The sequence below is a fragment of the Streptomyces sp. NPDC029296 genome (genome assembly GCF_055569255.1).
The window spans coordinates 192744-250136 of sequence record NZ_JBVHXT010000005.1 but is presented as its reverse complement, the minus strand read 5'-3'; the positions used below and the strand labels follow the sequence as shown (position 1 = coordinate 250136).

Here is a 57393-nt window from a genome sequence, read left to right as displayed (position 1 = left end):
GCTGGTGGCGCTCGGCGGCCTCCTCGCCGTCGCCCTCGCCACCCGCGCGGCCCTGCGCCACGGCCCGCTCGCCGGCCCGCCCGGCGCACGTGCCCGGCGCATCACGCCGGGCACGCGTACGCGGCTTGCCGTCGTCGGCACGCGCGCGTGGACGCTCTGGCTGCTCGGGTACGCCCTCCTCGGCGACGGCCTCCTCCGCGCCGTCCTGTCGGGCGGCCCCGGCGCCCCGCCCACCGGGACGCCGGACGGCCCCTGGCCCACGGCCACCGCGCCCGCCCTGGCCCTCTTGCTGGCCTGCGCCCCCGCCGCCTGGTGTGCCCACCTCCTCGCCGCCGGAGCCCGCCGCAGGCTCGTCGGCAGCCGGAGCCTGAAGGCGTTCACCGCCGCGATGACCCCCTTGCTGCCCGCCGCCTTCGCCCTGTACCTGGGCGCCCTCACCGCCCTGCTCGCGCTCAGCGGCACCGCCCTGCACCAGCCCGCGGCCTACCCGCAGACCCTCACCCTGGGCGCCCTGCTGCTGTCCGCCCGCCTGCTCACCGCGCACCGCCACCGGCGCGCCCCCGCCCGCGCGCTGGGCGCGGCAGCGGCCGTGGAAGCGGTGGCCCTGGCGCTGCCGACGGCCGGCCGGCTGCCCGGCTGCGCCTTCCTGGCGGTCCCGGTCCAAACCCTCGTGGACGCGTGGGGCGAGGCCGCCGTACCGTCCCTCGCCTGCGGCACCGCGGCCCTGGCCCTGCTCTGGCACACCGGCCGCACGCTCACCCGGGCCTCGGCCCACGCCCCCACGGGAGCACCCCCCGGGTAGATCTCGCCCGTCGGCCCGACCCCCTCGCCGCGGGCATCCGCACCATCTCTGCGAAGGAGAAGACCAGATGACCACCTCCCGACCCGGAGCGTCCGGAGCCACCGGAACCGCCGGAGCGTCCGGAGCAGCCGCACGAGCCGTCGACACGGCCGGTACCGCCGGCGCGCACACCCCGGGAGCCGCCCGATGAGGGTCCTGCTGATCGGAGCCAACGGATTCATCGGCCGTTTCGTCGCCGACCGCCTGCTCGCCGACCCGGCCGTCCAGCTCACCGCGCTCGGCCGCGGCGACGACGCCGACGTCCGCTTCGACCTCGCCACCGGCAGCCCGGGCGCGCTCACCCGCTTCCTGGACGCGGTCCACCCCGGAGTCGTCATCAACTGCGCGGGCGCCACCCGGGGCGGCGCCCGCGAACTCACCCGGCACAACACCGTCGCCGTGGCCACCGTCTGCGAGGCGCTGCGCCGCAGCGGCTGCGGCGCCCGCCTGGTGCAGATCGGCTGCGGTTCCGAGTACGGGCCCAGCCAGCCCGGCTCCTCCACGCCCGAGGACGCCGTCCCGCGCCCCGGCGGCCCGTACGGCGTCAGCAAGCTCGCCGCGACCGAACTCGTCCTCGGCTCCGGCCTGGACGCGGTCGTCCTGCGCGTCTTCTCACCGGCCGGCCCCGGCACCCCGGCGGGCTCCCCGCTCGGCCGGCTCGCCGAGGCCATGCGCCGCGCCATGCAGTCGGGGGACGGCGAGCTCAAGCTCGGCGGCCTCGGCGTCCAGCGCGACTTCGTGGACGTACGCGATGTCGCCCGGGCCGTGCACGCCGCCTCGCTCTCCGCCGCGCAGGGGGTGATCAACATCGGGTCCGGACGCGCCGTCCGTCTCAGGGACGCGGCCGCCGTCCTGGCACGCGTGGCCGGGTACGGCGGCGCCCTCCACGAACTGGACGCGCCGCCCGGGCCGCTGCGCACCGCCCTCGGGCACCCCCGCGCCGACGGCGACCACGCGCCGCCGGTGGCCTATCCCTACCCGGACGGCTGCGGCAGCTGGCAGCAGGCCGATGTGCGCACCGCCCGCGACCGCCTCGGCTGGCGGCCCCGCATCAACCTCGAGGAGTCCCTGGCCGACATCTGGATGGAAGCGGCGTGCCGTATCTGACCGCTGCCGCGCCCGGGCGCACCGGTCCGCCGAGGGCGCTGCCCGGCTGCTGGGACGGGATCGTCTCGCACACCGGAACGGGTGTCTCGGAATGAAGAAGGGCGTGGCAGTGTTACGAGGAGAACAACTGTAGTGATTGACCGACCAACGGAGTCCCCGTGTCGCTGCCACCCCTGGTCGAGCCAGCTCCTGAGCTCACCGTAGATGAGGTCCGCAGGTACTCCCGCCACCTGATCATCCCCGACGTGGGCATGGACGGGCAGAAGCGGCTGAAGAACGCCAAGGTGCTCTGTGTGGGCGCCGGCGGCCTGGGCTCGCCGGCGCTGATGTACCTGGCCGCCGCGGGCGTGGGCACCCTCGGCATCGTGGAGTTCGACGAGGTCGACGAGTCGAACCTGCAGCGCCAGATCATCCACAGCCAGGCCGACATCGGCCGGTCCAAGGCCGAGTCGGCCCGGGACACCGTCAAGGGCATCAACCCGTACGTGAACGTGGTCCTTCACGAGGAGCGGCTCGAAGCCGACAACGTGATGGACATCTTCAGCCAGTACGACCTGATCATCGACGGCACCGACAACTTCGCGACCCGGTACCTGGTCAACGACGCGTGCGTGCTGCTGAACAAGCCGTACGTGTGGGGCTCGATCTACCGCTTCGACGGCCAGGCGTCCGTCTTCTGGTCCGAGCACGGCCCCTGCTACCGCTGCCTGTACCCGGAGCCCCCGCCCCCCGGCATGGTCCCGTCCTGCGCCGAGGGCGGCGTCCTGGGCGTGCTGTGCGCGTCCGTCGGTTCCATCCAGGTCAACGAGGCGATCAAGCTCCTCGCCGGCATCGGTGAGCCGCTGGTCGGCCGCCTGATGATCTACGACGCCCTGGAGATGCAGTACCGCCAGGTCAAGGTCCGCAAGGACCCCGACTGCGCGGTCTGCGGCGAGAACCCGACCGTCACCGAGCTGATCGACTACGAGGCCTTCTGCGGCGTCGTGTCCGAGGAGGCCCAGGCGGCGGCGGTCGACTCCACGATCACTCCTAAGCAGCTCAAGGAGTGGATCGACGACGGCGAGAACATCCGGATCATCGACGTCCGTGAGCCGAACGAGTTCGAGATCGTGTCCATCCCGGGCGCCACGCTGATCCCGAAGAACGAGTTCCTCATGGGCACCGCCCTGGAGAACCTTCCCCAGGACAAGAAGATCGTCTTGAACTGCAAGACGGGTGTCCGCAGTGCGGAAGTCCTCGCGGTCCTGAAGTCCGCGGGCTTCGCCGACGCGGTCCACGTCGGCGGCGGGGTAATCGGCTGGGTCAACCAGATCGAACCCGACAAGCCGGTCTACTGACCCCGGCCCCGCCCCACCAGCGGGACTGACGAAGCCCACGGCTCTTCGGATGCCGTGGGCTTCTGCCGTTGGCGTGTGGGCTTCCAGGGGACTACTTGAGGTTGACGGTCTCCTGCTCGGTCGCCGGGCTTGCCGGGCGGGTGATCTTGATGCTCTTGGCGAAGGTGTGTTCCTCGTCGTCGCTGTCGACGCAGGTGACCTTGACGTTGGCGTCGATGCCCTTCTTCGCCGGGACCTTGGTGAAGGTGATCGAGTAGGACTCGGCCACGTTCTCACCGGAGAGCTGGTCGGAGGCGACCTTGCCCTTGGTGCTGATCGTCACGTCGGTCACCGAGGAGTCCTCGAACCGCTCGCAGCTCGCGGTTCCGGTCACCTTGACCCTGCCGGAGTTCGGGTTGGCGTGTGCCGCACCGGCCGTCGCGGCGGGAACGACCAGGGCCAGCGAGGCCACGACCCCGGCGGTACCCAGCTTGTAGGCCCTCCTGCTGAAATCCCGCATACCAGTCTCCACTCGTCTGCTGAGGACGGCATGTGTCGGCAAGTGACGAGGACGTCGAGCGGTGCGCATCCGGGCACGGCGTCTGATCGCCAGATGCGGTGTGCCGTCGCGGTGGGTTGACGGGCCTGCCACTACGGGCGCCTGCCACTGCGCCCTGCCCGATCGGATCGGCTGTGGCGGCCACCGTCCGAGCGTATCGACCCCCGAGTGGCCTGTCTAATTTTGCGGAGTTTGTTGAAATTAGTCTGTTACGAGCAGACTTTGCCGTCCTTCGGTGTCGTTCCGTTCAGCAGGCAGGTGTCCACCGTCGCGTCGACGCAGGGCCGTTGCGGACGGCGCGGCCGGGGAACCCGATGCCGACGCGGGAACGGACCCGGTCCCCGTGCCCTCGTCGCCCTTTCCGTCCCCGCCGGACGAGCCGCCGCAGCCGGCCGGCCGCGGTCCTGCCACCAGCGTGGCCGCCCAGCGCCGAAATCGCGTCACGCGCACCCCCCTGACAAGCCCGTCGCGTCGTGCCGCGCCGGGCGTTCAGGCCATGGCAGGCGTCTTCGGCCCAGCCCGTGACAGCCTGTGGATAACCCTCTGACCTGCTATCTCTTACCGAATTCGGAGGGCTGTCAGGAGCAGACGAGGCCGGCCTTCGGCACCTTGCCGTCCAGCAGGTAGCCGTTCACCGCGCGCTGCACGCACTTGTTCTTGCTGTCGTAGGCCCCGTGCCCCTGGCCCTTGTACGTCAGCTCCACACCCACGCCCTTGCCGAGCGCGTCCACCATCTTCCTCGCGCCCTCGTACGGGGTGGCCGGGTCACCGGTGTTGCCGACGACGAGGATGGGCGCCGACCCCGGCGCGCGCACGTCGGGATGGTCGGCGGCGCCCGGCACCGCCCAGTCCGTGCAGCTGACCATGCCCCAGGCCAGGTAGTCCCCGAACAGCGGTGACGCGGCACGGAACCGGGGCAGTGTCCGCCGGACGTCCTCCGCGGTGTACCGCGCCTTGTCGTCGGAGCAGTTGACGGCGGCGTTCGCCGCGGCCAGGTTGCTGTACTCCCCGTTCTCGCCGCGGCCGTTCATCGAGTCGGACAGCAGCATGAGGATCTTGCCGTCCCCGTCGTAGGCCTCCTCCAGCCCCTCGGTCAGGTACTCCCAGAAGTCCTTCGAGTACAGGGACTGCGCGATGCCGTTGGTGGCGGCGGTCTGGGTCAGTTCGCGCGGGGAGATGCCCGGGATCGGTTTCTCGTCCAGGTCGGCGAGCAGCTTCGCGATGCGCTCCTTCACTTCCTGCGGGGTGCTGCCGATCGGGCATTCCGTGGTCTTCGAGGTGCAGTCCTCCGCGAAGTTGTCGAGCGCCAGCTGAAAGCCCTTCGCCTGGCCCAGCGCGCTCTGTTCGGCGTTCTGCGTGGGGTCCACGACCGCGTCGAAGACGGCCCGGCCGACGTTCCCGGGGAACAGGTGGGCGTAGACACCGCCGAGTTCGGTGCCGTAGGAGATGCCGAAGTAGTGCAGTTTCCGGTCGCCGAGGACCTGGCGCATCAGGTCCATGTCCCGGGCCGCGTCGGTGGTGCGCACATGCGGAAGGACCTTCTTGGAGTTCTTCTCGCAGGCCGCGTTGAACTCCCGGGTGCGCCGCAGCAGCTGGGCGCGTTCGGCGGCGTCGTCCGGGGTGGCGTCCTGCTGGAAGTACTCGTCCAGCCGGGCGTCGCTCTCGCACCGCACCGGCGCGCTGCGGCCGACCCCGCGCGGGTCGAAGCTGACCAGGTCGTAGCGGGTGCCCAGGGTGGCGTAGTCCGGGCCGAACGCGGGCAGCGTGGTGACGCCGCTGCCGCCCGGGCCGCCGAAGTTGAACACCAGCGAGCCGATCCGGCGGTTCGCGGGGCCGTCGGACCGGGCGCGGATCAGGGCGATGCCGATCGTGTCGCCCTTCGGCTCGCCCCAGTCCAGCGGCGCCTTCATGGTGGCGCACTGCCATTCGGTGCCGTTCGGCAGCGGCGAGGGGGCGCTGCCGCCGCCCTCCGCCTCGGACGGGGCGGGGCAGTCCTGCCAGTCCAGCCTCTGGTGGGTGAGGTCCCCGTCCTCGGAGTGGCCGTCGCAACCGGCCAGCGCGGCGCAGAGCAGCACAGCGGACGTGGTCAGCGCGACGGCGCGCAGCCGGGAGGGGTTCGCCATGCTCCCCATCGTGAGCGTGCGCACGCCGGCCCGCGCGGGGCGCGGGCCGTCCGGGCTACGTCACCGGGCGCTCAGAGGGTGCCCTTGCGGGTGAGGTGGTTGAAGGCCAGCCAGCCCGGCAGCACCGGCAGCCACAGGGTCAGCAGCCGGAACAGCAGGACGGCCGGCGCGGCGACCTCCTTGGGCAGGCCCACGGCGATCAGGCCGACCGTGAGGGTGGCCTCGACCGCGCCGACGCCGCCGGGGGTGGGGGCCGCGGAACCGAGCGCGTTGCCGGCGAGGAAGACGACGGCGACGCTCGCGATGCTCAGCGACACCGAGCCGTCGCCGAAGGCCCGGATGGAGGCGTCCAGGCACATCACGAAGCAGGCGGTCAGCAGCAGCATGCCGCCGATGCCGGTGACGAGCTTCTGCGGCCGCTGGAGCACGTCGAGCATGCGCGGCACGACACCGGCGAACAGCGACCTCACGCGCGTGACGACGAATTTCCGCAGGAACGGCACCGAGGTGACCACGAGGAGGAGGACGGCCACGGTCAGCAGGCCCGCGATGACCGTGCGGGACGGCGACAGCGACGGCGTCTTCTCCGTGCCGGTCAGATAGCCGAAGGACAGCAGCATCAGGATGTGGCAGCCGAGCCCGAAGAGCTGCGAGGCGCCGACGCTCGCCACCGCGAGCCCCGGGCGCACGCCGGCGCGCTGGAGGAAGCGCGTGTTGAGGGCCACACCGCCGACCGCGGCCGGGGCCACGATCTTCACGAACGACCCGGCGACCTGCGCCGCCACGGTCCGCGGGAACGGCACCCGCTCCGGTACGAACCCCAGCAGCGCCATGGCGGCGGCGACGTAGCTGAGCGCCGAGAACAGCACCGCGGCGATCACCCAGCCCCACTGGGCCTGCGCGAACAGCGTGCCGAACTCGATGTGGGTCAGCTGCGTCAGCAGGTAGTACGCGCCGATCGCGCCGGCGATGAAGCTGATCAGCGTGCGCGGCCGGACCCGCTCCAGGCGGGCCGGTTCCACGGGCGCCTGGGGCCTGATCCGCAGCACCTGGTGCCGGATCTGGGTGAGCAGATCCTCCTCGCGGGCCTCTTCCAGGGCCTCGTCGATGGCCCGCTTCTCCGCGCGCTGCTCGGCGCGGACCGTCTTCTTGTCGGGCTTTCCGGCCTCCGGCGCGGGCGTCCCGGACGCCTCCTCCAGCCGGGCCTGCTTGGCCTGCCGGGAGGCTTCGAGCACCGCCTCGCGCTCGCGCTGGGCCCGTTCCCGGGCCAGCCGGCGCAGCGTCGCGCGCGTGGAGCGCGTGAGCGCGATCGGCTGGAGCATCGGCAGACAGTCGGCGACCGCGTCCGGGCCGAGCACGCCGACCGCCGAGGCCACGGCCCGCTCGGCGCCGACCCGCAGGCCGAGCGTGGTGACCAGCTGGGCGACGTCCATGCGCAGCAGCAGTTCCCCGGCCGCGATCTCGCCGCCGCGCAGCTCGGTGAGGATCACCCTGCCGGAACGATCCACCAAAATCGCGTCACCGGCCAGCCTGCGGTGCGCGATGCGCCGCGACTGCAGCGCCCGTACCTGGTGCCAGGTGTTGCGCAGCAGCTCGTCGGTGATCTCGTCGTCGGCCAGCGAGTCCAGGGTCCGCCCCCCGGTGTGCTCGTAGACGAGCATCACCGCGTCGGGGCCCAGTTCGGAGGTGGCGATCAGCTTCGGCGCGTTGGCGCCCGCCGCGATCGCCGCGTACGCCAGCAGTGCCTCCTGCTCCAGCGCCTGGCGCAGCGACTGGAGGCTGGAGCGGGTGGCGAAGCCGCGCAGGGTCAGATTGCGCCACGCGCGGTAGAAGAAGCCCTGCGCCTGCTGTTCCCGGTCGACGACCGTGACGTCCAGCGGGGGGCCGTCCTCCAGGGTGACGAAGTAACGCCGTCCCCGGTCGCCGCTCTCGGACTCGGCGGTGTCCTCCCGGGAGGCGCTGACGGGGTGGAACCCGACGTGCCTGAGGCCCGCCATCAGGGTCTGGCCGGTGGGGCGGACGTTGGGGGAGCCGACCGCGTAGAGGGTGCCGTAGGCGACGGACCAGCCGATCAGCACCGTCAGGATGATCGAGAAGGGGGTCGTGTAGCCGGTGACGAGCATCGAGAACGCGTCGAGCAGCAGCACGATCCACAGCACCGCGCGCCATCTGGGTCTGCGGGACATGCCGACGGCCGACATGTAGGCGATCACGGGGGCCAGATAGCCGTGCACCGGATCGGTCAGGGCGTGGATGTCGCCCGGCGAGGGCTGGGTGAGCGCCTCCTGGATGGAGTCCGGGGCGGCCCGGGCGACCCACAGGTCGGTGGCGAGCGTCACCCCGTGGGCCAGGACGGCCGCGAGGACGCCGTCGGCGATGCGCAGCCCGTCCCGTTTGATCAGCCGTTCGATGGCGAAGGCGACCGGCACCAGCAGGATCGCGATGCTGGACGCCAGTCCCGCGATCTTGATCAGCAGGTCCGGGGCCTGGCCGGTGCCCTTGTTGATGTCCTGTTCGAGGCCCGAGGTGGTGCCGTGCGCGAACGCGGCGATCGCGAGGAGCACCACGATGGCCAGGACGCCCACCAGGAGCCGCATGAGGTCGGAGGGGCGGTGCACGCGCGCGGGGAGCAGCGGTTCGTCGACCGCCACCCGCTCGGCGTGCGGGTCGTCGTCGTACGGCGGGTCCGCAGGCGTGCTCCCGGAACCGGACGCCTCCCCGGGGGCGTCCGCGCCGCTCTCCCGCGCACGCGTGCCGCCGTTTTCGCCCGGGGCGTCGTCCGTGGGCGCGTCGTCGTCCTCCCGCGCGCCGCCGTTTCCGGGCGGACCGTCGTCCTCGGGCGCGTTCGCGTCCGCGCGTACGGCGTCGTTCCCGGGCGGACCGGCGTCCTCCTGGCGTGCGCCGGTGCCGGTCTCGCCCGCGCGGGGGGTGTCCGGGTGCGCGGAGGCGTCAGGGGTGCCCGCCGCTTCGTCGGGGTGCGCGCCCTGCTCGTCCATGGTCTCTTCTTGGTCTCGTATCACCAGTCACCGCCCGCACGATGGTGGCATGTCCCACCGGCGCACCAGGGCATCAGGGTGCGGATGCGCGGGCGCACAGTCTGCCCGAAGCGCCGCCCGGGGGCGAGGGGACGGTGCGTCACGCGCCCCGCCGGGATGTCGACGCGGTGCGGCAGGATGGGGTGGATGAGCGAGCAGAGCCCTCCCGAAGACGCCCGTGAGGGGTACGCGGACGAGCTGCCGGAGTACGCCGAGCGGGTCCTGGAGGTCGCCGAGCGGATCCCGCCGGGCCGGGTCATGACCTACGGCGACGTCGCCGAGTGGCTGGAGGAGGGCGGCCCGCGCCAGGTCGGCCGGGTGATGGCCCTCTACGGCGGCGCGGTTCCGTGGTGGCGGGTGGTCCGTTCCGACGGGGTGCTGCTGCCCGGGCACGAGCTGCGCGCGCTCTCCCACTACCGCGCGGAGGGCACCCCGCTGAGGCAGGCGGGCAGGGCCGCCCAGGGCCATCTGCCGCGGCTCGACATGCGACGGGCCCGCTGGGACGGCGGCGCGGACGCGGAGGGTCACATCTGACAGCTTCCGCCATCGGATGCCGCCAGGGCAGACCCGTGGCCCGTTCGGGTGACATCGGGGACGTCCGTGGCATGCCGTACGTTCGTGGGGGGAGGGACACGCGTGGCCCCAGCGCCCCGAGGGATGAAACGGAAGTACTGCTTCCGCCCGGGGCGTCGGCGTAGCGTCGGCGGCACGTGTCCCCCTCACCCCGCGGTCACCGCCTCGCACGCGCGGCCGCCCGCCCACCAGCACAACCACCAGGACCGGCCGATCACGTGAGCTCCTCCTCGTCCACCAGGCGCCTGTCGCACCCCGCGGTGCGACAGGGGGGACGTGACGCCTACCGACTGGTGCGTACCCCGCCGCCCGTGACGGACCCCCCTCGTCTGGACGCGGCGCAGCGCGCCGTGGTTGACCACCGTGACGGACCGCTGCTCGTCCTCGCCGGTCCCGGCACCGGCAAGACCACCACCCTCGTGGAGTCCGTGGCCGCCCGGATCGCCCGCGGCGGCGACCCCGCCCGGATCCTGGTGCTGACGTTCAGCCGCAGGGCCGCCGTCGACCTGCGCGACCGCATGGCCCTGCGCATGGGCGCCGCCCGCGCCCCCCGGGCGACCACGTTCCACTCGTACTGCTACGCCCTGGTCCGCGCCCACCAGGACAGCGACCGCTTCACCACACCGCTGCGCCTGCTCTCCGGCCCGGAGCAGGACGTCACCGTCCGCGAGCTGCTCGCCGGCCACCCCGACCTGGAGCGGCTCGGGCTGACCCACGTGCGCTGGCCGGACGAGCTGCGCGCCTGCCTGACCACGCGCGGCTTCGCCGACGAGGTCCGCGCCGTCCTCGCCCGCACCCGCGAGCTGGGCCTCGGCCCGGAGGCGCTGGACTCCTTCGCGCGCCGCATCGGCCGTCCCGACTGGCGGGCCGCCGCCGCCTTCCTCGCCGAATACCTCGACACGCTCGACCTCCAGGGCGTGATCGACTACGCGGAACTGGTGCACCGCGCGGTCCTGCTCGCCCGTCGCCCGGAGAGCGCCGCCCGGCTCGCGGCCCAGTACGACGCCGTGTACGTCGACGAGTACCAGGACACCGACCCCGCCCAGGTCCGGCTCCTGCACGCCCTGGCCGGCCAGGGACGCACCCTGGTGGCCTTCGGTGACCCGGACCAGTCGATCTACGCCTTCCGGGGCGCCGACGTGAACGGCATCCTGGACTTCCCGGCCGCCTTCCCGCGCGCGGACGGCCGCCCGGCCCCCGTCGAGGTGCTGCGCACCTCCCGCCGCTCCGGCGCCGCCCTGCTGGCGGCGACCCGCCTGATCACCCGGCGCATGCCGCTGACCCGGCTGCCCGCCGACAAGGTCCGCGCCCACCGCGACCCGGCCCCCGTACGGGAGGGCGGCCGGGTCGAGGTCCACACCTACCCGACGGCCGGCGCCGAACTGGACAACATCGCGGACATCCTGCGCCGCGCGCACCTGGAGGACGGCGTCGCCTGGAGCGACATGGCCGTCCTGGTACGCGCCGGCTCCCGCACCCTGCCGACGCTCCGCCGCGCCCTCACCGCGGCGGGCGTCCCCGTGGACATCGACGGCGACGACCTGCCGCTGCGGCACGAGCCGGCGGTGGCGCCGCTGCTGACGGCCCTGCGCGCGGTCGCCGCGGCGGCGGCGCGGCACCGCGCGGGGGAGCCCGCCGACGGCTTGGGGGAGAGCGCGCCGCCCGCCGGGGAGGCACCGGTCGTCGAGGACGCCGGCGAGCGAGCCGCCGACAGCGGTGAGCGGGCCACCGAAGGCACGGGTGAACCGGCCGCCCGCAGCGACGAGCAGGCTGCCGTCGGAGGCTCCGGTGAGCGGGCCACCGACACGGGTGAACCGGCCGTCGGCAGCGGTGAGCAGGCCACCGTGGCCGCCAGTGAGCGGGCCGCCGCCGAAGGCGCCGCCGAGCAAGCCGCCGACCCCGGCGCCCCGGCCCCGGACGCCCCCTGGCTCGACACCGAAACCGCCCTCACCCTGCTCGCCTCCCCGCTCGGCGGCATGGACGCCGCCGATCTGCGCCGCCTGGGCCGGGCCCTGCGCGAGGAGGAGCGCGTCGCCGGGAACCCGCTGCCGCCGCCCTCCGACGAACTGCTCACGCGGGCGCTCGCCGAGCCCGAGCGCCTGGCCGTGCACGACCCGGCGTACGCGCGCGGGGCGCAGCGCCTCGGCGCCCTGCTGCGCAAGGCCCGCGAGCGCCTCGCGGGCGGCGGCACCGCCGAGGAGGCGCTCTGGGACCTGTGGGAGGGCACACCGTGGCCCGCGCGCCTGGAGCGTGCCGCCCGGCGCGGTGGCGCGGCCGGCCGCAACGCCGACCGGGACCTGGACGCCGTCTGCGCGCTGTTCGCCACCGCCGCGCGCGCGGAGGAGCGCACCGGCGGCCGGGGCGCCCTGAACTTCCTGGCGGAGATCGAGGCCGAGGACATCGCCGCCGACACCCTCACCCGCCGCGCGATACGCCCCGACGCCGTCCGCGTGATGACCGCGCACCGCTCCAAGGGCCTGGAATGGCGGCTGGTCGTCGTCGCCGGCGTCCAGGAGGGCCTGTGGCCCGACCTGCGGCGCCGCGGCTCGCTGCTGGAGGCCGACCGCATCGGCCGCGACGGCCTCGCCGAACCGCTGCCGCCGGGCGCGCTGCTCGCCGAGGAACGCCGGCTGTTCTATGTCGCCGCCACGCGTGCGCGTGACCGCCTCGTCGTCACCGCGGTGAAGGCACCCGCCGACGACGGCGACCAGCCGTCCCGGTTCCTGACCGAGCTGGGCGTCGAACCCAAGGACGTCATCGGGCGCCCCCGCCGCCCGCTGGCGGTCGCCGCGCTCGTCGCCGAGCTGCGCGCCACCACCGTCGACCCGCGCGCGTCGGCCGCACTGCGCGAGGCCGCCGCCCGCCGGCTCGCCCGGCTCGCCGCGCTCGCCGACGAGGACGGCCGCCCGCTGGTGCCGTCCGCGCACCCCTACCGCTGGTGGGGCATGTACGAGCCGACCGAGAGCAAGGTGCCGCTGCGCCACCGGGACCAGCCGGTGGTGCTCTCCGGCAGCGCCCTCGACCAGCTCGCCAACACCTGCGCGCTGCAGTGGTTCCTCGGCCGCGAGGTGAAGGCCGACGCCCCCGCCACCACCGCTCAGGGCTTCGGCAACGTCGTGCACGTCCTCGCCGACGAGGTCGCCTCCGGCCGCACCCCCGCCGATCTCGACGTCCTCATGGAACGCCTGGAATCCGTGTGGAACGCGCTCGCCTTCGACGCCCCCTGGAAGTCGCGGCAGGAGAAGGACAACGCGCGCGTGGCGCTCGAACGCTTCCTGAACTGGCATGTGCTGGACCGGGCCGGCCGCACCCCGGTGGCCAGCGAGCAGGACTTCGACGTCACCCTCGAAGCGGGCGACTACCAGGTCCGCATCCGCGGCCAGATGGACCGCGTGGAGAAGGACGCCGCGGGCCGGGCCTACGTCGTCGACTTCAAGACCGGCAAACAGACACCCACCGCGCGCGAGGTGGAACACCACCCCCAGCTCGCCGTCTACCAGCTCGCCGTCCGCGAAGGCGCCGTCGACACCGCCTTCGACGGCGACCGCCCCGAACCGGGCGGCGCCGAACTGGTCCACCTCCGCCAGGGCGCCGCCAAACGCGACGGCGGCGACGGCCTGCCCAAGACGCAGACCCAGGAGCCGCTGGCGGGCGAGTGGGTCGGCGAACTGCTGGCCAACGCCGCCGGGAAGGTCCTCGACGAGCGGTTCACGCCCAGCGCCGGCCAGCACTGCGCGCACTGCGCCTTCCGCGCCTCGTGCAGCGCCCGGCCGGAGGGCCGGCACGTCGTGGAGTAAGCGTCCGCGACCGGGGTGACATACCCCACCATCCGCGCTGACCTGCGCATCTTTCGCCCGGGGTGGCCGATCGGCCCCCGACTGTCAGTGCCCGCCGCTAGCCTCTTTCGACATGTCCGCCCGTATCACCGATCCCGAGCAGCTCAAGGAGCTCCTCGGCATCCCGTTCACCCCGGAGCAGACGGCCTGCATCACCGCGCCGCCCGCCCCGCAGGTGATCGTGGCCGGCGCCGGGTCGGGCAAGACCACCGTGATGGCGGCCCGCGTGGTCTGGCTGGTCGGCACCGGGCAGGTCGCCCCCGAACAGGTCCTCGGCCTGACCTTCACCAACAAGGCCGCCGGCGAGCTGGCCGAACGCGTCCGCAAGGCGCTGATCAAGGCCGGGGTCACCGACGCCGACGCCTTCGCGCCGGCCGGCCGCCACCCCTCGGAGACCGTGCCGCGTGCCGACACCCCCTGGCCGGAGGCCGACAACCCGCCGGGCGAGCCCGTCATCTCGACGTACCACGCCTTCGCCGGCCGCCTGCTCACCGACCACGGCCTGCGCATCGGCCTGGAACCCAGCTCCCGGCTGCTGGCCGACGCCACCCGCTTCCAGCTCGCCGCGCGTGTGCTGCGCGAGGCCCCGGGGCCCTACCCGGCGCTGACCCGCTCCTTCGCCGACCTGGTCAGCGACCTGCTCGCCCTCGACTCCGAACTCGCCGAACACCTCGTCGACCCCGAGGAACTGCGGGCCTGGGACACCGGCCTGCTGCGCACCCTGGACGGCGCCAAGCTCACCAACGCCGACCTGCGCAAGGTCCCGGAAACCGCCGCGGCCCGCCGGGAACTCGCCGACCTCGTCCAGCGCTACCGAGCCGAGAAACGCCGCCGGGACCTGCTCGACTTCGGCGACCAGATCGCCCTGTCGGCCCGCCTCGCCCGCATCCCCGAGGTGGGCCGCCTGCTGCGCGAGGAGTTCCGCGTGGTCCTCCTGGACGAGTACCAGGACACCTCCGTGGCCCAGCGCGTCCTGCTGGCCGGCCTGTTCGGCGGCGGCACCGGCCACCCGGTGACCGCCGTCGGCGACCCCTGCCAGGCCATCTACGGCTGGCGCGGCGCCTCCGTGGCCAACCTGGACGACTTCCCCGACCACTTCCCGGACGCCGACGGCCGGCCCGCCGCCCGGCAGGCGCTCAGCGAGAACCGCCGCAGCGGCGGGCGCCTGCTCGACCTCGCCAACGGCCTCGCCGCGCCCCTGCGCGCGATGCACTCGGGCGTGGAGGCCCTGCGCCCGGCCCCCGGCGCCGAGTACGACGGCACGGTCCGCTGCGCCCTGCTGCCCACCCACGCCGAGGAGATCGACTGGATCGCCGACTCCCTCGCCCACCTGGTGCGCACCGGCACGCCGCCCGGCGAGATCGCCGTGCTGTGCCGGACCGCGACCGACTTCGCCGAGATCCAGGGCGCCCTGGTCGCCCGGGACGTTCCCGTCGAGGTGGTCGGCCTGTCCGGGCTGCTGCACCTGCCCGAGATCGCCGACCTCGTCGCCGTCTGCGAGGTCCTCCAGGACCCCGGCGCCAACGCCGCCCTGGTGCGCCTGCTGACCGGACCGCGCTGGCGCATCGGCCCCCGCGACCTCGCCCTGCTGGGCCGCCGCGCCCGCCTGCTGGTCGCCCACGCGCGCGTGGACGCCGCCGACGACCCCGACCGCCGGCTCGCGGCGGCCGTCGAGGGCGTCGACCCGGCCGAGGTGATCTCGCTCGCCGACGCCCTCGACACCTTCCTGGAGACGCCGATCGAGGGCGACGGGAACGACGACGGGCTGCCGTTCTCGCCGGACGCGCGCGTGCGCTTCGCCCGCCTCGCCACCGAGCTGCGCGACCTGCGCCGTTCGCTGTCCGACCCGCTGATGGACGTCCTGCACCGCGTCCTCGCCGTCACCGGCCTCGAAGTGGAGCTGTCGGCGTCCCCGCACGCGCTGGCCGCCCGCCGCCGCGAGACCCTGTCCAACTTCCTGGACGTCGCCGCCTCCTTCGCCGCGAGCGACGGCGAGGCCACCCTGCTGGCCTTCCTGGGCTTCCTGCGCACCGCGGCCCAGTACGAGAAGGGGCTGGACAACGCCCTGCCCGGCGGCGAGAACACCGTCAAGGTGCTCACCGCGCACAAGTCCAAGGGCCTGGAGTGGGACGTCGTGGCCGTCCCCGGACTCGTCACCGGCACCTTCCCGAGCGCCCAGGGCCGCGAGAAGTGGACCGCCCAGGCCAAGGTGGTGCCGCACGCCCTGCGCGGCGACGCCGACACCCTGCCCGACGTCGGCAGCTGGGACGCGCGCGGCATGAAGGCCTTCCACGAGGCCATGAAGGACCACCAGCACACCGAGGAGCTGCGCCTCGGCTACGTCACCTTCACCCGCCCCCGCTCCCTCCTGCTCGGCTCCGGCCACTGGTGGGGACCCAGCCAGAAGAAGAAGCGCGGCCCCTCCGACTTCCTGAAGGCCCTGTACGACCACTGCGCCGCCGGGTACGGCGAGATCGAGGCGTGGGCGCAGGAACCCCCCGAGAACGCGGAGAACCCGGCGCTGCACACGGCGACCGACGACCAGGTGTGGCCGCTCCCGCTGGACGCCGGCGCGCTGGCCCGCCGCCGCGCCGCCGCCGCGACCGTCCTCGCCCACCTGGACGCCCTCGCCGCCCGCCCCGAGGGCCCCGGCCCGGCCCTGCACGACCCGGCCGGCGACGAGGACCCGGACTGGCCCGCACCCCCGGACGAGGACCCGCACGACGACGTGTACGGCGAAGAGCCGTACGACGGCCCGTACGAGGACGAGCCGCACGACGGCCCGTACGACGAAGAGCCCTACGACGGCCCGTACGAGAACGAGCCGCACGACGGCCCGTATGGCGACGAGCCGCCTGGCACCCCCGCCCCCGTCCCGGCCGGCCCCACCGGCCTGGTCCCGCACCAGGCGTCCGCCCCCGAGGACGTCCCGCAGGACGCCCCCCGGCCCGCCGAGCCCCGCCCCGCCACCGCGCTCACCCCGGAGGAGGCCCGCACGGTCGCCTCCTGGGACCGCGACCTCGACGCGCTCGCCGGAGAGCTGCTGCGCGCCCGCCGGGCCGTCACCGACGTCCCGCTGCCCGCCACGCTCACCGCGTCCCAGCTGCTGCGGCTCGCCGAGGACCCCGACGGGCTCGCACAGGAACTCGCGCGCCCCATGCCGCTCCCTCCGCGACCGGCCGCGCGCCGGGGCACCCGGTTCCACGCCTGGATCGAGGCCCGCTTCGAGGAGCTGACCCTGCCCCTGCTGGAACCGGACGAGCTGCCCGGCGGCGACGACGCCGAGATCGCCGACGAGCACGACCTCCAAGCCCTGAAGGAGGCCTTCGAACGCACCGAGTACGCCCGGCGCACCCCCTACCGCGTGGAAACCCCCTTCCAGTTCACCCTCGCCGGACGCGTCATCCGGGGCCGCATCGACGCCGTCTACCGGAACGGCGACGGCGACGGGGCGACGTACGAGATCGTCGACTGGAAGACCGGCCGCGCCCACACCGCCGACCCCCTCCAGCTCGCCGTGTACCGGCTGGCCTGGGCCGAGCAGCAGGGCGTACCGCCCGAGTCGGTCACGGCCGCCTTCCTGTACGTGCGCAGCGGCGAGGTCGTGCGCCCCGAGGGCCTGCCGGACCGTGCCGCGCTGGAGCGGCTGCTCACGGGTGAGACGCAGAGCACACGGGGGGCGAGCTGAGTGTGACGAACCGCCCGCCGAGGTCACCGGTGCGGGCCGATAGGCTCGGAGCATGAGTCAGACCCCGGACAGCGCCGTCCGCGCGTACATCGAGCAGCACCGCGCCACGTTCCTCGACGACCTCGCCGCGTGGCTGCGCATCCCCTCCGTGTCGGCCCAGCCCGACCACGCGCCCGACGTGCGGCGCAGCGCCGACTGGCTCGCCGCCAAGCTCATGGACACCGGCTTCCCGACCGCCGAGGTCTGGCAGACCCCGGGTGCCCCCGCCGTCTTCGCCGAGTGGCCCTCGGGCGACCCCGAGGCGCCCACGGTCCTGGTCTACGGCCACCACGACGTCCAGCCCGCCGCCCGCGAGGACGGCTGGGACAGCGACCCCTTCGAGCCGGTCGTGCGCGGTGACCGCCTCTACGCGCGCGGGGCCGCCGACGACAAGGGGCAGGTGTTCTTCCACACACTCGGCGTCCGCGCCCACCTCGCCGCCACCGGCCGCACCGCGCCGGCCGTCAACCTCAAGCTGCTGATCGAGGGCGAGGAGGAGTCCGGCTCCCCGCACTTCCGCGCCCTGGTCGAGGAGCGCGCCGAACGGCTCGCCGCCGACGCCGTGATCGTCTCCGACACCGGCATGTGGGCCGAGGACACCCCGACCGTGTGCACCGGCATGCGCGGCCTGGCCGAGTGCGAGATCCGGTTGCACGGCCCGGACCAGGACATCCACTCCGGTTCCTTCGGCGGCGCCGTGCCCAACCCGGCCACCGCCGCCGCCCGCCTGGTCGCCGCCCTGCACGACGAGCAGGGGCGCGTGGCGATACCGGGCTTCTACGACGGCGTCGTGGAGCTGACCGACCGCGAGCGCGAGCTGTTCGCCGAGCTGCCCTTCGACGAGGAGCGCTGGCTGCGCACGGCCAAGTCGCGGGCCACCCACGGCGAGGCCGGGTACACCACCCTGGAGCGCGTCTGGGCCCGCCCCACCGCCGAGGTCAACGGCATCGGCGGCGGCTACCAGGGCCCCGGCAGCAAGACGATCATCCCGTCGTCGGCCATGGTGAAGCTGTCGTTCCGGCTGGTCGCCGGCCAGGACCGCGACCACGTCGAGAAGGCCGTCCGGGCCTGGGCCGCCGAGCGGGTGCCCGCCGGCATCCGGTGCGAGATCGACTTCGGCTCGGCCACGCGCCCGTGTCTGACCCCGCTCGACCACCCCGCGCTGCGGTCCGTGGTCCGCGCCATGGGCCGTGCCTTCGAGAAGCCGGTCCGCTTCACCCGCGAGGGCGGCTCCGGACCCGCCGCCGACCTCCAGGAGGTCCTCGGCGCGCCGGTGCTCTTCCTGGGCATCTCCGTCCCGTCCGACGGCTGGCACGCCCCCAACGAGAAGGTCGAGCTGGGCCTCCTCCTCAAGGGTGTGGAGACCAGCGCCTACCTGTGGGACGACCTGGCCCGGAACTGGCGCACCGCACCCTGACCGGCCGCCGCCGGTACGGAAGGGCCCCGCGCGCGGGGCACACTGGAGGGACCGCCCTGCCCGCCCCGCCCGCGCCCGACCCGGTGCCCGCCCGCCCACGTCCCGCCGAACCGCCCGCCGAATCCGCTGTACTGGGGGAGTTGGAAGCACACGTGACCACCTGGACCGACCACACAGCCGACCGACCCATCTCGCTGACCGCCCCGAGCGGCATCGACCGCGCCGCCCACCACCGGCTGGACGAGGCCTGGCTCGCGGCGGCGTGGAGCCACCCCACGACCCGCTGTTTCGTGGTCTCCGGCGGTCAGGTGCTCATCGACGAGACGCCGGACGGCCGCACCGAACTCGTCATGACGCCGTCCTTCGAGGCGCCGCTCACCGAGGCGCACCGCTACTTCCTCGGCATCGACGAGGAGGGCGTGAGCTACTTCGCCCTCCAGAAGGACTCGCTGCCCGGCCGGATCGACCAGTCGGCGCGCCCGGCGGGGCTGCGGGAGGCCGGGCTGCTGCTGTCGCCGCGCGACGCGGGGCTCATGGTGCACGCGGTCGGTCTGGAGAACTGGCAGCGCACCCACCGCTTCTGCTCCCGCTGCGGCGAGCGCACGGTCATCGCGGCGGCCGGACACATCCGCCGCTGCCCGGCCTGCGGCGCCGAGCACTACCCGCGCACCGACCCGGCCGTGATCATGGCGGTGACGGACGGGGAGGACCGCATCCTGCTCGGCCGGCAGGTCCACTGGCCCGAGGGCCGCTTCTCCACGCTCGCCGGGTTCGTGGAGCCCGGCGAGTCCATCGAGCAGGCGGTGCGCCGCGAGGTGGCCGAGGAGGCCGGCGTCACCGTCGGCCCGGTCGAGTACGTCGCCAGCCAGCCCTGGCCCTTCCCGTCCAGCCTGATGCTGGGCTTCATGGCCCGCGCCACCTCCACGGAGATCGACGTCGACGGCGACGAGATCCACGAGGCCCGCTGGTTCTCCCGCGAGGAGCTGCACGCGGCCTTCGAGTCCGGCGAGGTGCTGCCGCCCTACGGCATCTCCATCGCGGCCCGGCTGATCGAGATGTGGTACGGCAAGCCCCTGCCGACCCGCGGCTTCGTGTGACGCGCGAGGGCGGCCCCGGCACTGCCGGGGCCGCCCTCGCGTCGGTCGCGGCGCGAGCCGCGGAGCGTCACGCGGCGAGCTTCTGCTTGACCTGGGCCAGCGAGGGGTTCGTCAGCGTGGTGCCGTCCTCGAAGAGCACGGTCGGGACCGTCTGGTTGCCCCCGTTCGCCTTCTCCACGAAGGCGGCGGACTCGGGGTCCTGCTCGATGTTGATCTCGCTGTACGCGATGCCCTCCCGCTCCAGCTGGCTCTTCAGCCGCCGGCAGTACCCACACCACGTCGTGCTGTACATCGTCACAGTGCCCTGCATGTCTTCGCTCTCCTCGGACAGCTCGGAAAATCCCGTCGAGGGGAGAACACGGGCGGGCGGACCCTCATTCCCGGGCGGGGTACCGCCGTCGCCCGGGCCCTGCGGTGTGACACCTGCCGCATCCATACGACGATCAGCCTGTAAACAGTACGACTGCGAGCTCCCGCCTGTGGACAACTTGCACAGCCGTCCCGGACGACCTGGCAGCATGGCGGTGTGACAGCAGCAACGCATTCCACCCTTTTCCCGCGGGCACCGGAGTCGGCCGACGCGGTGCTCGAAGGGCTCGACCCCGAGCAGCGCGAGGTGGCCACCGCCCTGCACGGCCCGGTGTGCGTGCTGGCCGGAGCGGGCACGGGCAAGACCCGGGCGATCACCCACCGCATCGCCTACGGAGTGCGGGCCGGCATCCTGCAGCCCTCCAGCGTCCTCGCCGTCACCTTCACCAACCGCGCCGCCGGAGAGATGCGCGGCCGGCTGCGCCAGCTCGGCGCCCAGGGCGTTCAGGCCCGCACCTTCCATTCCGCCGCCCTGCGTCAGCTCCAGTACTTCTGGCCGAAAGCGATCGGCGGCTCCATGCCCCGGCTGGTGGACCGCAAGATCCAGCTGGTCGCCGAGGCCGCCGCTTCCGCCGGCACCCGCCTCGACCGCAACGAGCTGCGGGACGTGACCGCCGAGATCGAATGGTGCAAGGTCACCCAGACGGTCCCCGCCGACTACCCGTACGCGGCTGCGAAGGCCGGCCGCGAGGCCCCCCGCGACCCGGCCGAGATCGCCCACTTCTACGCCGCCTACGAGGATCTGAAGCGCGACCGCGCGGTGATCGACTTCGAGGACGTCCTGCTGCTCACCGTCGCCGTCCTCCAAGACCGGCACGACATCGCCGAACAGGTCCGCGCGCAGTACCAGCACTTCGTCGTGGACGAGTACCAGGACGTCAGCCCGCTCCAGCAGCGGCTGCTGGACCTGTGGCTCGGCGAGCGGGACAACCTGTGCGTCGTCGGTGACGCCAGCCAGACCATCTATTCGTTCACGGGAGCAACCCCGGACCATCTGCTCGACTTCCGGGTCCGGCATCCCGGCGCCACCGTCGTGAAGCTGGTCCGCGACTACCGCTCCACCCCGCAGGTGGTGCGCCTCGCCAACGGCCTGCTCGCCCAGGCTCGGGGCCGCGCCGCCGAACACCGGCTGGAACTCGTCTCCCAGCGCCCCCCGGGGCCCGAACCCGTCTACGGCGAGTACACCGACGAGCCCGCCGAGGCCGAGGGCGCCGCCCGGCGCATCCGCGAGCTGATCGACGCCGGCGTACCGGCCGCCGAGATCGCGGTGCTGTTCCGCACGAACTCCCAGTCCGAGACCTACGAGCAGGCGCTCGCCGACGCCGGGGTCCCCTACCAGCTGCGCGGAGCCGAACGCTTCTTCGACCGGCCCGAGGTCCGCAAGGCCGGCGTCGCCCTGCGCGGCGCGGCCCGCTTCGGCGGCAACGACTCCCTGCTGGACGACGTCGTGGACCTGCCCTCGCAAGTGCGGGCGGTGCTGTCCGGCGAGGGCTGGACCACCGAGCCGCCGGCCGGCTCCGGCGCCGTCCGGGAGCGCTGGGAATCCCTGGCCGCCCTGGTCGCCCTCGCCCACGACCTCGCCGCCGCCCGGCCCGCGGCCACCCTCGCCGACTTCGTGGCCGAACTGGACGAGCGGGCGAGCGCCCAGCACGCCCCGACCGTCCAGGGCGTCACCCTCGCCTCCCTGCACGCGGCCAAGGGCCTGGAGTGGGACGTCGTCTTCCTGGTCGGCGTCGCCGAGGGCATGCTGCCCATCACCTACGCCCGCACCGACGAGCAGATCGAGGAGGAGCGCCGTCTCCTCTATGTCGGCGTCACCCGCGCCCGGGAACGCCTCCATGTCTCCTGGGCCCTGTCCCGCTCGCCCGGGGGGCGCTCCCACCGCAGACCGAGCCGCTTCCTGGACGGCCTGCGCCCCGGCACCACCCCCACCGTCGGACACACCGGCTCCGGCACGGGCGGCGGCGGTGTCGAGCGCGGGTTCACCGCCGGCGCGACCACCGCCCCCCGGCGCACCCAGCGCACCCCCGCCCGCTGCCGGGTCTGCGGCCGCACGCTCACCGACGCGGGCGAGATGAAGCTGATGCGCTGCGAGGACTGTCCCTCGGACATGGACGAGGGGCTCTACGAACGACTGAGGGAATGGCGGGCGGTCCAGGCCGGGCGCAGCGGACAGCCGGACTTCTGCGTCTTCACGGACCGGACACTCATGGCCATCGCGGAGGCGTGCCCGGAGACCTCCGCCGAACTCGCCCGCATCCCCGGTGTCCTCAGTCGCAAGCTGCGCAGTTACGGAGCCGATGTTCTGGCCATCTGCGCAGGCCGGGAGCCTGACGGACTTGACGGGGACGGCTGATGGCAACTCGTCGAAAAAATAGTTTGCGCATGCCCCGGCAATCCCCATAGGTTCTAGGCACGGAAGCAGCGGCCTTCTCCAAGGCCCCGGTTCCGTGTTGTACTTGCATATCCGAGCGGACTGGTTCACCCCGGTCCCCAAGACGCCGAGAGGAGGCGAATCCAGTGATCAGCATCAGCTTCAGCACCATCAGCGCGGCCAAACTGACCGATCGCTCGACCGTCTCCCTGTGCATGCTCGGCGCCTCCCACCAGGGCACCGGTCTGTCCGGCATCTCTGCCGTGCGTCCGGCGTCCTCCGTTGCCCCCGCGGGCCTTCCCGTCCGTGACCGCAATGAGCGACCGACCAAGGCACTGGAAGCGGTAGCGGCACAGGCGCATGCCTATGCCTTTGCGGCGGCCGGTGCCGGATTCCGGAAGCAGACGACGCAGCACCACCTGATGTGGGCCTTCCGTGGGCCAGAACCCTGGAGTGATCCAGCCTGATCGCCGATCAGGCCGGCGCCTTCAGGGCCGCGGAACCCCATCCGGGATCCGCGGCCCTTCTGTTTGTCCCGAACGGGACAGCGGAGCGAAGGGGCCTCGGGACAAGAAAAGAACCCGGTACCAAGCCGCCACCGGTCAACCGGCCGGACCCAGAAGACGAGGAAGAACCATCGTGCAACTCGAAGCGCACGCCCCGTCCGTACCGCCTTCGCAAACGATTCCCCCGCCCGGCCTCACGGAGGACCCCGCCTTGACCCCCCTGACCGCGCTCACCGCGCTCGACGAAGCCATCGAGAACCTCGGCGTAGCCGTCCCCTGCCGCTCCTACGACCCGGAGGTCTTCTTCGCCGAGTCGCCCGCGGACGTGGAGTACGCCAAGTCCCTCTGCCGTACCTGCCCGCTGATCGAGGCCTGCCTCGCCGGGGCCAAGGAGCGGCGCGAGCCCTGGGGGGTCTGGGGTGGCGAGCTGTTCGTCCAGGGTGTCGTCGTCGCCCGGAAGCGGCCGCGCGGCCGCCCGCGCAAGAACCCGGTCACAGCATGAACACCGCAGGAACGATCGACCGCCCCCTCACGCACGACCCCAAGAAGCAGGCCCCGATGAAGCCGTCCGCCAGCGAGCCCGCCGGCTCCGCGACCCCAGACTCCACCATCACCGGCGCGACCGAAGCGCGCCAGAACAGGAACCGTGAGATGCAACTCATGCAAGAAGCCCTGGCTCGTGCGCATATGCACGACCGACTCCATGACGCCGTACGCGAACGCCGGGCCCTGCGCCTGGCGGTCGCCCAGCGGATGCAGCGCCGGGCCGAGCGCGCCTCGCTGCGCGCCCGCCGCGCGCTCGCCATGGCCGTCATGCAGTAACGAACACACCTGAGCAGCGGTGGCCTCCCGGACCCGGGAGGCGAAGCTTCCCGCGGGGGCCGGTCCGGCCGAACGGACCGGCCCCCGCGGCATTCGGCGTCCGGCCGGACACCCCTTGCGCACCCCGGGGCACGCCGCTCAGGCTCCCGCCGCCGGCTCCTCCTCGCCCGTGTCGTCCCCGGCCGCGCCGGCCGCGAAGCCCGGCAGCCACTCCTCCAGCTCGTCCCGCAGCCGCACCGTGGCGCCCAGCTGGCACAGGACCCCGATGGTGCTGAGGGTCACCCGGTGTATCAGCAGATAGGACGGCGGCAGGTTGAGCTGCTTGCCGAGCTGGTAGGCGGGGGAGCGGGGGTCGGCGATCCGGGCGGCCTGGCTGCGCATCCAGGAACGGGTGAAGGTGAACGCGTCCACCCGGGCCGGTTCGATGATCGGCACCAGGTAGTCCAGGACCGCGTCCGGGTCCAGCTCGATGGTCTCCTTCACGAAGCCCTCCGTGCGCAGCAGTTCGTAGACCCCCTCCGCGTCGCCGTCCAGGGTCATCCGCAGGGAGACGCCGATCGGGGCCGGCAGACCGCCGGGGAGCCGGTCGACCGTGCCGAAGTCCAGGACGCCGAGGCGCCAGTCGTCCTCGCCGTCCGGGCCACCGGGCAGCAGCCGGAAGTTGCCCGGATGCGGATCGGCGTGCAGCAGACCGGTGCGCGCCGGGCCCGAGAAGAGGAAGCGGGCCAGGAGCTGACCGGCCCGGTCGCGCTGTTCCCCGGTGCCGTCCGCGATGATCTCCGACAGCGGGACGCCATCGATCCACTCGGTCACCAGGACCTGCTCGCACTGGTGCACCACCGCCGGGACGACCACGTCCGGGTCGTGCGCGAACTCCTCCGCGTGCGCCGCCTGGGCCTCGGCCTCCAGGCCGTAGTCCAGTTCCTCGGAGACCCGGTCCCTCAGCTCCGCGATCAGCGGCTTGATGTCCATGCCGGGGATGAGCGGACCCAGCAGCCGGGCGAAACGGCTCAGTTGACCCAGGTCGGACAGGAGTGCCTCGCCGGCGCCCGGGTACTGCACCTTGACCGCCACCTCGCGGCCGTCGTGCCACACCGCCCGGTGCACCTGGCCGATCGAGGCCGCGGCGGCCGGCTTGTCCTCGAACTCCTCGAACAGCTCCCGCCAGTCCGGACCCAGCCGCTCCTGGAGCACCGCGTGCACCGTGCGGGTCGGCATCGGCGGGGCCGCCTCCTGGAGCTTGGTCAGGGCCGCCCGGTAGGGACCGGCGACCTCCTCCGGCAGCGCCGACTCGAAGACCGACAGGGCCTGCCCGAACTTCATCGCGCCGCCCTTCAGCTCGCCGAGCACCTTGAAGAGCTGCTCCGCCGTGCGCTGTTGCAGCTCGCGGCCGACCAGCTCCGCGGATTCGCCCACGATCCGCTTGCCCAGCCCCCAGGTCGCCCGGCCGGCGAAGCCGAGCGGGAGCGCGGCGAGCTTGGCGGTACGGGTGACCGCCTTCCGGGGAAGATCAGACATGCGCCCTCCAGGTCCCAGTCGGCCGTGCCGCGCCTGCTTCGCGTTGTCGCTCCGTCGACGGCCGTTGCACCGCCATTGTCGCGCGCTGCCCGCCCTCGGTTGAGAACCGCTCCCTCTTACTTCTCCTCGCCGCCCCGCAGCCGCACTCCGGATGAGGCCGGAGCGGGCGGGCACGCCAGTCCAGACCGGGCAGACAGACCTCCCAGCGGACGCCCGCGCCGGCCGGCGACCGCCCGTCGAGGAACGCGAGGGCGTGCGCCGCCGCGAGCCCGGCCACCGTCGTGGCCAGGGCCAGATCGCAGGCCCCGACCCGACGGGCCCGCCCCGAACGCCACTGGGTGACCAGCCGGGGCCAGAACGGGTCCCGGTCCCGGCGCTCCCGGTCCAGACAGCCGGCGCAGGCCGACTCCCCGGGCAGCACCAGCGGGCCGACGACGCCCGTGCCCTCCACCACACCGGCGTACAGATGGGGTGTGCCGGAGGCCAGCAGCGGTTCGGCGGTGAACGGGTCCGGGGCGTGCACGGCGATGTCCTCCCGGGGCGCGAGGATCACCAGCGCGAGCCCCGGATCACCGGCGCCGCTCCCCGGGCGGTGGGCGTGGCGCGGCGGGCGGCCGGGCGCGGCGCGGCGGACGGCGGCCCGGGCCGCCGCGTCCCGTCGGTCACCGAGCGACTCGGCGGTCAGCCCGCCCGGCGCCAGGTCCCACGGCTCCACACGCCCCACGTCGTGCACGTCGACCTCGCCCACGCCGGCGCCCGCCAGTACCGACGCCAGCAGCGCGCCGACCCGGCCCGCTCCCCGCACCCGAACCCGCAGCGCACGCCGGGCGGCGAGCCGGGCCGGTGCGCCACCGGGCTCGGGGGTGACCAGGGACAGCGAGGCGAGGTCGGGGCGCAGCCGGTCGAGGACGTCCGGCTTCTCCCGCAGCGCGTCCGCGGCCGGGCCGCCGCCCCGGGCGTCGTCGACGAGGCCTGATCGGGCCAGCCGGGCCACCAGGGCGTCGACCCGGCCGGCCGGCACGCCCGCGCGGCGGCCCTCCGCGCGCAGCGAGGACAGCCCGCGGGTGCCGTCGAGCAGCTTCAGGAAGCCCTCCGTCGCCGGGTCCAGCGGGCCCAGCGTCACGGCGTGCGCCGGGGTCATCCCGAACTGCACGGTGCCGCGGTCGCGCCAGCCGCGCCGCAGCGCGGGTTTCACCATCGGATGCATGACAGCCCCCGTATCCGTCGAAACGTCTCAGAGCGGGAAAGGAACGCGCAACGGTCCTTCGCCGGTGGAACCGGTCACGTCCGCCGACGCCTGCCAGCATGCCCGGGCCGGGCCGCCGGGTGCAGAAAGTTATCCACAGGCGGAGAGATTCGTCGTACGAACGGAATCCGCCCAGCGGTCGGCAGGGACCTGCCTCAAGCCGCAGCAAGCGGAATGAATATGGGCAAATCGGACCGGTGGATCGATCGTATGAATCAAACACACGGTGGGGGATCGGCGGCGAACCCTCCCGGAGCCGGGACTTTCTCCGTGCCCACCGGGTAACGTCGGGGCGTGCCCGCCGACCCTCCGCACCGCGCCGGTGAACCCATGCGCAGCACGACGAGCCCGCCGCCCGGCGGCTCGGGGGCGAGCGAGATCGAGGTCCGCAGGAGCACCCGGCGCCGTCGCACGGTCTCCGCGTACCGCGAGGGCGATCGCACCGTCGTACTGATCCCCGCCCGGATGTCCAAGGCGGAGGAGCAGCGCTGGGTGACCGTCATGCTCGACAAACTCGCCGCCCAGGAGAGCCGGAAGGTGCTGGGCGACGCCGCGCTCGCCGAGCGCGCCGAGCGGCTGTCGGCCCAGTACTTCGACGGCCGGGCCCGGCCCGCCTCCGTGCGCTGGGTCACCAACCAGAACACCCGCTGGGGTTCGTGCACCCCCGCCGAGGGCAGCATCCGGCTCTCGCACCGCCTCCAGGGGATGCCGGAGTACGTCGTGGACTACGTGCTCTGCCACGAGCTGGCGCATCTGCTGGTCCCCGGTCACGGCCCCGACTTCTGGCGGCTGCTGGACGCCTATCCGCGCACCGAGCGGGCCCGCGGCTATCTCGAAGGGGTCGTCGCCGCCGGACGGCTGCCGCATGTGCCCGGCGCACGCGGCGAGCGGGATGCCTGACGCCCCGTCCGTCCGTGACCCGGTCGTGTCCGCGGCCGGACGCGATTGTGTACCGGCTCTGTACCGACCGGGAACCGGCTCTGTACCGACCCGGCCCCTTCGGCGGCGCTTTCGGTCGTTGCCGTTAGCCTGGCGCGACGCACTCACATTCGGGATGGGGGACGGTCGAAACGCATGGCCAGGGAATTCCAACGCGGCCACAAGGCCAGGATCAGTGACCTCACGCTGGGCACGGATCTGTACGTAGGCGTGCAGATCTCGGCTCCCGGGCTGACCTTCGACATCAGCTGCTTCGGCCTGGACACCGACGAGCGGCTCTCGGACGACCGGTATTTCATCTTCTTCAACCAGCCGAAGTCGCCCGAGGAGTCGATCCAGCTGCTGGGCGCCCAGGCGGGCGACACCGAGTCCTTCCGGGTCACGCTCGACCGGATACCCTCCGGGATCCGCAAGCTGTCCTTCACGGCGACCGTCGACGGTGCCGGCCAGATGTCGCAGGCCGGCCCCGGGTACCTGCGCATCGTGGCGGGTGGCGAGGAGGTCGCGCGGTACTCCTTCGACGGGTCGGAGTTCTCCACCGAGCGGGCCGTGATGCTCGGTGACTTCTACTTCAAGGACGGATGGCGGTTCGCCGCGGTCGGCCAGGGCTTCGACGGCGGTCTGGAGGCGCTGCTGAAGAACTTCGGCGGCGAGGTGCTGGAGGAGGGGGCCCCCGCCGCCCCGCAGCAGCCCCAGCCCGGCGCGGCCCCCGGCTTCGCCCCGCCCGCCCAGACCGCCGCACCGCCCGCGTTCGCCGCCCCGGCTCCCGCACCCGCCCCGGCCGCGCATCCCGCGCCGCATCCCGCCCCCGCCCCGCAGGGCTTCGCCCCGCCGCCCGGCCACACCCCGCCCCCGCCCTCGGCCCCGGCGCCCGCGCCGCAGGTGCACGTCGCCCCGACGGTCGTCGCCCCCCTGACCCCGCCCGCCGGCGCCGTCCCGCCGCCGGCCGCACCCCCGGCGCCCGCACCCCCGGCCCCCGCGCCCTACGGCCAGCCGCCCCGGCAGCCGTCGTACGGCGGCCAGCCGGTCGCGCCGATGCCTCCGGGCCATGGGGGCATGGGCGGTGCCCAGCCCGCCCCGCCGATGCCCCCGGGCCACGGGCAGGTGCCCGGCCAGCCGGCCGCCTACGGAGTGCCGCAGGGCGCGCCCCAGGGCGGTGCCGGGGTGACGGCCGCGCTCCAGGCGTTCAAGGAGACCCCGACCGGCCAGCGCTGGACCCAGCAGAACCAGAAGCTCGTCCGCGTCGACCTAGGCGTCGGCGACCGGCCGGTGCTGGCCCGGCAGGGCAGCATGGTGCTGTACCAGGGCAAGGTCGACTTCGGCTACAAGGGCGCCGGATTCATGGGCCGGGTCGTGGGCAACGCCACCGGCCAGGAGATGCAGCTCATGCGCTGTTCCGGCCGGGGCCAGGTCTTCCTCGCCGAGAACTCCGCCCACCTGCACCCCGTGGAACTCCAGGGCGACGCGATCTGCGTGTCCGCGGAGAACGTCCTCGCCTTCGACGAGAGCCTGAGCCACGAGGTCCGCCGGATCGAGGGCCACGGCATCCCCGGCGGCGCGCTGTTCACCATGCAGTTCCAGGGCACCGGCACGATCGTCGTCAAGACGCACGGCACCCCCGTGGTGCTGCCGGTCACGCCGACCACCTTCGCCGACTGCAACGCCGTCGTCGCCTGGTCGGCCGGCTCCCAGGTGATCGTCTCCAGCCAGGTCCGCATGCGCCGCAACGCCTACCCGGGCGACACCGGGGAGAGCGTCAACCTCCAGTTCCGGGGCGCGCCCGGCAACTTCATCGTCGTCCAGCCGTACGAGGTCTGAGGGAGCCCGTCATGAACCAGCCGCTCGCGGGCTTCGCCCCCGCACCCGTCACCGCCCGCATGGAGAACCACGGCAGCCACATGCTGAAGGTCGCCCTCCAGACCGGGAACGACCTCCTCGCGCGCGTGGGGTCGATGGTCGCCTACGAGGGCTTCATCCAGTACGAGCCCAACCCGCCCGCCGTCCGCCAGATCGCCCGGGACTGGGCCACCGGCGAGGGCGCACCCCTGATGAAGTGCTCCGGTGACGGCCTGCTCTACCTCGCCGACTACGGCGCCGACGTCGTCGTGATCAACCTCGACGGCGACGGCATCTCCGTCAACGCCACCAACCTCCTCGCCTTCGACGCCCATCTGACCTGGGGCGTGGAGCGCGTCAAGGGGCTCGCGAAGTTCGCCGGCCAGGGCCTGTGGAACACGCGGATCTCCGGCCAGGGCTGGGTCGCGCTGACCTCCCGGGGCAAGCCGATCGTCGTGGACTGCGGCGGCGGCGAGGACGAGACGTACGTCGACCCGGACGCGCTCGTCGCCTGGTCGCCGAACCTGAAGGTGAAGGGCAAGCGCAGCTTCAAGGCCCAGTCGCTGATCGGCCGGGGCAGCGGCGAGGCCTACCAGATGGCCTTCTCCGGACAGGGCATCGTCGTCGTCCAGCCCAGCGAGGACAGCACCGACCGCCTCCGGATCCGGGGCTGAGGGGGAGCCAGACACCATGCAGAGCCCGCTTTTCGCGCACAACGACCTCCAGACCTCGGAGCGCTGGAGCCTGCAGAACGCGCAGCTGCTCCGGATCACCCTGGAGGGCCACGACGACCTCCTCGCCCGCAAGGGCACCATGGTCGCCTACCAGGGCATGGTCGAGTTCGACGCCGAGTACCAGGCCGACCGGCAGTCACGCGCGCACGCGCACACCGGCGAGGGCCTGGACCTGATGCGCTGCCACGGTCAGGGCACGGTCTACCTCGCCAACCTCGCCCAGCACGTGCACATCATGGACATCGAGCAGGACGGGCTGACCGTCGACAGCTCCTACGTCCTCGCCATGGACTCCTCGCTGCACCACGAGGTCCTCGCCGTCGACAGCCTCTACGGCATCTCCGGCTCCGGGAAGTACCAGCTGAACATCACCGGGCGCGGCAAGGCGGCCCTGATGACCTCGGGCGCCCCGCTGCTGATGCGGGTCACGCCGGACAAGTACGTCAACTGTGACGCCGACGCGATCGTCGCCTGGTCCACCGGGCTGCGGGTGCAGATGCAGGCCCAGACGCACTCCTCCGGCGTGTGGCGCCGGCGCGGCAGCACCGGCGAGGGCTGGGAGCTGAGCTTCATGGGCTCCGGTTTCGTGCTCGTGCAGCCCAGCGAGCTGCTGCCGCCGCAGAACGCCGTGATCGGGCAGGGCCTCGCCGCCCAGTTCGGCATGGGCCAGCAGGGGGCACGCGGCCAGAACCAGGGCAACGTCTGGAGCTGAGTGATGCCACGGGTAAGGGGCGACCGCCCGGCGGTCGCCCCTTACCTCGTCGGCGACTCCTCAGAGCCTGGCGCGCGTGGCCTCCAGCAGGCGCACGACCGACTCGTCGGCCACGCCGCCCACCTCGTCGTAGCCGAACCAGCGCAGGTCGAGGGACTCCTCACTGATCTCCTGCACCGCGCCGGGCGGGGCCAGCGCCGCGTACTGGACGTCGAAGTGCCAGTTGCAGGGCGCCGGGATCGGGTGCCGGTCCAGCCGCACCGGACCGCCGGGCAGCAGGGTCAGGCCCCGGATCCCGGACTCCTCCGTCGCCTCGCGCAGGGCCGCCGCCGCCAGCGTCGAGTCGCCCGGCTCGCAGTGGCCGCCCATCTGGAGCCACATCCGCAGCTTGCGGTGCAGCGTGAGCAGGACCCGGCCGGGCCCGGGGTCGATCACCAGGGCACTGGCCGTGACGTGGCCGGCGTCACACGCCTTCCACATGCCGTCCGGGTGGGCCGCCAGGTGGTCCAGGTACGACTGGCGCAGTTCCTCCTGGCCCTCGTACCCCTTCAGGACCAGGACCGCGTCGTCGTACAGGCTCACTCGGCGTCGTCGCCCTCGGTCTCGTCGTCGTCCTTCTTGCGCAGGTCCGGCTTGCCGTGGCCGCCGCCCGCCGCCTCGCCGAGCATCTTGTCCAGCTCGGAGAAGTCCAGGTGCTCGCGGTGCACGAAACCGTCCGGGTCGTCCAGGTCGGTCGCGGTCGGCAGCATGTCCGGGTGGGCCCACAGGCCGTCCCGGCCGTCGACCCCGCGCGCGTCCGTGAGCGAGGCCCACAGCCGGGAGGCGTCGCGCAGCCGGCGCGGACGCAGCTCCAGACCGATCAGCGTGGCGAACGTCTGCTCCGCCGGGCCGCCGCTCGCGCGCCGGCGGCGCAGCGTCTCGCGCAGCGCGTCGGCGGACCCCAGGCGCGGCTTCGCGGCCGTGTGCACCACCGCGTCCACCCAGCCCTCGACGAGCGCCAGAGCGGTCTCCAGACGGGCCAGGGCCGCCTTCTGCTCGGGCGTGTCCTCCGGCTGGAACATGCCCTGCTGGAGCGCGTCCTGCAGCTGCTCGGGGTTCTGCGGGTCGAACTGGCCGACCACGTCCTCCAGCTTGGCCGTGTCGACCTTGATGCCGCGCGCATAACCGTCGACCGCGCCGAACAGGTGCGAGCGCAGCCACGGCACATGCGCGAACAGGCGCTGGTGGGCGGCCTCGCGCAGGGCGAGGTAGAGCCGCACCTCCTCCTGCGGCACGCCCAGGTCCTTGCCGAACGCCTCCACGTTGGCCGGGAGCAGGGCGGCCTTGCGGGCCGGGCCCAGCGGCAGGCCGATGTCGGTGGAGCCGACGACCTCGCCCGCGAGCACGCCCACGGCCTGCCCGATCTGCGTGCCGAACATGGCGCCGCCCATCGAGCGCATCATGCCGATCAGCGGGCCCGCCATGGCCTGCATCTCCTCCGGCAGGACGTCGCCCATGGCCGCGCCGACCCGCTCGGCGACCGGGTCGACCAGCTCCTGCCAGGCGGGCAGGGTCGCCTCGACCCACTCCGCCCGGGACCAGGCCACCGCCGAGGCGGAACCCGACGGCAGGGACGTCGCGTCGTCCAGCCACAGGTCGGCCAGGCGGACGGCCTCCTCCACGGCCCGGCGCTCGGACGAGCCGACGCTGGCGTCCTTCGTGCCGTTCGGCGCGCCCTGGGCGACCGTCTGGCGGGCGATCTGCTTGGCCATGTCCCAGTTCACCGGCCCGCCCTCGTACGAGAGCATCTGGCCGAGCTGCTGGAAGGCGGCGCCCAGGTCGCCGGGGTTCAGCGAGCCGAACATGGCTGCGAGCGGGTTGTCGGCGCCGGGGCCGCCAAAGCCGCCGGCTCCGGGCAGGCCGCCGAAACCGAACGGATTCGCCGGTCCCTGCCCACCACCGCTCTGCTGGTCCTTCTTCTTGCCCTCGTCGCCGTCCTCCGGCTCCTCCGGCGGAAGGCCGAAACCGAATGGGGTGTCACTCACGGGATTCCTCGGCTGGTAAGGCCACCGGTTCCACCGGTGGCGCGGCTGCCCGACAACACCACCCAGCGTAGACACCCGGACCCGATCGGGCCTCGGTGCTTCGCCTGCGGAAGGCCTGCGGCAGGATGGATGCACCTGGTACGTACGCGTCACTCGCGCGCGTACTGAAGACAACCGCTGGAGACGCCCGGTGAGTTCCCCAGATCCGCAGGTTCGCGCAGCGCGAAACCGTTCAACCTCTCCCGCCGTGCGCGGACCCGTCGTCGCGGTGACCGGTGCCGCCGGCGGGGTCGGCGCCCTGCTCACCGAGCGGCTCGCCGCCTCCGGGGAGATCAAGGAGGTCGTCGCCATCGACGAGCGGCGCGGCGAGTGCGCCGAGGCCCGGTGGCACATCCTCGACGTGCGCGATCCGGCCATCGCGGACAAGCTGCGCGGCACCGACGTGGTCGTCCACCTCGCCCTCGACCTCGATCTGGAGACCGACCCGGCGGCGCGTACGGCCTACAACGTCCGGGGGACCCAGACCGTGCTGACGGCCGCCGCGGCGGCCGGGGTGCGCCGGGTGGTGCTGTGCACCTCGGCGATGGTCTACGGCGCGCTGCCGGACAACGAACTTCCCCTCTCGGAGGACGCCGAGCTGCGCGCCACCGCCGAGGCGACCGGCGTCGGGGACCTCCTGGAGATCGAGCGGCTGGCGCGGCGCGCCCCGCGTGCGCATCCGGGGCTGAACGTCACCGTGGTCCGGCCGGCCGTCCTGGTCGGCGGCACCGACACCGCGCTGACCAGGTACTTCGAGTCGCCGCGGCTGCTGGTCGTGGCCGGGTCGCGGCCCGCCTGGCAGTTCTGCCACGTCGAGGACCTGTGCAGCGCCCTGGAGTACGCCGTGCTGGAGAAGGCCGACGGGGAACTGGCCGTCGGCTGCGACGGCTGGCTGGAGCAGGAGGAGGTCGAGGAGCTGAGCGGGATCCGGCGGATGGAGCTGCCGTCGGCGGTCGCGCTCGGCGCGGCGGCCCGGCTGCACCGGATCGGGCTCACCCCGTCCCCGGCGGGCGACCTGGCCTACACGATGTACCCCTGGGTGGTCAGCGGCAGCCGGCTGCACGACGCCGGGTGGCGGCCGAAGTGGACCAACGAAGAGGTGCTGGCGGAGCTGCTGGAGGAGGTGTCCGGGCGGCGCACGCTCGCCGGGCGGCGCCTGGGACGCAAGGACGCCACGGCGGCGGGCGCGGCGGGCGCGACGGTGGCCCTGCTGGGCGCGGCGGCTGTCGTACGGCGGGCCAGGAGGGCGCGGCGGCGCGTCTGACATGCGGGCCGGGCCGCGCGACCTGCGCACGAGCCGGCGCCGCGCCTCTCTGTAGAAGCCTCCAAACCGCCCCGCGCGCGTGCTGCTGAAAGTCGTATTCCCCGATGTCCGACCGGTGGGGCACGATGGGTCCATGGCACTCACGAACGACCACCCGGGTGAGCGGGCGGCTGAGGATCCCGTCAAGCTGATCGCCGTCCGGGAGACACCGCTCTCCGTGGACGAGGTCCTGCGCGCCGTCGAGGACGCGGCGGCCGGCGGCATCGCGCTGTTCGTGGGCACCGTGCGCAATCACGACGGCGGCGCCGACGTGGACGCCCTCGGCTACTCCTGCCACCCCAGCGCCGAGGCCGAGATGCGGCGGATCGCCGAGAAGGTCGTCGCCGACCACCCCGTGCGGGCGCTGGCCGCCGTCCACCGGGTGGGCGACCTGCGGGTCGGGGACCTCGCCGTGGTCGTCGCCGTGGCCTGCCCGCACCGCGCGGAGGCGTTCGACGCCTGCCGCAAGCTGATCGACGACCTCAAGCACGAGGTGCCCATCTGGAAGCACCAGAAGTTCTCCGACGGTACCGAGGAGTGGGTGGGCGCCTGCTGACAGCGATGGCGTGCGGTCCGGCACACCGGCGCCTCCGGTTGCGTAACCGGCACCCTGGCGTGAGCGTTGTCCGTGCGGATGGTTAATCTGCTGATCAGTCAGTTGCGGACGCTCATGGCGTAGGAGGTCGGCATGGGGGTGCTTGTCTGGCTGCTGATTCCGCTGATGGCCGCGGTCGGCGGCGGACTCTGGGGCAGTTGGGCCAACCGGACCCGCAAGGTGCGCGGCGACGGTCCCGAGCTGGACGGGTACGCCCGGTTCCGCGAGGCCATGGAGAAGCCCCGCCCGGGCGCGCGCGGCGCGTGACCGGGGTGCCCTGACGGCGCACCGACAGGGGCGTCCCGTACTGTCGTGGCATGCCACGCCGCACCGTGACGATGCTCGCCTCGACCCTGATGCTGATCGCGCTCCTGTGCTCGGGAGTGCTCATCCCCGTGCCGTACGCGGAGATGTCCCCCGGCCCCACCGTGAACACGCTCGGGGAGCACGACGGCGAGCCGGTGCTGCAGATCTCCGGGCGCAAGACGTACCCGGCCGACGGCCACCTGAACATGACCACCGTGCGGGTGACCGGCGCCGACTACCGGATGAACCTCGTCGAGGCCGTCTACGGCTGGCTGGCCCACGACAGCAAGATCGTCCCGCACGACACGCTGTACCCGGACGGCAAGACGGAGGAGCAGTCCAGCCAGGAGAACGCCGAGGAGTTCAGCCAGTCCCAGGAGAGCGCCAAGGTCGCCGCCCTGAAGGAGCTGCACATCCCGGTGAAGTCCTGGGTGATCGTCTCCACGGTCGTCAAGGGCTCCCCGGCCGAGGGCAGGCTGCACGCCGGCGATGTGATCAAGGCCGTGGACGGTACGGCGGTCAGGCAGCCGGGCGACGTCGCCAAGCTGGTCACCAAGCACAAGCCGGGGCAGGACGTCGTCTTCACGATCGTCCCCGCCAAGGAGCAGGCCGCCGCGGAGAAAGCCCCCAGGACGGCGACCGGCACGCGGGACATCACGATCACGACCCGCGCCTCCGACGACGGCGGTGCCAAGCGGGCCATCGTCGGCATCTCCGCCGGGACCGACCACACCTTCCCGTTCACCGTGGACATCAAGCTCGCCGACGTCGGCGGCCCCAGCGCCGGCCTGATGTTCGCGCTCGGCATCTACGACAAGCTCACACCGGGCAGCCTCACCGGCGGCACGTTCGTCGCCGGCACCGGCACCATCGACGACAACGGCACGGTCGGCCCGATCGGCGGCATCGAGATGAAGACCGTCGGCGCACGCGACAAGGGCGCCCGGTACTTCCTCACCCCCGCCGACAACTGCGCGGCGGCGGCCAAGGACACCCCGGACGGGCTGACCCTGGTCAAGGTGAGGACCATCGGCGACGCGCTCGACGCGCTGGAGGACATCCGCGGCGGGGACACCGCCGCCCTGCCGAAGTGCGCCGCCAAGGGCTGAGCGGGCCGTGACACGGCTGGGGGCGCCCCTCGCGGACGAGGGGCGCCCCCAGTGCCGTACCGCGGCCGGCCGGATCAGTCCGCGAACGTGGCCGCCAGCGCGTCCGCCAGGCCCGGCACCAGGTCGGGGCCGGTCAGGACCTCCGTCGGGGAGTCCTTCTCGCGCAGCCGCAGCGCCGACTCGCGGCTGCCGTCGCGCAGCACGGCCACCGTCATGCGGACCTCCTGGCGCTCGGGGTGCCGGGCGACCCACTCGGCCAGCCGGGCCTCGTCCAGGTCGGAGGGGACCTGGGTCTCGGCGGACGGCGGCAGCATCAGCCGCTCCACGGTGAGCGCGCAGCCGGCGACCGCGCCGGGCCAGGCGATGGTGGCGAGGAACTCGTCCAGCGGCTTGCCGGAGGGGACCTCGTCCTGCTCGATCGGGGTGAGACCGACGGTCTCGGACTCGTCCCCGAGGCCCAGCTGAGCCGCGAGCGAAGGTTCCTGAGCCCGCAGCCGTGCGGTGTCTACGAGGGCGAAAAGGCGAGCGGGCCGGTCCCAGCCGAGGCCGGAGACGTACTCGTCGATCTCGAGTACGGCCCGGGTGAGCGGGCTCGCTGCCATGGGAGTGTTGGACATGGTCACAATCCTGCCTCGTTCCCGGCCGGAATCGGGAACCGAGTAAACCGTGAGTAAGTTGCATAGGTGTGGGCCCGCGATCACGGGGGGCCACGGTGGGCCCGCGAACCCGAGGGCCTGACGGAACGACAGCGAACTTCGAGGGGCGCACCTTGGCTTTCCAGATGCCGGACCGCGGCGGAGGCCCGACGGGGCCACGGATCAGGGCAGGCCGCCCGTCGCGTAAGGTCCGGGCCCTGCTCGTGACCCTGGGTGTCCTCGCCGTCCTCGGCATGGTGTTCACCATGTTCGCGGGCTTCTGGACCGACTGGCTCTGGTACCGGTCGGTGCACTACTCGTCCGTGTTCACCACCACCCTGTCCACGAAGATCGGCCTGTTCTTCGTCTTCGGCCTGCTGATGGCGGCCGTGGTCGGCCTCAACATCTGGCTCGCGCACCGGCTGCGGCCCCCGCTCAGCGCCATGTCCATGGAGCAGCAGAGCCTGGACCGCTACCGCATGGGCATCGCGCCGTACAAGAAGTGGCTGCTGCTCGCCGTCACCTGCGTGGTCGGGCTGATCGCGGGCGCCTCGGCGGCGGGCCAGTGGCGGACCTGGCTGATGTGGGTGAACGGCGTGCCCTTCCACGAGAAGGACCCGCAGTTCCACCTCGACGTCGCCTTCTACGCCTTCGACCTGCCCTGGTACCGCTTCCTGCTGGGCTTCGGCTTCGCCGCCACCGTCCTGTGCCTGATCGCCGCCGCGCTCACCCACTACCTGTACGGCGGGCTGCGCATCACCAGCCCGGGCACGCGGGCCACCGCCGCCGCGACCGGCCACCTGTCGGTGCTGCTCGGCATCTTCGTCGCCCTCAAGGCGGTCGCCTACTGGCTCGACCGGTACGGCCTCGCGGTCAAGTCCAGCGACTTCAAGGCCACCGACAACTGGACCGGCCTGCGCTACGTCGACGCCAACGCCTACCTGCCGGCCAAGACCATCCTCTTCTGCATCGCCGTCATCTGCGCGCTGCTGTTCTTCGCCACGCTGTGGCGGCGCACCTGGCAGCTGCCCGTCATCGGCTTCGGCCTGATGGTGCTCTCGGCGATCCTGATCGGCGGCCTGTACCCGGCCATCGTGCAGAAGTTCCAGGTCCAGCCGAACGAGCAGGCGAAGGAGGCGCCGTACGTCCAGAAGAACCTGAAGGCCACCCGCGCGGCGTACGGCATCGACGACACCAAGGTCACCGCGTACGACGGCGAGCCGACGACCTCGGGCAAGTCGAAGCTGCGCGGCGACGCGAACGACGCGGCGAGCATCCGGATCATCGACCCGAACATCGTCTCCCCGACGTTCCAGCAGCGCCAGGAGATGAAGAACTACTACGGCTTCCCGACCAACCTGGACGTCGACCGGTACCCCGGCAAGGACGGCAAGGAACAGGACACGGTCATCGGGCTGCGCGAACTGGACCTGGCCGGCGTTCCGAAGCACAACTGGATCAACGACCACTTCCGCTACACGCACGGCTTCGGCGTCGTCGCCGCCAAGGGCACCGAGGCCAAGGGCGGCGAGCCGGTCTTCACCGAGTACGACCTGCCGTCCAGAGGCGACCTCGGCACCTACGAGCAGCGGATCTACTACGGCGAGAAGACCACCACCTACTCGATCGTCGGCGGTCCCCAGGAGGAGATCGACTACTCCGACAACGACGCCGAGAAGCCGACCAGGTACCGGGGCGGCAGCGGCGTCAACCTCGACAACCCGCTCAACCGGGCCGCGTACGCGCTGACCTTCAACGAGCCGCAGATCCTGTACTCGGGCGCGATCGGCGAGGGTTCGCGGATCCTGTACAACCGCACGCCCAAGGAGCGCGTGGAGGCGGTCGCCCCCTGGCTGACCATCGACGGCGACGCCTACCCGGCGGTCGTGCGCGGGCGCATCCAGTGGATCGTCGACGCCTACACCACCACCAACGGCTATCCGTACTCCTCCCGCACGACCCTCGGCGACACGACGGCCGACTCGCTGACGGCGACGAACGACTCCCGCGCGGTGGTGGCCCAGCAGAACCAGGTCAACTACATCCGCAACTCGGTGAAGGCGACGGTCGACGCCTACACCGGTGAGGTGAAGCTGTACCAGTGGGACACCCAGGACCCGGTGCTGAAGACCTGGATGAAGGCGTTCCCGGACACCGTGCGGCCGAAGAGCGCGATCTCCGGCGACCTGATGGACCACCTGCGCTACCCGCAGGACCTGTTCAAGGTGCAGCGCGAACTGCTCACCCGCTACCACGTGACGGACGCCGAGACGTATCTGACCGGCAGCGAGGTGTGGCAGGTGCCCAACGACCCGACCAACAAGTCGGGCAACGCGGTGCCGCCGTACTACCTGAGCATGAAGATGCCGGACCAGGACAAGCAGGCGTTCTCGCTGTCGACGACGTTCACGCCCAACGGGCGGGACAACCTGGCCGCGTTCATGTCCGTCGACGCGGAGGCCGGAACCAGCGACTACGGCAAGATCAGAATCCTGAAACTGCCGGCCAGGACGACGGTCGACGGGCCCAAGCAGGTACAGAGCAAGTTCAACTCGAACGAGAAGATCGCCGCCTCGCTCAAGCTCCTCAAGGGCGGTGACTCCGACATCGAGTACGGCAACCTGCTGACCGTGCCGCTGGACGGCGGACTGCTGTACGTGGAGCCCGTCTACGTCCGCGGCGGCGGGCTCAAGCTGCCGCTGCTGCGCAAGGTCCTGGTCACCTACGGGAGCGAGACCGCGTTCGAGAACACGCTCGGTGAGGCGCTCGACAAGGTCTTCGGGGCGAAGAGCCCGTCCACCAGGCCGCCGGAATCCGGGACCGGCAACCCGCCCGACACCGGCAACCCGACCGTCCGCAAGGCGCTCCAGGACGCCCAGAAGGCCTTCGACGCCGGACAGCAGGCGCTGAAGGACGGGCCGGACTGGGACGCGTACGCCAAGGCGCAGAAGGAACTCCAGGACGCGCTGGAGCAGGCCGAGCGGGCCCAGTCGAAGGCCGGCGACAAGGCCGACGAGAAGACCGGCGAGAAGACCGGCGAGAAGACCGGCGGGAAGAACGGCGGCGAGAACAAGAGTTGATCAAGGCACCTCCCGCGCCGTGGTACTGTTGACACGCAACGGCGCGGGGTGGAGCAGCTCGGTAGCTCGCTGGGCTCATAACCCAGAGGTCGCAGGTTCAAATCCTGTCCCCGCTACTGCATCGAAGGCCCGGATCCGGAAAAGGGATCCGGGCCTTCGTGGTGTGCGAACTCATGTGCCGAGGGGAGGGAGGGCCGCGCCGCCGTGGGGAGTTGGGGGGTTTGTGTTTGACTTGTCTCTCTGTGGGCATGTCGACAAAACGCCGAAGTGACCTCACGGGCTGCTGCGGTATACCGGGTGTACCCAGGTTGCAGGTGGTGCGACGATGGACGTTATGGGGGAGAAGGCAACTCTGTTCGAGTCAGGGCGATTTGCGCAGTCTTCCGGTATGGAGTCGGCCCGCGACGAGCTGGTGGACATGGGGGACGCCGCCGAGGAGACGCGTCTGGCGCTCGCCGCGCAGAGCGGTGACGCCGAGGCGGCCAGTGTCCTGGGAGCGATGCTGCTGCGCCGTGGCGACCCGGACGCGGCCGAACCCCACCTGCGCGCCGCCACCGCGGCCGGCGACCGGGCCGCCGCCAACAACCTGGGCGTCCTGCTGCACCAGCGCGGTTACCCCGAGGAGGCGGCCGGCTGGTGGCGGATCGCCGCCGTGGCCGGGTCCGCCGCCGCGGCCCACGCCCTCGGCCGCTACCACCGCGAGCGCGGGGACGAGCCGGCCGCCGAGTACTGGCTGCGCCAGTCCGCCGAGCAGGGCCATGTCCTCGGCGCCTACGCCCTCGCCGACCTGCTGGAGCACCGCGGCGACGCCGGGGCCGAACACTGGATGCGCTCCGCCGCCGAACGCGGGCACCGCGAGGCCGCCTACCGGCTGGCCCGGGCGCTGGACCAGGCCGCCGGACAGGGGGAGGAGTGGTCCGGGGAGGACAACGGCCCCGACCACGGCGGAGCGGAGGCCGAGCAGTGGTACCGGCAGGCCGCCGCGCGCGGGCACCGCAAGGCCGCACTCCAGCTCGGGGCGATCCTGGAGCGGCGCGGGGAGCTGAAGGAGGCCGGGCGCTGGTACCTGACCTCCGCCAAGGACGGCGAGCCGCGGGCCGCCTGCGCCCTCGGCTTCCTGCTGCGGGACGCCGGCGACACCGAGAGCGCCGCCGTGTGGTGGCTGCGCGCCGCGCAGGAGGGCGACGGCAACGCGGCCAACGCGCTGGGCGCCCTGCACGCCGAGCGCGGCGAGACCCAGACCGCCGAGCGCTGGTACCGGGCCGCGCTGACCGCCGGTGACGACAACGGCGCCTACAACCTCGGGCTGCTCTGCGCCGAGCAGGGCCGTACCGCACAGGCCGAGCAGTGGTACCGGCGGGCCGCCTACGCCGGGCACCGGGAGGCCGCCAACGCGCTGGCCATCCTGCTGCTCCAGGGCGGGGACACGACCGGGGCCGAACCGTGGTTCTCCAAGGCCGCCGAGGCCGGGAGCGTGGACGCCGCGTTCAACCTCGGCATCCTCTACGCCGGCCGGGGCGAGGAGCGGACGGCCCTGCGCTGGTACGAGCGGGCCGCCGCCGCCGGGCACGCCGAGGCCGCGCTCCAGGTCGGGATCGCCCGGCTGCGCGAGGGCGACGAGCAGGAGGCCGAGCGGCACCTGCGCTGCGCCGCGGGGGGCGGCAGCGCGGAGGGCGCATACCGGCTGGCCACCCTGCTCGACGCACGCCGGCCGCCGGAGCCCGCGCACGAGCTGGGGGAGATCGTGCACGAGAAGACCGAGTGCGAGGAGTGGTACGAGCGGGCCGCCACCCAGGGGCACCGGCGGGCGCAGGTCCGGGTCGGGATGCTGGCCGCCGCCCGCGGGGACGTCGTGCAGGCGGCGCGGTGGTACCGCAGGGCGGCCGAGTCCGGCTCCCGCAACGGCGCCTTCAACCTCGGGCTGCTGCTCGCCCGCGAGGGCAGCGAGCCGGAGGCGGCGGTGTGGTGGGCCCGGGCCGCCGACGCCGGGCACGGGCGGGCGGCGCTGCGGCTGGCCCTGGTCTACGCGCGTCGCGGCGAGCTGGCGGAGGGGCAGCGCTGGGCCGACCGGGCGGTGGAGCTGGGCCCGGCGGAGGTGGCCGAGCGGGCGGGCCGGCTGCGCGACGCGCTGCGGGAGGAGCTGTCGGCGTGACCGTGGTCACTCGCCGGACAAGGGATTTGCATCCCGGCGCAGGAGTCACGTAGTGTCTTATTCATCGACGCGGGGTGGAGCAGCTCGGTAGCTCGCTGGGCTCATAACCCAGAGGTCGCAGGTTCAAATCCTGTCCCCGCTACTGAAGGCAGAGGGCCGGAATCCAGGAATGGATTCCGGCCCTCGGTCGTTTCTGGGACTGGGCCCGGGCGGTGGGCCGCAGGAGAGTTCGGGCAGTAAAAAAGGGGGCTTTCGCCCCCTTGTGCCGCGTGTCACGCGGGTGCCGCTCGGCTCACGTGCCCGCGCAGTCCGGGCACAGTCCGCGGTACGTCACCTCGACGTCCGACACCGTGAAACCGAAGCGCTCGGTGACGGGGAGGTCGGCGAGGGGGTTGCCGTTCGGGTGGACGTCGCGGATCGCGCCGCAGCGGGCGCACACCAGGTGGTGGTGCGGCCGGTGCGCGTTCGGGTCGTACCGCTTGGCGCGCTTGTCCGTCGCGACCTCCAGCACCTCGCCGAGCGAGACCAGCTCGCCCAGGGTGTTGTAGACGGTCGCCCGGGAGATCTCGGGCAGCTTCGCGACGGCACGCGCGTGCACCTCGTCGGCGGTCAGATGGACGTGCTCGCCGTTCAGGACCTCGGCCACCACGCGCCGCTGCGCGGTCATCCGCCATCCGCGTCCACGCAGCCGTTCCAGAAGGTCGCTCATGGCCACCAGCCTAACAGGAGGGGACCCCAGGTCGGGAATAGGTGTGACTTTGGATCACCACTTGACTTAGACAAAGTCCATTGTAGGATCAGGGATGGCTTTGGCCACAGGACAGGACTAGTCAGTGATGACGCAGGAGGCGCACGTGACGCAGGGACCGCTCACCACGGAGGCCGGGGCTCCGGTCGCCGACAACCAGAACAGCGAGACGGCGGGCGTCGGCGGGCCGGTCCTCGTCCAGGACCAGCTGCTGCTGGAGAAGCTGGCCCACTTCAACCGGGAGCGCATCCCGGAGCGGGTCGTGCACGCGCGCGGCGCCGGTGCGTACGGCACCTTCACGGTGACCGCGGACGTGACCCCGTACACGCGGGCCGCCTTCCTCTCCGAGGTGGGCAAGGAGACCGAGGTCTTCCTGCGGTTCTCGACCGTGGCCGGCAACCTCGGCGCGGCGGACGCCGTCCGTGACCCGCGCGGCTTCGCGCTGAAGTTCTACACCGAGGAGGGCAACTACGACCTCGTCGGCAACAACACCCCGGTGTTCTTCATCCGGGACGCGATCAAGTTCCCGGACTTCATCCACACCCAGAAGCGCGACCCGTACACCGGCAGCCAGGAAGCCGACAACGTGTGGGACTTCTGGTCGCTGTCGCCGGAGTCCACGCACCAGGTGACCTGGCTGTTCGGCGACCGCGGCATCCCGGCGTCGTACCGGCACATGGACGGCTTCGGCTCGCACACCTTCCAGTGGAACAACGAGGCCGGCGAGGTCTTCTGGGTCAAGTACCACTTCAAGACCGACCAGGGGATCAAGAACCTCACCGCCGAGGAGGCCGAGGTCCTCGCGGGCAAGGACCCCGACTCCCACCAGCGCGACCTGCGCGAGGCGATCGAGCGCGGCGAGTTCCCGAGCTGGACCGTGGGCGTGCAGATCATGCCGGCGGCGGACGCGGCGACCTACCGCTTCAACCCGTTCGACCTGACCAAGGTGTGGCCGCACGCGGACTACCCGGTCATCGAGATCGGCAAGCTGGAGCTGAACCGCAACCCGCGGAACATCTTCGCCGAGGTCGAGCAGTCGATCTTCTCCCCGGCGCACTTCGTGCCCGGCATCGGCCCCTCGCCCGACAAGATGCTCCAGGGCCGGCTGTTCGCCTACGGCGACGCGCACCGCTACCGCGTCGGCATCAACGCCGACCACCTGCCGGTCAACCGCCCGCACGCCACCGAGGCGCGCACCAACTCCCGGGACGGCTTCCTCTACGACGGCCGGCACGGCGGGGAGAAGAACTACGAGCCGAACAGCTTCGGCGGGCCGCAGCAGACCGGCCGTCCGCTGTGGCAGCCGGTCGACGGCCTCGCCGGTGGCACCGGCAACCACCCGACGCCGGTCCACGCCGAGGACAACGACTTCGTCCAGGCGGGCAACCTGTACCGGCTGATGACGGAGGAGGAGAAGGAGCGCCTGGTCGCCAACCTGGCCGGCTTCATCTCCAAGGTCACGCGCCAGGACATCGTCGAGCGCGCGATCGGCAACTTCCGCAACGCCGACGCCGACTTCGGCAAGCGGCTGGAGACCGCGGTGCAGGCGCTGCGCGGCTGAGCCGGCCGCCCTCGCGGCTGGGCGGGCCGGACCCATGGTGCTCTGGGTCCGGCCCGTTCGTGCGTTCAGGCCGCGGGGACGGGCGCCCGGGCCGGGGCCCAGCGGCGCACGATGTCGCGGACCGAGACGATCCCGGCCACCTCGCCGCGGTCGAGCACGACCAGGTGCCGGAAGCCGCCGTGCGCCATGGCGCGGGCCGCCTCCTCCAGGGTCCAGGTCGGGGCGGCGAAGACGACGTCGGTGGTGGTGTGGGCGTGCAGGGGTTCGGCGTCCGGGTCCTGGCCCAGGCCGACGGAGACGAGGATGTCGCGTTCGGTGAGGATGCCGATGCCGCCGGCGTCCGGGTCGAGGACCACGGCGGCGCCGACCCGGCGGGCCGACATCAGGATGGCTGCCTGACGGAGGGTGTGGGCGGGGCCGAGGGTGAGGATCACCGTGCTCATGGCGTCACGGACGAGCATGAAGGGGCCACCTCCTGGGAAATCCCGCGAAACCTCGGGATTCACTTGTTCACAAGTGGGGTGGGCCCAGGGTGGCAGGCAAAGGGAGGGTCAACAAGAGGGCGCGCGCCGCTTGCCGGCGGCGCGCGGGGGCAGGCCGGCGCTCTAGCGGCGCGGGCCGAGATACCCCAGCAGCTCCTCGTGCAGCAGGCCGTTGGACGCCGCCGCGTTGCCGCTGTGCGGGCCCGGACGGCCGTCGAGGCCGGTGAAGGTGCCGCCCGCCTCGGTGACGATGATCGCGTTGGCGGCCATGTCCCAGAGGGACAGCTCCGGTTCGGCGCAGATGTCCACGGAGCCCTCCGCGACCATCATGTACGGCCAGAAATCGCCGTACGCGCGCGTGCGCCACACCTGGCGGGTGAGGTCCAGGAAGCCGTCCAGGCGGCCCTGCTCCTCCCAGCCGGAGAGCGAGGAGTACGCGAAGGAGGCGTCCGCGAGCCCGCCGACGCGGGAGGCGTGGATGGGGAGGCCGGAGGCGAGATCGCGGCCGGCGAAGGCGCCGTGGCCCTTCGCGGCCCACCAGCGGCGGCCGAGCGCGGGGGCGGAGACGACCCCGACGACCGGCTGGAAGCCGTCCTCGCCCTCCTCCATCAGGGCGATGAGGGTGGCCCACACCGGGACACCGCGGACGTAGTTCTTGGTGCCGTCGATCGGGTCGACCACCCAGCGCCGGGGGCCGGTGCCCTCGACGCCGTACTCCTCGCCGAGGACGGCGTCCCCGGGGCGGGCGCGCTGGAGGTGGCCGCGGATCAGTTCTTCCGCCGCCTTGTCCGCCTCGCTCACCGGGGTCATGTCCGGCTTGGTCTCCACCTTCAGGTCGAGGGCCTTGAAGCGGGCCGTGGTGGCGGCGTCGGCCGCGTCCGCGAGGGCGTGGGCGAGGCGCAGGTCGTCGAGGTAGTCGGGCATGTGACGAACCGTATCCGCCGGGACCGGTACGGGGCCACAGGGGGCCGTACGGCGCGGGCGCGGCCGTGCCGGTCCGGTCCGTCCGGGGCCCGTGGACCGGCGGTCACCACCTCCCGTGCGCCCTCGCACGCCCCCGTACCCCCCGCGAACCCTTGACAGTGCATACAACCCCGTCAAATCTGGGCGCTACGTCGCTGTGGCCCAGGGAGGCGCGGATGCCTGCTGCCCGGGAATCGTTGTTGGACGCCGCCCGCACGGCGCTCGCGCGCCGGCCGTGGTCCGCGGTGCGGATGGTCGACGTGGCCGCGCGGGCCGGAGTGTCCCGGCAGACCCTGTACAACGAGTTCGGCAGCAAGGACGGCCTCGCGCGGGCGCTGGTGCGGCGGGAGGCCGACGGCTACCTCGCCGGGGTCGAGCGGGCCCTCGCCGGTTCCGCCGAGCCCTGCGCGCGGCTCACCGCCGCCGCCGAGTGGACGGCCGCCGCCGCCCGGGACAACGTGCTGGTGCGGGCGCTGCTCACCGGCTGCTGGACCGAACGGCTGCCGAGCCCGCCGCTCACCGCCGCGCACTCCACCGCCACGGTGCCGGCCCAGCGCCGGGCGGACGGGCCGCTGCCCGCGCCCCGCGACTTCGTGCGGATCGTCCGGGACCGCATGGCGACCGCGCTGGCCGCGCCCGGCGCCGCCCCCGCCGACCTGCTGCTCTGCTGCGAGCTGGTCGTCCGCCTCGCCCTGTCCTGTGTGGCGGCCCCGGCCGGCGAGGGCGCCATCGCGGAACTGGTCCGGGCGGTCCTCCCGCGCCACCTGGCCCGGCCGGCGCGGCCCGCGTCCTAGTGCGCGGAGCCCGACAGCTGAAGTCCGATCACCCCGACGATGACCAGGCTGATGGAGACGATCTTCAGGGTGGACACCAGGTCGCCGAGGAAGACCATGCCGTAGATCGCGGTGCCCGCCGCGCCGATCCCGGTCCACACCGCGTAGGCGGGGCCGACGTCCAGTTTGCGCAGGGACAGGGTCAGCAGACCGAAGCTGCCCAGGGCGAACGAGGCGAACGCGATCGTCGGCCACAGGCGGGTGAAACCGTGTGAGAGTTTCAGACACACGGCGAAACCGGTCTCCAGAATCCCGGCCACTATGACCAGCAGCCACGCCATGTGCGGTCCTCCCACTTGGATCCGGATCTCCGGCTCGGTGCGATTATGCACTCACCGGACCGGTGCTCGGGCAAACAACGCTGGACTCAGTCGCCTTCCCGGCGTTCGCGCGTGGACAACAGCCGGCGCAGCGAGTAGAGCCGCGCCGGATCGGCGTGCCCGTCCGCCACCCACGCGTCCAGCGCGCAGTCCGGCTCGTCGTGTCCGCACGCGCGCGGGCAGCCCGCGGTCCCCGGCTCCAGATCCGGGAAGGCGTGGATCACCCGGGACGGGTCGATGTGGGCGAGCCCGAAGGAACGGACGCCCGGGGTGTCGACCACCCAGCCGTCGTCGCCCGCCAGCGGCAGCGCGAGCGCGGACGTGGTGGTGTGCCGACCCCGGCCCGTCACCGCGTTGACCAGTCCCGTCGTCCGCCGGCGCTCCCGCGGCACCAGCGCGTTGACCAGGGTCGTCTTGCCGACGCCCGAGTGGCCCACGAACGCGGTGATCTTGCCGCCGAGGTGGGCGCGCACCCGGTCCGCCGCGTCGCCGTTCTCCAGCTCCTCCCGGCTGGTGACGACGTACGGGATGTCCAGCGCGCCGTACAGCTCCAGCAGCTTGTCCGGCGGCGCCAGGTCCGACTTGGTCATCACCAGCAGCGGCTCCAGGCCGCCGTCGTAGGCCGCGACCAGACAGCGGTCGATGAGGCGGGGGCGGGGCTCGGGGTCGGCCAGGGCGGTGACGATGGCCAGCTGGTCGGCGTTGGCGACGACCACCCGCTCGTAGGGGTCGTCGTCGTCGGCCGTGCGCCGCAGCACCGACGACCGCTCCTCGATGCGGACGATCCGGGCGAGGGTGTCCTTCTTGCCGGACAGATCACCGACCAGGGCCACCCGGTCGCCCACGACGGCGGCCTTGCGGCCCAGCTCACGGGCCTTCATCGCCAGCACGGGCCGGTCGTCCACCAGGCAGGTCAGCCGGCCCCGGTCGACCGTGAGGACCATGCCCTCGGCCGCGTCCTCGTGCTTGGGACGGATGTTCGTGCGCGGCCGGTTGCCCTTGCGGTTGGGGCGGCTGCGGATGTCGTCCTCGTCGGTGTGCTTGCCGTAGCGGCGCATGGCGTACGTCCCTACTGCCCGAGCATCCCGGTCCACAGCTCGGGGAAGTCCGGCAGGGTCTTCGCCGTCGTCGCCACGTTCTCGATCCGCACCCCCGGCACGGCCAGGCCGATGATCGCACCGGCGGTCGCCATGCGGTGGTCCTCGTAGGTGTGGAAGGTCCCGCCGTGCAGCGGGCGCGGGCGGATGCGCAGGCCGTCGGCGGTCTCCGTGACGTCGCCGCCCAGCTCGTTGATCTCCTTGGTGAGCGCGGCCAGCCGGTCCGTCTCGTGCAGCCGCAGATGGGCCACGCCCCGCAGGGTGGACGGCGAGTCGGCGAGCGCGGCCACCGCCGCCACGCCCGGGGTCAGCTCGCCCACGTCACCGAGGTCCACGTCGATGCCGTGGACCGCCCCGGAACCGGTGAACACCAGCCCGTACTCGGTGAGCTCGCAGGAGCCGCCCATCTCGGTGAAGATCTCCCGCAGCCGGTCACCCGGCTGGGTGGTGCGGGCCGGCCAGTCCGGGATCAGCACCTTGCCGCCGGTCACCAGGGCCGCCGCCAGGAACGGCTGCGCGTTGGACAGGTCCGGCTCGATGGTCAGGTCCCGGCCGAGCAGCGCGCCCGGCGTCACCCGCCACACGTTCGGCTCGCCGCCCGACTCCGGGGTGTCCACCTGGGCGCCGACCGCGCGCAGCATGTCCACCGTCATCCGGATGTGCGGCATCGAGGGCAGGGTCGCGCCGGTGTGGCGGACCTCCACGCCCTGGTTGAAGCGCGGGCCGGACAGCAGCAGCGCCGAGACGAACTGGGACGAGGAGGAGGCGTCGACCGACACCGGGCCGCCGTCCAGGGCCCCGCCGCCGTGCACGGTCAGCGGCAGCGCGCCCCGGCCGTCGTCGTCGATCCGCGCGCCGAGCCCGCGCAGCGCGTCGATCACACCGTGCAGCGGACGCTCGTACGAGCGGGGGTCCCCGTCGAACCGGATCGGCCCGTCGGCCAGCGCGGCCACCGGCGGCAGGAACCGCATCACCGTGCCGGCGTTGCCGACGTCCACCGTGGCCGGGCCGCGCAGGCCCGTGGGCAGCACCCGCCAGGCCTCGCCGGTGCCGTCGGGACCCACCCCCTCCTCGATCTCCACGCCCATGGCCCGCAGCGCGCCGGCCATCAGCAGCGTGTCCCGGGACCGCAGCGGGCGGCGCAGCCAGCCCGGCTCGGAGGCCAGCGCGGCCAGGACCAGGGCGCGGTTGGTGACCGACTTGGACCCCGGCACGTGGACCGTCGCGTCGACGGCTCCGCTCGCGTGCGGGGCGGGCCAGAGGGCGGTGGAGGAGCTGTTCGGGGCCATGGGGCCACTTTATAAGGAGGGCCCGGGGTCAACCTTCCAGCAGCCAGCGGCCTCCGCCGATCAGCGAGCACAGCGATACCGCGTGGAACAGGAACAGCCACAGGCCCGCCGGTACGTGGGTCAGCCGGGACAGCTGGTCCGCGTCCGAGTCGCCCGCCCGGCCCCGCGAGCGCGCGGCCTGCAGCTCGAACGCCGGGCGGACCCCGCCCAGCAGCAGGAACCACACCACCGCGTACCCGAACGCCGCCTGCACCGGCGGCTGTGCCAGCCAGGACACCAGCAGGAACGTCCCGCCGGCCAGGACCACGGTCAGCACGCCGTAGGCGTTGCGGATCATCACCAGCATCGCCAGCAGCAGCGCGGTCGCCGCCCACAGCAGCAGGGTGATGCGGCCGGCCGCCAGCAGCGCTGCCCCGCCGAGGCCCAGCAGGGCGGGGGCCGGGTAGCCGGCGGCGGCGGTCAGGATCATCCCGGCGCCGTACGGCTTGCCCCGGCTCACGGTGAGCCCGCTGGTGTCGGAGTGCAGCCGTATGCCGGTGAGCCGCCGGCCGGTGAGGAGGGCGAGCAGACCGTGGCCCCCCTCGTGCGCGATGGTGATCGCGTTGCGGAACACCCGCCACACCGGGTGCGGCACGACGACGGCGAACGCGGCGGCGAGCGTGGCCAGCACCACCCACGACCCCGGAGCGGGCTGGGTGCCGGTGAGCCGGTCCCAGAGGTCGGGCAGCGCGGTGGCGGCGAAACTCTCCATGGGTCCGGACGGCTCCCTGTTCTCGTGACGGGTCTGGCAGTGTGGCACTTATGTGCGGACGGTATGCATCCAGTCGTAGGCCCGAGGATCTCGCAGGCGTCTTCGAGATCGACAAGTGGGAGCCCGAGGAGACCTTGGAGCCGGACTACAACGTGGCGCCGACCAAGGAGGTCTACGCCGTCCTGGACCGTCCTCTGAAAGACGCGGAATCCCCCCGTCCGGTTCGCCAGCTGCGCAAGCTCAAGTGGGGACTGGTGCCGTCCTGGGCCAAGACGCCGGAGGGCGGCGCCCGGATGATCAACGCCCGCGCGGAGACCGTGCACGAGAAGCCCGCCTACCGCCGCGCCTTCGCCGCCCGCCGCTGCATCCTGCCCGCCGACGGCTACTACGAGTGGGTCACCGGTGAGCAGGAACGCGAGCTGGAGGTCGAGGGCAGGAAGAAGCGGCCCCGCAAGCAGCCGTACTTCGTGCTGCCCGCCGACGGCTCGGTGTTCGCGATGGCGGGACTGTACGAGTTCTGGCGCGACCGGACCCTGCCCGACGACCACCCCGGGGCCTGGTGGGTCACCTGCTCGGTGATCACCACCGAGGCGGAGCGGAGCCCGCTGGCCGTCGCCCCCGCCGAGGGCCCCCGCTCGCTCGCCGACATCCACCCCCGGATGCCGCTGATGCTCACCCCCGACCGCTGGGACGCCTGGCTCGACCCCTCCCGCACCGACCCCGGGGAGCTGCGCGCCCTGCTCGCCCCGCCCCCGGCCGGCCTGATGCGCGCCTACCCGGTCTCCACCGCCGTCAGCAACGTCCGCAACAACGGTCCGGAGCTGCTGAAGGAGCTGGAGGCGCCGGAAGAGGGCACACTCTTCTGACATGACCGACGTCACCACCGAGACGGTCGCCACCCAGGCCGGGGACGCCCGGATCACCTGGCACCCGGCCGCGAAGGCGCGGCTGGTGCTGGCCCTGAGCCACGGCGCGGGCGGCGGCATCGAGGCCCGCGACCTCCAGGCGCTCGCCGGCGCGCTGCCCGCGCACGGCGTGACCGTCGCCCTCGTCGAGCAGCCCTGGCGGGTGGCCGGCAAGAAGGTCGCGCCCGGGCCGAAGACCCTGGACACCGGATGGCGCGGGGTGTGGCCCGCGCTCACCCGGCCCGGCCTGCCGGTGATCTCCGGCGGCCGCAGCGCGGGCGCCCGGGTCGCCTGCCGCACGGCGGCCGGACTGGGCGCGCACGCCGTGCTCGCGCTGAGCTTCCCGCTGCACCCGCCGGGCAAGCCGGAGAAGTCCCGCGCCGACGAACTGCTGGGCGCCGGGGTGCCCACACTGGTCGTGCAGGGCGGCAACGACCCCTTCGGGAAGCCGGCCGAGTTCCCCCCGGGCGATTACGGCCTGGCCGAGGTGGCGTACGCGGATCACGGCTTCGCGGTGCCCAAGCGCGCGGAGGTCACCCAGGAGCGCGCGCTGGAGATCGTCACCGGCGCGGTGCGCACGTGGGTCGCGTCACTGGGATGAGGCGGGAATGCGGCGCGGCGGCACGCTGTTGAGGGGGTCAGGAGTGCCGGGGACCCGGCACCGATGTCGTAGCAGGAGAGGAAGTCCGCCGCATGGGTTCGACCATCTGCCCGAGCCGCCGCAGCGCCGCTGACCTGGACTGGTCCGTGCTGCACGCGGCCAAGACGGCTCCTATTCGAGCGGCGGCGGGTGCGGGTCGTGTTCTATCCTCCGAAACGAGTGGGATCGGTTTCGGTCCCGCCCGGGATCTTGAGGAGGTGGGTCCGGTCACTGGGACCGACGCAGGGACCGACAACGGCCAGGCGGAGCTGCCCGAGGGCCAGGGCATCCGCGCGTCCGACGAGACGGGCGCGCAGCGCAACGCGCGCTTCGAGCGGGACGCGCTCGAGTTCCTCGACCAGATGTACTCGGCCGCGCTGCGCATGACGCGCAACCCGGCCGACGCCGAGGACCTGGTGCAGGAGACCTACGCCAAGGCGTACGCGTCCTTCCACCAGTTCCGCGAGGGCACCAACCTCAAGGCGTGGCTGTACCGGATCCTCACCAACACCTTCATCAACTCCTACCGCAAGAAGCAGCGCGAACCCCAGCGCAGCGCGGCCGAGGAGATCGAGGACTGGCAGCTCGCGCGCGCCGAGTCGCACATGTCGACGGGGCTGCGCTCCGCCGAGTCGCAGGCGCTCGACCACCTGCCCGACTCGGACGTGAAGGAAGCCCTGCAGGCGATCCCCGAGGAGTTCCGCATCGCCGTCTATCTGGCGGATGTAGAGGGCTTTGCCTACAAGGAGATCGCGGACATCATGGGGACACCCATCGGTACGGTGATGTCCCGGCTGCACCGGGGCCGCCGTCAGCTGCGCGGCATGCTGGAGGACTACGCCCGGGAGCGCGGGCTGGTCCCGGCGGGCGCCGGAGAGTCGAACGAAGCGAAAGGCTCGGGCTCATGAGCTGCGGAGAGCCGCACGAGACGGACTGCGGTGAGGTCCTCGACCACCTCTACGAGTTCCTCGACAGCGAGATGCCGGACATCGATCGCGACAAGTTCCAGCACCACTTCGAGGAATGCTCGCCGTGCCTGGAGAAGTACGGCCTGGAGCAGGCCGTGAAGAAGCTGGTCAAGCGGTGCTGCGGGCATGACGACGTGCCGGCCGACCTGCGGGCCAAGGTCATGGGGCGGATCGAGCTGATCCGCTCCGGGCAGACCGTTCCGGAGCACGACGTGACCCGGGCGCCGACCGCGCCCCAGGAGTCCTGACACGCCGGGTCAAATCACCCGTACGTGCTAATCCTCAGGTCATAGGCCCCACACCCCCCGATTGCCGTCCTAGGCTCCGAGCCTGGACAGACGTGGTCGGGGAGGGGCGTGATGGACGCGGTACCGGCGAGGGCACGCGGCTATGTGGCCGCCGTCGCCCTGCTGGGCGCCCTCTGCCTGTCCCGCCCGCCGGACACCCCCGGCGCCTGGGCGGCGCCCACCCTGCTCGCCGCACTCTACGCGGCCTGTGAGCACGCCGTGCACCGGCGCTTCGGCGGCACCTTCTATCCCGTGCTGCTCGCCGGAGCGTTCCTGCTGCCGCCGTCGGCCGCCGCGCTGGTCCCGGTGCCCGCCGCCCTGCTCTGCCCGGTCGGCCACCGGCCCGCCCTGCCCCGGCGCGTGTGGCGGGCCGCGCGGCCCGTGCTCGCCGTGTGGGCCGCCGCCCGGGTGCACGGGGCGCTCGGTGGCCGCGCCGCCGTGGCCGGCTCCGACTTCCCCTACGCCCTGCTGCCGGCCGGCGCCGCCGTGCTCGCCTTCTGCCTGGTGCTCACCGTGCTCGACGGCGGCCTGCGCTCGGCCGCCGGGCTGGTGCCGCCGTGCCGGACCTGGCGCGGCCTGCTGGCCCGTTCCCTCGCCCCCGTCGCGGCGCACGGACTCGCGGGCCTGATGATGGCCGTGCTGTGGCGCAGCCCCTACGGACCGGTGTCCGCGCTGCTGGTGCTGCTGCCCATGTGCGTCTCCTGGTGGGTGTTCGCCCAGTACCACCGCGAGCGCGCCGCCCACCAGGCGACCATCCGCGCCCTCGTCCAGGCCGTCGACATCAAGGACGGCTACACCCGCGGCCACAGCGAACGCGTCGGGCAGGCCTCCGTGCTGATCGCCCGCGAACTCGGCCTGGACGACGACCGGGTGGAGGTGCTGCGCTTCGCGGGCATCCTGCACGACGTCGGCAAGCTGGGCGTGCCCACCCGGCTGCTGCGCAAGGACGGGCCGCTCACCCCCGAGGAACGCCGGATCATCGAACTGCACCCCGAGTACGGGCACGAGATGGTCCGCGGGATCTCCTTCCTCGGCGAGGCCCGCACGGCCATCCTCCACCACCACGAACGGCTCGACGGCACCGGATACCCCTACGGCCTGGCCGGCGACCGGATCCCCGAGTGCGCCCGGATCGTCGCCGTCGCGGACGCCTTCGACGCCATGACCTCCACCCGCTGCTACAGCCGGGCCCGCCCGGTCGAGGCCGCCGTCGCCGAGCTGGAGCGCTGCGCCGGGGCGCACTTCGACCCCCGCATGGTGCGCGCGCTGATCCGTGCCCTGCGCCGCGAGGGCTGGCGCCCGGCGGTCACCGCCGACGAACCGGCCCACGGCACCGCACCCGCCGAGCGGGCCCCGCGCACCGGGGCGCACCGATGACCGTGCTGCGGCTCATCCACACCGCCGCCGCGCTCGCCGCGGCCGGCTCCCTCGCCGACACCCTGTGGACCGGCCTGGCCGACCGGGGCGACGCGCTCGCCTTCGGGCTGCTCGTCACCGTCGGCGAGCTGGCCCGGTGGAGCGACGACCGGGCCCGGCAGGCCGCGCCCCTCGGCGCCGCCGGCTCGCTGTCGTACGCCCTGCTGGGCGCCGTCGCCGGGCGGCCCAGCCAGCACGACGCCGCCCAGGTCGTCACCGTCGTCCTCGTCGCCGCGCTGCTCGGCGCCGTCCCGCACATCTGGTCCGGCCGCGCCCCCACCGCCGATCACCTGGCCCGCCGGATCCTCACCGTCGGCTTCGCCGCCCTCTGCTTCCAACCCCTGTACAACAAGGGTGTCTTCACCCCCTGGTGCGGACCCGCCTACGCCCTGCTGCTGCTCACCCTGCTCGCCCTGACCTCCCTGTGCGGCATCGTGCTGGCCGCCGCGCTGGCCCACTGCCGCACCGGCTGGCCGTTCGGCCCGCTGCTGCGCGAGGAGGTGCGCGGGCTGCTCGGCATCGGCTCCGCCGTCGTCGCGACCGGTGCGGTGATGGCGCTCGCGGTCGCCGTCGCCGGGCTGTGGGCGCTGCCCGTGTTCTGCCTGCCGCTGCTGCTCGTCCAGCTGTCCGTGCGCCGGTACGCGGCGGTCCGCGCCACCTACCGGCAGACCATCGCCTCGCTGGCCCGCGCCACCGAGATCGCCGGCTGCACCCCCGCCGGGCACGCGCGCCGGGTGGCCGCGCTCAGCCTCGCCGTGGGCCGGGACCTCGGACTGACCCGGCCGGAGCTGACCGTGCTGGAGTACGCGGCCCTGATGCACGACATCGGCCAGCTCAGCCTGGTCGACCCGGTCCCGGCCGGTGCCACCGCCGCCCTGCCCGCCGCCGAGCAGCGGCGCATCGCCCTGCTCGGCGGCGCCGTCGTCCGGCAGACCGGGGTCGACCCGGCCGTCGCCGTCGTGGTGGAGCGGCAGGCCGACCCCTACCCCGAGCAGCCGCTCGCCGCCCGCATCGTCCGGGCCGTCAACGCCTACGACGAGAGGAGCCGGGACGCCGGCCCCGAGGGCTCCTCGCGCGTGCTGGAGGAACTGCGGCTCGGCACCGCCCGGGAGTACGACCCGCGGGTGATGGAGTCGCTCGCCCGGGTACTGGCCCAGCCCCAGGCGGCGCGGGAACGCGTGCCGGTGAGACGGCCGGGACTGTCTGACCCCGCGCCCGGCTGGGTAACCCATGGGTAATGAGCACCTTTCCCGCCGTACGTGGTTGGATGCGAGGGAGAGGGTGTCCGGGGGCACAAGCCAGCCCACAGCGGGAAATGGAACTGGCAGGCGGGAATCGTGAGGATCTTCGGCAAGGGACGGCACCGGCCCTCCGCCTCCTGGCGGCAGGCCACGGACCGCGCGTTCACACTCATCGGCGACGGCCGGTACGAGGACGCGGGCGAACTGCTGACACGCGCCGCCGATCTCGAACCCTGGCTGTCGGAGTCCTGGTTCAACCTCGCCCTGCTGCACAAGTTCCGGCACGACTGGGAGCAGGCCCGCGCGGCCGGACTGCGCGCGGTCGCCCTGCTCGACCGGGACACCGGGGCGCCCGACTGGTGGAACGTCGGCATCGCCGCGACCGCCCTCCAGGACTGGCCGCTGGCCCGCCGCGCCTGGCAGGCGTACGGGCTGAAGGTGCCCGGGGGCTCCGCCGCCTCCGCCGAGCCGCTCGGCATGGAACTGGGCAGCGCGGCCGTACGGCTCTCCCCGGAGGGCGAGGCCGAGGTCGTCTGGGGCCGGCGGCTGGACCCGGCCCGGCTGGAGGTGCTGTCGATCCCGCTTCCCTCGTCCGGGCGGCGCTGGGGCGAGGTCGTGCTGCACGACGGCGTCCCGCACGGCGAGCGCACCACCTCCACCGGGCACTCCTACCCGGTCTTCGACGAGATCGAGTTGTGGGCGCCGTCCCCCGTGCCCACCTGGGTGGTCCTGCTGGAGGCGGCCACCGAGGCCGACCGGGACGCGCTGGAGCAGCTGGCCGCCGACGCGGGGTTCGCCGCGGAGGACTGGTCGTCCTCGGTGCGGTTGCTGTGCCGGATGTGCAGCGAGTCCCGGATGCCCTCCGACGAGGGGGAGGGGGTGCACCTGGACCCGCACGACCACAGCGAGCCGGGGCATCCCGGTCCGCTGGGGCATCGGACGGACGGGCAGCTGTGGGTGCCCGAGCGGGAGTGCGGGGTGGCCGCGCCGCCCTCGCTGGTCCGGGGGCTGCTCGACGGATGGGTCGCCGACAGCCCGGATTCGCGTGACTGGCGGGACCTCGAAGAGGTGTGCTGAGGACCGCGTGCGGCCGCGGCGCCGCCGTGGCCGGTCGCGGAGTTCCCCGCGCCCCTCAGGGGCGCGTACACGTAACCTGTACCAGCAACATCTCCCCCCTGTTCTTTGAGGAAGGCGTACGTCGGTCATGGCGCAGCAGGACACCGATCAGCAGGACGCGGGCGTGCTCCCGGTCGACGACGAGGGCTATGTCGTCGACACGGAGAACTGCGAGGAGCGCGAGAACGCCTGGCGTGAGCGCGGCACCTCGCGGCCGATCACGGTCGTCGGCAACCCGGTCCTGCACAAGGAGTGCCAGGACGTCACCGAGTTCGGCGAGGAGCTCCAGCAGCTGGTCGCCGACATGTTCGCGAGCCAGCGCACCGCCGAGGGCGTGGGCCTGGCCGCCAACCAGATCGGTGTCGACCGCAAGGTCTTCGTCTACGACTGCCAGGACGACGAGGGTGTCCGGCACGTCGGTGTGGTCTGCAACCCGAAGCTGGTCGACCTGCCCGCCGACCGCCGCCGGCTCGACGACAGCAACGAGGGCTGCCTGTCCGTCCCCACGGCGTACGCCGCGCTCGCGCGTCCCGACTACGCCGAGGTGACCGGCCAGGACGAGCGGGGCAACCCGATCAAGGTCCGGGGCACCGGCTACTTCGCGCGCTGCCTCCAGCACGAGACCGACCACCTCTACGGCTACCTGTACATCGACCGCCTCTCCAAGCGGGACCGCAAGGACGCGCTGCGGCAGATGGCCGAGAACGAGCCGCGCTACCCCGTGGTCGCCAACGACTGACCCCCTCGCATCCGCTGCGGGGGGGGGGGGGGGGGGGGGGGGGGGGGGGGGGGGGGGGGGTGGGGGGGGGGGTGGGGGGGGTGGTTGGTGGGTGTTTTTTTTTTTTT

Annotated in this window: 48 protein-coding genes and 2 tRNA genes (1 of these 50 cut by a window edge); 34 read left to right on the top strand and 16 right to left on the bottom strand. The window is 73.1% G+C overall.

The features are described 5' to 3' along the window. The 3 genes from ACZ4W9_RS06795 to moeZ form a co-directional block, all read left to right on the top strand. Positions 1-802, top strand: the 3' portion of a protein-coding gene (locus ACZ4W9_RS06795) for a hypothetical protein (protein WP_467933680.1). The gene continues 311 nt to the left of window position 1, outside the view; only the last 802 of its 1113 coding nucleotides appear in the window; its start codon lies off the left edge, out of view; it ends in the stop codon at positions 800-802. 186 nt (positions 803-988) lie between these two features. Further along, on the top strand, positions 989-1948 hold the full coding sequence (locus ACZ4W9_RS06790; RefSeq protein WP_467933678.1) for an NAD-dependent epimerase/dehydratase family protein: 960 nt from the start codon (positions 989-991) through the stop codon (positions 1946-1948). A 158-nt stretch (positions 1949-2106) separates the two neighbouring features. Then, entirely contained in the window at positions 2107-3285 is a 1179-nt protein-coding gene (gene moeZ / locus ACZ4W9_RS06785) for an adenylyltransferase/sulfurtransferase MoeZ (protein ID WP_467933677.1), read from the top strand. 91 nt (positions 3286-3376) lie between these two features. Here moeZ and ACZ4W9_RS06780 read toward each other — a convergent pair whose 3' ends face one another. The 3 genes from ACZ4W9_RS06780 to ACZ4W9_RS06770 form a co-directional block, all read right to left on the bottom strand. Continuing rightward, a complete protein-coding gene (locus ACZ4W9_RS06780; protein ID WP_467933676.1) occupies positions 3377-3784 on the bottom strand; it encodes a hypothetical protein in 408 nt (135 codons plus the stop codon). Between the two features lie 617 nt (positions 3785-4401). Beyond that, positions 4402-5946, bottom strand: coding sequence for an alpha/beta hydrolase (locus ACZ4W9_RS06775; protein WP_467933674.1), 1545 nt, complete (start codon positions 5944-5946; stop codon positions 4402-4404). A 71-nt stretch (positions 5947-6017) separates the two neighbouring features. Beyond that, complete coding sequence (locus ACZ4W9_RS06770; protein WP_467933673.1) at positions 6018-8942, bottom strand: lysylphosphatidylglycerol synthase domain-containing protein; 2925 nt, start codon at positions 8940-8942, stop codon at positions 6018-6020. A 186-nt stretch (positions 8943-9128) separates the two neighbouring features. Between ACZ4W9_RS06770 and ACZ4W9_RS06765 the strand changes: the two genes are divergently transcribed. The 5 genes from ACZ4W9_RS06765 (at position 9129) to nudC (ending at position 19631) form a co-directional block, all read left to right on the top strand. Next, positions 9129-9515, top strand: a complete 387-nt coding sequence (locus ACZ4W9_RS06765; protein ID WP_467933672.1) for an MGMT family protein — start codon at positions 9129-9131, stop codon at positions 9513-9515. Between the two features lie 257 nt (positions 9516-9772). After that, positions 9773-13351 carry an ATP-dependent helicase gene (locus tag ACZ4W9_RS06760; RefSeq protein WP_467933670.1) on the top strand — a complete coding sequence of 1193 codons (3579 nt, stop codon included), beginning with the start codon at positions 9773-9775 and terminating at the stop codon, positions 13349-13351. 112 nt (positions 13352-13463) lie between these two features. Further along, complete coding sequence (locus ACZ4W9_RS06755) at positions 13464-17078, top strand: ATP-dependent helicase (RefSeq protein WP_467933668.1); 3615 nt, start codon at positions 13464-13466, stop codon at positions 17076-17078. A 52-nt stretch (positions 17079-17130) separates the two neighbouring features. After that, positions 17131-18534 carry a dipeptidase gene (locus tag ACZ4W9_RS06750; protein WP_467933667.1) on the top strand — a complete coding sequence of 468 codons (1404 nt, stop codon included), beginning with the start codon at positions 17131-17133 and terminating at the stop codon, positions 18532-18534. Positions 18535-18686: 152 nt separating this feature from the next. Continuing rightward, positions 18687-19631: an NAD(+) diphosphatase gene (nudC, locus tag ACZ4W9_RS06745; RefSeq protein ID WP_467933665.1), complete on the top strand. Its 945-nt coding sequence runs from the start codon at positions 18687-18689 to the stop codon at positions 19629-19631. 67 nt (positions 19632-19698) lie between these two features. On the opposite strand, the gene ACZ4W9_RS06740 is transcribed toward nudC, so the two are convergent. Next, positions 19699-19941 (bottom strand): mycoredoxin, encoded by a 243-nt coding sequence (locus ACZ4W9_RS06740; protein WP_467933664.1) that lies wholly within the window; start codon positions 19939-19941, stop codon positions 19699-19701. 216 nt (positions 19942-20157) lie between these two features. Between ACZ4W9_RS06740 and ACZ4W9_RS06735 the strand changes: the two genes are divergently transcribed. From ACZ4W9_RS06735 to ACZ4W9_RS06720, 4 genes are all read left to right on the top strand, one after another. Next, positions 20158-22356 (top strand): ATP-dependent DNA helicase UvrD2, encoded by a 2199-nt coding sequence (locus ACZ4W9_RS06735; RefSeq protein WP_467933663.1) that lies wholly within the window; start codon positions 20158-20160, stop codon positions 22354-22356. 164 nt (positions 22357-22520) lie between these two features. After that, positions 22521-22841, top strand: a complete 321-nt coding sequence (locus ACZ4W9_RS06730) for a hypothetical protein (RefSeq protein ID WP_467933661.1) — start codon at positions 22521-22523, stop codon at positions 22839-22841. Positions 22842-23013: 172 nt separating this feature from the next. Next, positions 23014-23382, top strand: a complete 369-nt coding sequence (locus ACZ4W9_RS06725) for a WhiB family transcriptional regulator (RefSeq protein WP_467933660.1) — start codon at positions 23014-23016, stop codon at positions 23380-23382. Next, complete coding sequence (locus ACZ4W9_RS06720; RefSeq protein ID WP_467933659.1) at positions 23379-23702, top strand: hypothetical protein; 324 nt, start codon at positions 23379-23381, stop codon at positions 23700-23702. Before ACZ4W9_RS06725 ends, ACZ4W9_RS06720 begins: the two co-directional genes overlap by 4 nt. 138 nt (positions 23703-23840) lie before the next feature. Here the strand turns inward: ACZ4W9_RS06720 and ACZ4W9_RS06715 are convergent, their stop codons facing one another. Both ACZ4W9_RS06715 and ACZ4W9_RS06710 read right to left on the bottom strand, forming a co-directional pair. Then, complete coding sequence (locus tag ACZ4W9_RS06715; RefSeq protein ID WP_467933657.1) at positions 23841-25220, bottom strand: ABC1 kinase family protein; 1380 nt, start codon at positions 25218-25220, stop codon at positions 23841-23843. Then, positions 25213-26427, bottom strand: a complete 1215-nt coding sequence (locus ACZ4W9_RS06710; RefSeq protein ID WP_467933656.1) for a TOMM precursor leader peptide-binding protein — start codon at positions 26425-26427, stop codon at positions 25213-25215. Before ACZ4W9_RS06710 ends, ACZ4W9_RS06715 begins: the two co-directional genes overlap by 8 nt. 333 nt (positions 26428-26760) lie before the next feature. On the opposite strand from ACZ4W9_RS06710, the gene ACZ4W9_RS06705 reads away from it, so the two are divergent. The 4 genes from ACZ4W9_RS06705 to ACZ4W9_RS06690 all read left to right on the top strand — a co-directional run bounded on the left by ACZ4W9_RS06705 (position 26761) and on the right by ACZ4W9_RS06690 (position 30687). Beyond that, on the top strand, positions 26761-27366 hold the full coding sequence (locus ACZ4W9_RS06705) for a M48 metallopeptidase family protein (RefSeq protein WP_467933654.1): 606 nt from the start codon (positions 26761-26763) through the stop codon (positions 27364-27366). 174 nt (positions 27367-27540) lie between these two features. Beyond that, a complete protein-coding gene (locus ACZ4W9_RS06700; protein ID WP_467933653.1) occupies positions 27541-29223 on the top strand; it encodes a TerD family protein in 1683 nt (560 codons plus the stop codon). 11 nt (positions 29224-29234) lie between these two features. Further along, positions 29235-29915 (top strand): AIM24 family protein, encoded by a 681-nt coding sequence (locus ACZ4W9_RS06695; RefSeq protein ID WP_467933651.1) that lies wholly within the window; start codon positions 29235-29237, stop codon positions 29913-29915. A gap of 16 nt (positions 29916-29931) precedes the next feature. Then, positions 29932-30687 carry an AIM24 family protein gene (locus ACZ4W9_RS06690; protein WP_467933650.1) on the top strand — a complete coding sequence of 252 codons (756 nt, stop codon included), beginning with the start codon at positions 29932-29934 and terminating at the stop codon, positions 30685-30687. 60 nt (positions 30688-30747) lie between these two features. Here ACZ4W9_RS06690 and ACZ4W9_RS06685 read toward each other — a convergent pair whose 3' ends face one another. Both ACZ4W9_RS06685 and ACZ4W9_RS06680 read right to left on the bottom strand, forming a co-directional pair. Then, a complete protein-coding gene (locus ACZ4W9_RS06685; RefSeq protein WP_467933649.1) occupies positions 30748-31269 on the bottom strand; it encodes an NUDIX hydrolase in 522 nt (173 codons plus the stop codon). Then, a complete protein-coding gene (locus tag ACZ4W9_RS06680; RefSeq protein ID WP_467933647.1) occupies positions 31266-32711 on the bottom strand; it encodes a zinc-dependent metalloprotease in 1446 nt (481 codons plus the stop codon). Before ACZ4W9_RS06680 ends, ACZ4W9_RS06685 begins: the two co-directional genes overlap by 4 nt. A gap of 190 nt (positions 32712-32901) precedes the next feature. Here ACZ4W9_RS06680 and ACZ4W9_RS06675 point away from each other — a divergent pair, with 190 nt between their 5' ends. From ACZ4W9_RS06675 to ACZ4W9_RS06660, 4 genes are all read left to right on the top strand, one after another. Then, positions 32902-34014: an SDR family oxidoreductase gene (locus ACZ4W9_RS06675; protein ID WP_467933646.1), complete on the top strand. Its 1113-nt coding sequence runs from the start codon at positions 32902-32904 to the stop codon at positions 34012-34014. A gap of 133 nt (positions 34015-34147) precedes the next feature. Beyond that, on the top strand, positions 34148-34609 hold the full coding sequence (locus ACZ4W9_RS06670) for a molybdenum cofactor biosynthesis protein MoaE (protein ID WP_467933645.1): 462 nt from the start codon (positions 34148-34150) through the stop codon (positions 34607-34609). 132 nt (positions 34610-34741) lie between these two features. Beyond that, positions 34742-34915, top strand: coding sequence for a hypothetical protein (locus tag ACZ4W9_RS06665; RefSeq protein WP_318201492.1), 174 nt, complete (start codon positions 34742-34744; stop codon positions 34913-34915). A 50-nt stretch (positions 34916-34965) separates the two neighbouring features. Then, positions 34966-36063, top strand: a complete 1098-nt coding sequence (locus ACZ4W9_RS06660) for a YlbL family protein (RefSeq protein ID WP_467933643.1) — start codon at positions 34966-34968, stop codon at positions 36061-36063. Positions 36064-36137: 74 nt separating this feature from the next. Here the strand turns inward: ACZ4W9_RS06660 and ACZ4W9_RS06655 are convergent, their stop codons facing one another. Continuing rightward, on the bottom strand, positions 36138-36680 hold the full coding sequence (locus tag ACZ4W9_RS06655; protein ID WP_467933641.1) for a PPA1309 family protein: 543 nt from the start codon (positions 36678-36680) through the stop codon (positions 36138-36140). A 164-nt stretch (positions 36681-36844) separates the two neighbouring features. Here ACZ4W9_RS06655 and ACZ4W9_RS06650 point away from each other — a divergent pair, with 164 nt between their 5' ends. From ACZ4W9_RS06650 to ACZ4W9_RS06635, 4 genes are all read left to right on the top strand, one after another. Further along, entirely contained in the window at positions 36845-39778 is a 2934-nt protein-coding gene (locus ACZ4W9_RS06650; protein WP_467933691.1) for a UPF0182 family protein, read from the top strand. A gap of 42 nt (positions 39779-39820) precedes the next feature. Continuing rightward, positions 39821-39894, top strand: a tRNA-Met gene (locus tag ACZ4W9_RS06645). Between the two features lie 209 nt (positions 39895-40103). Beyond that, entirely contained in the window at positions 40104-41930 is a 1827-nt protein-coding gene (locus ACZ4W9_RS06640) for a tetratricopeptide repeat protein (protein WP_467933640.1), read from the top strand. A gap of 68 nt (positions 41931-41998) precedes the next feature. Beyond that, positions 41999-42072: transfer RNA gene (locus ACZ4W9_RS06635), tRNA-Met, on the top strand. Between the two features lie 150 nt (positions 42073-42222). Here the strand turns inward: ACZ4W9_RS06635 and ACZ4W9_RS06630 are convergent. Further along, complete coding sequence (locus ACZ4W9_RS06630) at positions 42223-42639, bottom strand: Fur family transcriptional regulator (protein ID WP_467933639.1); 417 nt, start codon at positions 42637-42639, stop codon at positions 42223-42225. 145 nt (positions 42640-42784) lie between these two features. Here ACZ4W9_RS06630 and ACZ4W9_RS06625 point away from each other — a divergent pair, with 145 nt between their 5' ends. Further along, positions 42785-44239, top strand: coding sequence for a catalase (locus tag ACZ4W9_RS06625; protein ID WP_467933637.1), 1455 nt, complete (start codon positions 42785-42787; stop codon positions 44237-44239). Positions 44240-44304: 65 nt separating this feature from the next. On the opposite strand, the gene ACZ4W9_RS06620 is transcribed toward ACZ4W9_RS06625, so the two are convergent. Together ACZ4W9_RS06620 and hisN are read right to left on the bottom strand one after the other, a co-directional pair. Next, the gene (locus tag ACZ4W9_RS06620) at positions 44305-44700 is read right to left on the bottom strand and encodes a CBS domain-containing protein (protein ID WP_467933636.1); all 396 of its coding nucleotides are present in this window, start codon (positions 44698-44700) and stop codon (positions 44305-44307) included. Positions 44701-44844: 144 nt separating this feature from the next. Continuing rightward, positions 44845-45645, bottom strand: coding sequence for a histidinol-phosphatase (gene hisN / locus ACZ4W9_RS06615; RefSeq protein ID WP_467933635.1), 801 nt, complete (start codon positions 45643-45645; stop codon positions 44845-44847). Positions 45646-45860: 215 nt separating this feature from the next. On the opposite strand from hisN, the gene ACZ4W9_RS06610 reads away from it, so the two are divergent. After that, positions 45861-46478, top strand: coding sequence for a TetR/AcrR family transcriptional regulator (locus tag ACZ4W9_RS06610; protein ID WP_467933633.1), 618 nt, complete (start codon positions 45861-45863; stop codon positions 46476-46478). Here the strand turns inward: ACZ4W9_RS06610 and ACZ4W9_RS06605 are convergent. The 4 genes from ACZ4W9_RS06605 to ACZ4W9_RS06590 form a co-directional block, all read right to left on the bottom strand. Further along, positions 46475-46798 carry a DMT family transporter gene (locus ACZ4W9_RS06605; protein WP_014674883.1) on the bottom strand — a complete coding sequence of 108 codons (324 nt, stop codon included), beginning with the start codon at positions 46796-46798 and terminating at the stop codon, positions 46475-46477. The genes ACZ4W9_RS06610 and ACZ4W9_RS06605 overlap by 4 nt on opposite strands. An 86-nt stretch (positions 46799-46884) precedes the next feature. Next, positions 46885-47895 carry a ribosome small subunit-dependent GTPase A gene (gene rsgA, locus ACZ4W9_RS06600; protein ID WP_467933632.1) on the bottom strand — a complete coding sequence of 337 codons (1011 nt, stop codon included), beginning with the start codon at positions 47893-47895 and terminating at the stop codon, positions 46885-46887. Positions 47896-47906: 11 nt separating this feature from the next. After that, on the bottom strand, positions 47907-49223 hold the full coding sequence (aroA, locus tag ACZ4W9_RS06595; protein ID WP_467933631.1) for a 3-phosphoshikimate 1-carboxyvinyltransferase: 1317 nt from the start codon (positions 49221-49223) through the stop codon (positions 47907-47909). Between the two features lie 28 nt (positions 49224-49251). Beyond that, the gene (locus tag ACZ4W9_RS06590; protein ID WP_467933629.1) at positions 49252-49974 is read right to left on the bottom strand and encodes a M50 family metallopeptidase; all 723 of its coding nucleotides are present in this window, start codon (positions 49972-49974) and stop codon (positions 49252-49254) included. Between the two features lie 50 nt (positions 49975-50024). Here ACZ4W9_RS06590 and ACZ4W9_RS06585 point away from each other — a divergent pair, with 50 nt between their 5' ends. The 8 genes from ACZ4W9_RS06585 (at position 50025) to def (ending at position 57286) form a co-directional block, all read left to right on the top strand. Next, positions 50025-50840: an SOS response-associated peptidase gene (locus tag ACZ4W9_RS06585; RefSeq protein ID WP_467933628.1), complete on the top strand. Its 816-nt coding sequence runs from the start codon at positions 50025-50027 to the stop codon at positions 50838-50840. Position 50841: 1 nt separating this feature from the next. Then, positions 50842-51480, top strand: coding sequence for an alpha/beta hydrolase family protein (locus ACZ4W9_RS06580; RefSeq protein WP_467933627.1), 639 nt, complete (start codon positions 50842-50844; stop codon positions 51478-51480). 257 nt (positions 51481-51737) lie between these two features. Next, complete coding sequence (locus tag ACZ4W9_RS06575; protein WP_467933625.1) at positions 51738-52427, top strand: sigma-70 family RNA polymerase sigma factor; 690 nt, start codon at positions 51738-51740, stop codon at positions 52425-52427. After that, on the top strand, positions 52424-52735 hold the full coding sequence (rsrA, locus tag ACZ4W9_RS06570; RefSeq protein WP_467933624.1) for a mycothiol system anti-sigma-R factor: 312 nt from the start codon (positions 52424-52426) through the stop codon (positions 52733-52735). The genes ACZ4W9_RS06575 and rsrA overlap by 4 nt, the downstream gene beginning before the upstream one ends. Positions 52736-52846: 111 nt before the next feature. Further along, positions 52847-54151: an HD-GYP domain-containing protein gene (locus ACZ4W9_RS06565; RefSeq protein ID WP_467933623.1), complete on the top strand. Its 1305-nt coding sequence runs from the start codon at positions 52847-52849 to the stop codon at positions 54149-54151. Beyond that, on the top strand, positions 54148-55428 hold the full coding sequence (locus ACZ4W9_RS06560) for an HD-GYP domain-containing protein (protein WP_467933621.1): 1281 nt from the start codon (positions 54148-54150) through the stop codon (positions 55426-55428). The genes ACZ4W9_RS06565 and ACZ4W9_RS06560 overlap by 4 nt, the downstream gene beginning before the upstream one ends. Positions 55429-55527: 99 nt before the next feature. Next, positions 55528-56508, top strand: coding sequence for a hypothetical protein (locus ACZ4W9_RS06555; RefSeq protein ID WP_467933620.1), 981 nt, complete (start codon positions 55528-55530; stop codon positions 56506-56508). A 127-nt stretch (positions 56509-56635) separates the two neighbouring features. Next, positions 56636-57286 carry a peptide deformylase gene (gene def, locus ACZ4W9_RS06550; protein WP_467933619.1) on the top strand — a complete coding sequence of 217 codons (651 nt, stop codon included), beginning with the start codon at positions 56636-56638 and terminating at the stop codon, positions 57284-57286. Positions 57287-57393 lie beyond the last annotated feature (107 nt).

Bases quoted from the DNA above. Each gene is read 5' to 3' on its own strand.
- ACZ4W9_RS06640 (WP_467933640.1), top strand. From the start codon at position 40,104: ATGGACGTTATGGGGGAGAAGGCAACTCTGTTCGAGTCAGGGCGATTT.
- ACZ4W9_RS06650 (WP_467933691.1), top strand. From the start codon at position 36,845: ATGCCGGACCGCGGCGGAGGCCCGACGGGGCCACGGATCAGGGCAGGC.
- ACZ4W9_RS06695 (WP_467933651.1), top strand. From the start codon at position 29,235: ATGAACCAGCCGCTCGCGGGCTTCGCCCCCGCACCCGTCACCGCCCGC.
- ACZ4W9_RS06755 (WP_467933668.1), top strand. From the start codon at position 13,464: ATGTCCGCCCGTATCACCGATCCCGAGCAGCTCAAGGAGCTCCTCGGC.
- ACZ4W9_RS06720 (WP_467933659.1), top strand. From the start codon at position 23,379: ATGAACACCGCAGGAACGATCGACCGCCCCCTCACGCACGACCCCAAG.
- ACZ4W9_RS06750 (WP_467933667.1), top strand. From the start codon at position 17,131: ATGAGTCAGACCCCGGACAGCGCCGTCCGCGCGTACATCGAGCAGCAC.
- ACZ4W9_RS06740 (WP_467933664.1), bottom strand. From the start codon at position 19,941: ATGCAGGGCACTGTGACGATGTACAGCACGACGTGGTGTGGGTACTGC.
- ACZ4W9_RS06585 (WP_467933628.1), top strand. From the start codon at position 50,025: ATGTGCGGACGGTATGCATCCAGTCGTAGGCCCGAGGATCTCGCAGGC.
- ACZ4W9_RS06765 (WP_467933672.1), top strand. From the start codon at position 9,129: ATGAGCGAGCAGAGCCCTCCCGAAGACGCCCGTGAGGGGTACGCGGAC.
- ACZ4W9_RS06610 (WP_467933633.1), top strand. From the start codon at position 45,861: ATGCCTGCTGCCCGGGAATCGTTGTTGGACGCCGCCCGCACGGCGCTC.
- ACZ4W9_RS06565 (WP_467933623.1), top strand. From the start codon at position 52,847: ATGGACGCGGTACCGGCGAGGGCACGCGGCTATGTGGCCGCCGTCGCC.
- ACZ4W9_RS06620 (WP_467933636.1), bottom strand. From the start codon at position 44,700: ATGCTCGTCCGTGACGCCATGAGCACGGTGATCCTCACCCTCGGCCCC.
- ACZ4W9_RS06605 (WP_014674883.1), bottom strand. From the start codon at position 46,798: ATGGCGTGGCTGCTGGTCATAGTGGCCGGGATTCTGGAGACCGGTTTC.
- rsrA (WP_467933624.1), top strand. From the start codon at position 52,424: ATGAGCTGCGGAGAGCCGCACGAGACGGACTGCGGTGAGGTCCTCGAC.
- ACZ4W9_RS06780 (WP_467933676.1), bottom strand. From the start codon at position 3,784: ATGCGGGATTTCAGCAGGAGGGCCTACAAGCTGGGTACCGCCGGGGTC.
- ACZ4W9_RS06710 (WP_467933656.1), bottom strand. From the start codon at position 26,427: ATGCATCCGATGGTGAAACCCGCGCTGCGGCGCGGCTGGCGCGACCGC.
- ACZ4W9_RS06670 (WP_467933645.1), top strand. From the start codon at position 34,148: ATGGCACTCACGAACGACCACCCGGGTGAGCGGGCGGCTGAGGATCCC.
- ACZ4W9_RS06580 (WP_467933627.1), top strand. From the start codon at position 50,842: ATGACCGACGTCACCACCGAGACGGTCGCCACCCAGGCCGGGGACGCC.
- ACZ4W9_RS06790 (WP_467933678.1), top strand. From the start codon at position 989: ATGAGGGTCCTGCTGATCGGAGCCAACGGATTCATCGGCCGTTTCGTC.
- rsgA (WP_467933632.1), bottom strand. From the start codon at position 47,895: ATGCGCCGCTACGGCAAGCACACCGACGAGGACGACATCCGCAGCCGC.
- ACZ4W9_RS06660 (WP_467933643.1), top strand. From the start codon at position 34,966: ATGCCACGCCGCACCGTGACGATGCTCGCCTCGACCCTGATGCTGATC.
- ACZ4W9_RS06770 (WP_467933673.1), bottom strand. From the start codon at position 8,942: ATGGACGAGCAGGGCGCGCACCCCGACGAAGCGGCGGGCACCCCTGAC.
- ACZ4W9_RS06590 (WP_467933629.1), bottom strand. From the start codon at position 49,974: ATGGAGAGTTTCGCCGCCACCGCGCTGCCCGACCTCTGGGACCGGCTC.
- ACZ4W9_RS06715 (WP_467933657.1), bottom strand. From the start codon at position 25,220: ATGTCTGATCTTCCCCGGAAGGCGGTCACCCGTACCGCCAAGCTCGCC.
- ACZ4W9_RS06665 (WP_318201492.1), top strand. From the start codon at position 34,742: ATGGGGGTGCTTGTCTGGCTGCTGATTCCGCTGATGGCCGCGGTCGGC.
- ACZ4W9_RS06630 (WP_467933639.1), bottom strand. From the start codon at position 42,639: ATGAGCGACCTTCTGGAACGGCTGCGTGGACGCGGATGGCGGATGACC.
- aroA (WP_467933631.1), bottom strand. From the start codon at position 49,223: ATGGCCCCGAACAGCTCCTCCACCGCCCTCTGGCCCGCCCCGCACGCG.
- ACZ4W9_RS06775 (WP_467933674.1), bottom strand. From the start codon at position 5,946: ATGGCGAACCCCTCCCGGCTGCGCGCCGTCGCGCTGACCACGTCCGCT.
- ACZ4W9_RS06700 (WP_467933653.1), top strand. From the start codon at position 27,541: ATGGCCAGGGAATTCCAACGCGGCCACAAGGCCAGGATCAGTGACCTC.
- hisN (WP_467933635.1), bottom strand. From the start codon at position 45,645: ATGCCCGACTACCTCGACGACCTGCGCCTCGCCCACGCCCTCGCGGAC.
- ACZ4W9_RS06655 (WP_467933641.1), bottom strand. From the start codon at position 36,680: ATGTCCAACACTCCCATGGCAGCGAGCCCGCTCACCCGGGCCGTACTC.
- def (WP_467933619.1), top strand. From the start codon at position 56,636: ATGGCGCAGCAGGACACCGATCAGCAGGACGCGGGCGTGCTCCCGGTC.
- ACZ4W9_RS06560 (WP_467933621.1), top strand. From the start codon at position 54,148: ATGACCGTGCTGCGGCTCATCCACACCGCCGCCGCGCTCGCCGCGGCC.
- ACZ4W9_RS06690 (WP_467933650.1), top strand. From the start codon at position 29,932: ATGCAGAGCCCGCTTTTCGCGCACAACGACCTCCAGACCTCGGAGCGC.